Source organism: Flavobacterium cellulosilyticum (genome assembly GCF_004349355.1).
GTDB classification, from domain to species: Bacteria; Bacteroidota; Bacteroidia; order Flavobacteriales; family Flavobacteriaceae; genus Flavobacterium; species Flavobacterium cellulosilyticum.
In genome coordinates, this window is the sequence record NZ_SMFK01000013.1 from 1 (window position 1) to 57,671 (window position 57,671).

Sequence of the window (57,671 nt, forward strand, 5' to 3'; positions counted from 1 at the left end):
ATCCCTATGAGAATGCTGTAGCTGAAAGAATAAACGGAATATTAAAACAGGAATTCATGATTGATAAATACAATTTAGATTTAAACATCATCAGAAAAATTGTCAAAGAATCAGTCAATATATACAATGAATTAAGACCTCATTATTCTAATCATATGCTGACTCCAAACCAAATGCATTTACAAAGTCAAATTAAAATGAGGACCTATAAAACAAAAAACACTTGCAAAAACGTTTTTGCAAGTGTTTAATTAAATATTTTTGTCTAATAATCTGTATCGGTTATTTAGGACAAGACATTAATCTTATTATTTTGATTGTTTTTTCATTTCTTTTTCAACCATTTCGTAGAATTGATCAATTTTAGGCAAAACAACGATACGAGTTCTTCTGTTTCTTGCTCTGTTTTCAGCAGTATCATTTCCTACTAAAGGTACATAAGAACTTCTTCCTGCAGCAATCAATTGAGCTGGATTCACTTTTAAATCATTAGCTAAAACACGGATGATAGAAGTAGAACGTTTTACACTTAAATCCCAGTTGTCAAGTAAAACACCATTACCAATATAAGGAACGCTATCTGTATTACCTTCAACCATACATTCAAAATCTGGTTTGTCATTTATCACTTTAGCTACTTTAGCCAATACAGCTTTAGCTCTATCAGTTACTTCATAACTACCACTTTTAAATAATAATTTGTCAGCAATTTGAATAAAAACAACACCTTTTTCAACATTGATTTCAATGTCTGGATCAGAAATTCCAACTGAAGATTTCAAACTAGTTACAACAGCAAGAGTAACACTGTCTTTTTTAGTTAATGCATCTTGCATTCTACTAATTTTTAAATCTTTTTCCTTGATAGATTCTAATGCTTTTTCGATGTTATCAGCTCCTTTTGAAGTCAATATAGTCATGTCTTTTGTCTGAGAAATCAAAGTTTGGTTATGATCTTTCAAGCCAATAACTGAAGCAGCTAAACCAGCTTTCTCTTCCAAACAAGTATTTAATTTTACTGTACAAGAATTTAATAAATCTTGTATTTCTTTGTTTTTAGCTTCCAATGAAGCGTATTGTTTTTTTGAAACACATGATGTCAATAAGACAAAAAAGGACAGGGCAATTACGATTTTTTTCATAAAATTAGAGTTTAAATAAATTTTGTTTTACAAATTGTAGTTTTACAAATTTAGTTTTTTAAATGTTAATAATGATTGTTAATTTTTCTAAATTTTATTTCACAAATACCTTGCCAAAAAAAAGATAGTAGTTGTATACAATACTTTTCAAATTGTAGTATTTTTTAGATTGAAAAGCCCCTCTTTTCTTATAATTAATTGAAAATAAACGATAAAAGGAAAAATGAGCTCTTAAAATAGCTGTAAAATGCTTGAAATTTCCTTGTAATAAAAATTTAATACCAGCAATTCCATCCAAAATTAATCGACACATTATAATCAAGTATAGATTTTTTTCGGGTAAATTTTTAACTAACATTAACAAAGAATTTCTGAAATTTAGAAAAGTTTTTATAGGATTTCCAATTTCTAGCGTTGCACCACCCACATGATAAACTACAGATTGTGAATTATATTTAATTTTGTAGCCTAAATTAAATGCTCTCCAACATAAATCTATTTCTTCCTGATGAGCAAAAAAATCAGAATCGAAACCTTTTAAATTAAAATAAACTGAACTTCTTATAAAAAAGCATGCACCTGATGCCCATAAAATTTCACAAGTATCATCATATTGTCCATTATCAATTTCTAAAGTTTCAAAAATACGTCCACGACAATAAGGATAACCGTATTTATCTATAAATCCTCCAGCCGCTCCAGCATATTCAAAATAGGCTTTACGTTTGAAATCTAATATTTTGGGTTGAAGTATTGCCGTATTAGGTTCTTTTTCGAATGTTTCAATGATGGGTTTTAACCAGTTTTTTGTCACTTCAACATCAGAGTTAACTAGCGCAAAGTAATCGGCATCAACGTTTTTTAAAGCTTCGTTATAGCCTTGGGCAAAACCAAAATTACTTTCGTTTTGTATTATATGTATGCTTGGAAAATTAGTTTTTACAAAAGCAACAGAATCATCTGTTGAAGCGTTATCAGCAACATAAATTTCAGCTTCGGGTGAATGTTTTACAATGGAAGGTAAAAACTTTTCTAATAATTTTATACCATTCCAATTGAGTATGACAACTGCTATTTTCATTAATTTTTAAATATTATTTTGATTTGTAGTCTGGCAATTCTCTCAAAAACACATATTTTTCGTTTCCAAAATCCATTTGGCAAAAGTAATGATTCAAACCATTAGTTACCATCAAATATTCGGCTTTCAAAGTCATGTTGTAGCGTGCAATTTGATCAAAAGTAGCTTGGGCTGTTTTAATTTCAGGAGCTTTGCATTCAATTAAGACAAAAATAGAACCGTCTGGATAAAAAACAACAACATCATATCTTTTTCTTAATCCATTGACATTAAGAACTTTTTCGACATTTATCAATGATTTCGGATATTTTTTTTCTTCCAATAAATACCGAACTACATGTTGGCGAACCCATTCTTCAGGTGTGAGAATGATAAATTTTTTCCTGATTTCATCGAAAATAGACACTTTATTTTCGCTATTTTTGAAGCGGAAGTTATAAACTGGAAAATTCAGTTGTTGCATCTGGCAAAAATATAAAATAAGTTTAAGGTTTAGGTTTTTCAAATCTGAAATCTGCAATCTAAAATCTGCACTCAAAAAATGGATGAAGTTATAAAAATAGTCAATGACCTTAAAGGTGGAAATATAAAACCTATTTATTTTTTGATGGGAGAAGAGTCTTACTACATTGATAAATTATCCGATTATATTGAAGAAAACGTGTTGACTGAGGATGAAAAAGGCTTCAATCAAACGGTTTTATACGGACGTGATGTTTCGATTGAGGATATCGTTTCTACAGCTAAACGTTATCCAATGATGGCAGAACGCCAAGTTGTGATTGTAAAGGAAGCCCAAGATTTATCAAGAACAATTGATAAATTGGAAAGTTATGCCGAAAATCCAATGTTAACAACTGTTTTGGTGTTTTGTTATAAGTACAAAACTTTGGATAAGCGTAAAAAAATGACTAAAACCCTAGCCAAGGTTGGAGTGGTTTACGAAAGTAAAAAACTCTATGAAAACCAAGTAGGAGATTGGATTAAGCGTGTTTTATCCGGAAAAAACTACACAATTGAACCTAAAGCGAATGCTATGCTTGTGGAATTTCTTGGTACTGATTTAAGTAAAATTAATAATGAGTTGGAAAAATTGCAAATTATATTACCAAAAGGAAGTATAATTACACCTAAACATATTGAGGAAAATATTGGCTTTAGTAAAGATTTTAATGTATTCGAATTACGAAAAGCCATTGGTGATCGCAACCAACTTAAAGCATACACTATCGCCGATAATTTCGCACAAAATCCAAAGGACAATCCGATTGTGATGACTACAAGTTTAGTTTTTAGTTTTTTTGTTCAGCTATTAAAATACCACGGATTAAAAGATAAAAACCCAAAAAATGTAGCCGCTGTTTTAGGAGTAAATCCATTTTTCTTGAAGGATTATGATATTGCAGTCAAAAATTATCCAATGAGGAAAGTGAGCCAAATTGTAGCTTCGTTAAGAGATATTGACGTAAAAAGTAAGGGTGTTGGTGCAAATGCGTTACCTCATTCTGATTTATTACGGGAAATGCTGTTCAAAATTTTTAATTAGACACTAAATTTCACGATATTTACCTTTTTAAAAACGGAATTAAATTATGGGAATGAATAAAAACACTATTTTAGGATGGGCAACATTACTAATGTTATCGATGGGTTTTTTATTGATTGGGTTAGGTGTGTTTAAATATAGAGATGTATCAGGTTGGGGATTTGCTGCAGTTGGAGTAGGATTTTTGGCTATTTCATGGGTGTTTAGCTCATTGAAAGGAAGGTTGTAAGAATAAATTAAATTTAAATTTTATAAAATAATTAAAAATGGCAGACGATAAGAAAGTAATTTTCTCAATGCAAAAATTGAGTAAAACCTATCAAGGAGCAGATAAACCGGTATTAAAAAATATTTATTTGAGTTTTTTTTATGGAGCTAAAATTGGTATTTTAGGTTTAAATGGTTCTGGAAAATCTTCTTTATTGAGGATTATAGCTGGAGTAGAAAAAAATTATCAAGGTGATGTGGTTTTTCAACCAGGATACACAGTAGGTTATTTAGAACAAGAACCTATTCTTGATGATTCAAAAACGGTAATCGAAATCGTACGTGAAGGTGTAGCAGAAACAATGGCTGTTTTGGAAGAATATAATAATATTAACGATCTATTTGGTCTTCCTGAAAACTACGAGGATGCCGATAAAATGGACAAGTTAATGGATCGTCAAGCTCTTTTACAAGATAAAATCGATGCACTTGGAGCTTGGGAAATTGATACGAAGTTAGAAATAGCTATGGATGCATTGCGAACTCCAGAAGGCGATACTCCAATCAAGAATTTATCTGGAGGAGAGCGCCGTCGTGTGGCTTTATGTCGTTTGTTATTGCAACAACCAGACGTACTGCTTCTTGATGAGCCAACGAATCACTTGGATGCAGAAAGTGTGTTATGGTTAGAACAACATTTAGCACAATATTCTGGAACTGTGATAGCAGTAACACACGATAGATACTTCTTGGATAATGTGGCCGGTTGGATTTTAGAATTGGATAGAGGAGAAGGTATTCCTTGGAAAGGGAATTATTCTTCATGGCTAGATCAAAAATCGAGTCGTATGGCTCTAGAAGAAAAAGTAGCATCGAAACGTAGAAAGACTTTGGAACGAGAGTTGGACTGGGTTCGACAAGGAGCCAAAGGACGTCAAACGAAACAGAAAGCACGTTTACAGAACTATGATAAACTCTTAAATGAAGACCAAAAACAATTGGATGAAAACTTGGAAATCTACATTCCAAATGGACCACGTTTAGGTACTAATGTGATTGAAGCTAAAAATGTAGGTAAAGCTTTTGGAGATAAATTATTATATGATAATTTGAATTTTACCTTGCCACAAGCTGGAATTGTTGGTATTATCGGACCAAATGGTGCAGGTAAATCCACGATTTTCAAAATGATTATGGGAGAACAAAAAACAGACAGTGGCGAATTTTCTGTTGGAGAAACAGTAAAAATCGCTTATGTAGATCAAGCCCATTCAAATATTAATCCAGACAAATCCATTTGGGAAAACTTTGCCGATGGACAAGAGCTCATAATGATGGGTGGAAAACAAGTCAATTCAAGAGCTTATTTATCAAGGTTTAATTTTGGTGGAGGAGAACAGAATAAGAAAGTTTCAATGCTTTCCGGTGGAGAACGTAACCGTTTGCATTTGGCAATGACTTTAAAAGAAGAAGGAAATGTACTTTTATTAGATGAGCCAACCAATGATTTGGACATCAATACACTTCGAGCTTTGGAAGAAGGATTAGAAAATTTTGCAGGTTGCGCTGTGGTAATTTCTCACGACAGATGGTTCTTAGACAGAATTTGTACACATATTCTAGCTTTCGAAGGAAACTCTGATGTGTATTATTTTGAAGGAGGTTTTTCTGATTATGAAGAAAATAAGAAGAAACGATTAGGTGGTGATTTAACGCCGAAACGTTTGAAATACAGAAAGTTAATTCGAAGTTAGATTCGTTGAATTTTCATCATATAAAAAGAGGATAGCATATTGTTATCCTCTTTTTTTATAACTTTTTAATAAAAATTCATCAAAAATAAACAGTTTCGTTTAAACCAATTATTACTAAACCAAAAACAAAAATCATTAAAAATGAACTGCGCATGTAGGAAATATTGATGAAATTCCTATCTAGAAATTAATAATATTCAAATTTAAGAGTAGGTCTTTAATTATGATAAAAATCATAGTTGAAATAATTTTATAAAAATTTATTTTTTAATTCCTTTGTAGGGATCATACAGCTCTCTTTCTTTCCATACCATTTGTAACGATTTTTGGCAATATAATCATACAGATGATTCCTAATTCCTGTTGGAATGATTTTGAATACTGTTCCAAAATGAAAAAAACCACCTAAACTTCGAGCAATTTCTATTGCTGCAGTAGATTTGTAGTAATATGAAATTCCAGGTTCATACAGAACTATACTGTCTATGTTTGTGGGATTGATACCAATATATTTTAAAATTTCTTGACCTAATTCGGATTGTATGGCAACAAACCGAAACACATCGTTTTTATCGTGTTTAATGACGAATTGAATAGCTGAATTACACAAATTGCAAACGCCATCAAAGAGGATTATTTTTTTGTTTTTGGGAAGATTTAGCATAATTTTTATAATTTGTTATACGTTATTGCGAGGAACGAAGCAATCACATTACGAGAGCAACAACTATGATTGCTTCGTTCCTCGCAATGACACGGGTTCTACTAAAGACTATTTCTTCACAGCTTCGACCAATTCCAATTCCTCTAAACTTACTTTTGAAGTAAACACTCCATAATTTACGGTGGCTTTATTTTTCTCGATTTTATCTATACTTCCTACTGCTTTTCCGTCAATCATTCTCACTCTGTCTCCTAGTTTTAGAATGTGTTTTGGTTTTACAATGACAGGTTTGAGTTTCTTTTCCTTTTTTTCAATTCTGATTTCCTCAACCTTTTCTTCAACCTCCTTTATGATTTCTTTTTTCTTTTCAATAATTGCTTTAGCTTCTTTAGGTGTGGCTTTTTTGCGTTTGGAATTTTCAATTTCAATTAATTTTAAAAATTCCCCAATAAGATCCTTTTTGCTTTTATTGTTAAAGTATTTCTCGGCAATATCTTCTATTTTTTGTCCAATGTAAATCGTCTTTTGGTTGCTATCATACAATTCCTGATAGCTTTCCAGTTTTTGCTTTATTTTTACATTGATAGTTTCCATTTTCTTGCCTTCTTCACGAGCTTTTGTTTCCTCTTCTTTTAAATTTATTGAAGTCTTTTCTAATTTAGAACGTTCTTTTTGAAGCGTAGCAATAGTTTTGTCGAATCTTACTTTACCGACCTCAATTTTCTTTTTCGCTCGATTGATTAAACTAAATGGAATTCCGTTTTTCAAAGCTACTTCAAATGTGAACGAACTTCCCGCTTGTCCTAAAACCAATTTGTACATAGGTTCCAAAGTTTTTTCGTCGAATAGCATGTTGGCATTCATTGCAAAAGGTAATTCATTGGCTAGAATCTTTAAGTTGGAATAATGCGTTGTAATTATTCCGAAAGCTTCTCGATGGTAAAATTCCTCCAGAAAAATCTCGGCTAAAGCGCCTCCCAATTCCGGATCGGAACCTGTACCAAATTCATCAATCAAGAACATGGTTTTCTTGTTGCATTTCTTCAAGAAGTAGTTCATGTTTTTCAATCGATAACTGTATGTACTTAGATGATTTTCAATAGATTGATTATCTCCGATATCTGTTAAAATTCTATCGAATAAAAAAGTTTCACTGCGTTCGTGCACAGGAATTAACATGCCGGATTGTAGCATCAATTGAAGTAAACCAACAGTTTTTAGCGAAATAGTTTTACCTCCGGCATTTGGTCCAGAAATCACGATAATTCGTTTTTCCTGATTCAATTCTATTGTTTGTGGATGGGTAATTTCGTTTTTCTGTTTGTTATTCAAATATAAAATAGGATGGAAGGCATCTCTAAAAAACAACCTTCGATTCTCGGTAATTGCAGGTAATATTCCATTGATTCGGTTTGCATATTTTGCTTTGGCAGCCACCACATCAATATCACTCAAAAAATCTTGGTATTGAATTAGCAAAGGCAAAAAAGGACGAATTTGATTGGATAACTGTTTTAGAATTCTGGTAATTTCTTCTTTTTCCTCATATTCTAAATTGCTTAATTCACGAGAATATTTTAAAGTCAATTCGGGTTCAATATAAGCAATGCTTCCAGTCTTGGAACTTCCTAAAATAGTTCCTTTAACTTTACGTCGGTACATTGCTAAAACAGCTAAAACCCTGCGGTTTTGAACAAAGCTTTCTTTAATGTCGTCCAAGTAGCCAAGAGAATTATATTGCGTCAAAGCCACACCAAAACTCTGATTTACTTTTCCACGAACCAAATTCATTTCACGGCGTATTTCTTGTAATTGGGGAGAAGCATTGTCTTTTATTTCGCTATATTTATCAACTACTACATCAATAAGGCTACTGATTTCTTTGGTTAATTGTACCTCAGATGCTTTTATATTGAGATTAGGATAGTAATCATCAAATTTCTTGAAATAATTGAGCAAGAAATTGGTTGTTTCAGAAATAGTGGCAATTTTTCTAAAACTACCTACTTCCAGAAAACTATCTTCAATCGCCAAGAATTTAATTTCATAAGTAATAGCATCGAAACCGTGATTGGGAATCGCATTGTTATTTTGGAAAGAAGATACATATTCTGTGGTTTGCATTAAAGCTTTCATTAAATCTTCTTTCTCTCTAAACGGAGTGATTTCTAGTGCTTTTTGTTTACCAATATCAGTATTGCATATCGCCGAAATGGTTTCGAGAACAGTTGGAAATTGTAAATCTTGGAGTGTTTTTTCTGTAATGGATATCATTTTTGTGTCAAAAGTCAAAGTCAAAAGGTCAAAGTTACAAAGTAAAAACTCAAAAACCATTTTCTTGGCGTACTTTGCGAAATCTTTACGAACTTTACAGTAAAATATAATTATGCAAATTAAATGTCAAAGATTCAAAGTTTACGATGCTAATAAATTATTTTTTATATTTGTTATATGAAAAAAGATGAAATTATCAATACTTTACAAATAGAAAAGCAATTCCTTGAGGATAATTATGGAGTTGTTAGTATTGCTTTATTTGGTTCTTATGCTAAAGGGTTGGAAAATAAGGAAAGTGATATAGATTTCATTGTAGAATTTAAAGAACCTTCTTACAGCTTGCTTATGGGTTTATATTCTTACTTAGAAAATAAATTAAATTCTAAAATTGATATTGTTAGAAAAGGGCCACATTTGTCTGATCGTTTTCTAAATACCATCAAAAACGAAATGATTTATGTATGATGCCCAATATAAATATTCATTGGAAACTATTTTAAATCACATTGAAATTTGCAAGACGAGATTTTCTGAAATTCAAAAACCAATTAATTTTATTGCAACTGATTATGGTAATATTTTGCTCGATGCTATTGTTACTAGACTTCAAGCTATTGGTGAAAACCTAAAAAACATTTCGAGAAAACACAATTTATTGCAGACTAATTATCCAGAAATGGAGTGGAATAAAATTATTCGATTTAGAGATTTTATTTCTCATCATTATCAAATGCTTGATTATGAGATTGTTTTTGAAATATGTGAAGATTACTTACCAAAATTAGAATTGGTAATAAAAAAAGAATTAGCTAAATTTTAGTAAGGATGCAACCTAAACTCAGTCCTTCTTGGCAATTAGTTTTAAAAGACGAAATCCAAAAATCCTATTTTCAGGATTTGATAAAAACTGTGGAAGAAGAGTATCAAAATAACACTTGTTTTCCACCAAAGGAATTGATTTTTGCCGCTTTTGATCATTGTTCGTTTGATGATATAAAAGTTGTTATTATTGGTCAAGATCCGTATCACGGAGTGGGAGAAGCCAATGGACTGTGTTTTTCAGTAAATGATGGCGTGAAGATTCCACCATCGTTACGAAACATTTACAGAGAAATGAATGATGATTTAGATACTATTTTTTTACCTAATTCCGGTAATTTAGAACATTGGGCAAAACAAGGTATTTTACTTATAAACGCTACTCTTTCCGTTCAAATGGATAAACCAAACAGCCATAAGCACCTGAAATGGAATCTCTTTACCGATGCCGTTATCCAGAAAATATCAGAAGAAAAGAAAGAAATAGTTTTCTTGCTTTGGGGTGGTTTTGCACAAAAAAAAGGTGTCAAAATTGACAGAGAGAAACATTTGGTTTTAGAATCGGGACATCCATCGCCAATGAGCGCCAATCAAGGGAAATGGTTTGGAAATAAACATTTTAGTGCTTCAAATTTATATTTGAAAGAAAAAGGAAAAACAACTATTAAATGGATATCAAATGATTAATTTTTAAATAGTTTGTCAATGAGAGATTCTTTAAAAATACTTGTAATTGCACTACTATTTATGGAAATAGGATGTTCAGGAACAAAGAAAAACATACTGCAAAAAGCTTTGGCTTCTGATAATCCTAAGATAAAAACCGTAATGTCGAATCCAAACGAATATGAAGTTCAAATTATTTATACTCAAATTTTACGGGATAAAAAGGACAAAGTTAGTTTTAAAGACTTTAGTTATAATTTAAATGCAGAGAACTATTTTTATCCAGCTAGCACAGTCAAATTACCATTAGCTATTTTGGCATTAGAAAAATTGAATACAGTTGATAATTTTTCAATAAATACACAATATACAATCGATGCAAGGCTTGATAAACTTCGTTTTTCTGAAGAAATTGCTAAAGTTTTTGCGGTTAGTGATAATGAAGCAAGTACTAATTTATTGGAGTACATAGGTTTTGATTATTTAAACGAGAGCATGAAAGAAAAAGGCTTAACACCTTTTAGAGTTTCGCATCGATTGTCAGCTCCAAATCCAACAGAACCAATATCCAAACCGATTACACTTTATTTAGAGAATAACACGATTGTGAATTTTCCTGCAATTGTTAATAAATCAATCGTTCCTTTACAAATTAATCATTTAAAAAAAGGAAATGGGTTTATGAAAACTGATCAGCTGATAAATGAACCGTTTGATTTTTCGAATAAAAATTATTATCCATTGGAAACAATGCATAATACCATGAAAAGAATTGTTTTTCCGGAAGCATTTAAAGAATCGGAGCGCTTTCATCTGACAGAAAAGGACAGAGAATTTATTTTATTTTCGATGCAAAATGTCCCAAAAAATGCTGGATATGATCCCATAAAATATTATGATGGGTATTGCAAGTTTTTTATGTTTGGAGATACTAGAGAAAATATTCCAACCAATATTAAAATTTACAATAAAGTGGGAGATGCCTATGGAACAATAACTGATTGTGCTTATATAGTTGATAAAGAAAACAAAGTTGAATTTATAGTTTCAGCGACATTATTAGTAAATAAAAATAAAATATTCAATGATGATACTTATGAATACGATTCGATAGGATTGCCTTTTTTGGCGGAACTAGGAAGGCAACTTTATGCCAAAAACAAGAAAAAAGCAAATTAATTAAAAATTAACTCACTTTTTATTTATGCTTTAGGAATCTAATTTATTCTGCTATTTTCCCTAAAGCATAGGCAATCAATTCATCAACGGCTTTGTAGGGATCCTCACTAAAAGTTCCATTCGCACGATTGGCTATAATAGCATTTAATGATAGACAATTGTGTCCTAGGAGTTTTCCCAATCCATAAATAGCCGAAGTTTCCATTTCGAGATTAGTAATTCTGTTTCCTTCAAAATTAAAATTATCCATTTTTGAATTTAAGTTTTCATCCTGAATATTCAATCGTAATACTCTACCTTGCGGACCGTAAAACCCTCCAGCTGTTCCTGTTAATCCTTTGAATATTCTGTCACTTTCCAATCGTTTTTCTAATTTTTCTGAACAAGAAATGACATAGGGGCGCCCTTTTTTTAAATCCCAATTGGTGTGTTTGATGAAAGCATCTTCCATTGCGATTTCAGAAATATCATCAATTAAATAGGAGCGGAGCATATTGTCTAATCCCAATCCGAATTTAGACATTACAAAGCTATCAACAGGAATATCGGCATGTAAAGAGCCTGAAGTTCCAATTCTAATTATATTTAAAGAAGTTAGCTTTTCTTTTGGAGTTCTGGTTTTCAAATCAATGTTGACCAAAGCATCCAATTCGTTCATTACGATGTCAATATTATCAGGACCAATTCCAGTTGACATTACTGTAATTCTTTTTCCTTTGAAAACTCCAGTTTGAGTTTTGAATTCTCTTTTTTGGGTCGAAAATTCAATGCTATCAAAGAATTGTGTTATTTTTTCTACTCGATTTTGGTCACCAACAAAGATGATATCGTGGGCAATGTGTTCTGGTAAAAGATTAAGGTGATAGACACTTCCGTCTGGATTGAGTATTAATTCTGATGATTGTATCATTTTTTGTTTTTTTTTCGCCACAAAGGCTCAAAGGCACAAAGTGATTTTTACATATTCATAGGGTATTATTTTTATTTTATTCCAGATTTAAATCTGAAATCTAAATTCTTTAATCTTAAATTTTACCCGCCAACTCGTTTTACTTTAAATCCTTTTTCTTTCAATATTTGCATTATTTTATCTCGGTAATCACCTTGTATAATTATAGAATCATCTTTGAAAGTTCCGCCGACGCTCAATTTAGTTTTAATTTCTTTGGCTAGAATTTTAAAATCCTCGTCTGACCCTTCATAACCTTCAATTATAGTTGTTGCTTTTCCTTTACGTTTTTCGAACTTACAAATCATAGGTTCTTTTTGAATAAAAAGAATATGATCAGCTTCTTGAAATTCTTCTGGTTCTGATTCGATATGGTCGGGAAATAAATTTTTTAGTTGTTCTTGTAAGTCCATTTTATTGTTTTTATAAAACATCCATGGATGTTTTAAATTCCTAATTTAGCTAAAATGTAAAAAGACATTAAGCAGAAACTCAATGTCTTTCTTACACTATAAATTTATAAATTATTTTTTAATTAATCCCAAATCTACTAATCTTTCGTACAAGTATTCTCCAGCGGTAATATCGTCGAATTTTTTAGGATTTTGGGCATCAATACAGCTTTCTAAACAATCTAATTTCATTTCGCTTACGGGATGCATGAAAAATGGGATAGAATAACGAGAGGTTCCCCATAATTCCCGGGGTGGATTGACTACTTGGTGGATGGTCGATTTTAATTTATTATTAGTGTGACGGGACAACATATCACCAACATTGATTACTAATTCATCGGGTTGAGCAATGGCATCAATCCATTCACCATTATGACTTTGTACTTGTAAACCTCTGCCTTGTGCACCCATCAAAAGTGTAATCAAGTTTATATCACCATGAGCAGCAGCTCGAATGGCATTTTCAGGTTCAGAAGTAATCGGAGGATAATGAATAGGTCTTAGAATTGAATTTCCATCAATTGCATATTCATCAAAATAAAATTCATTTAATCCAAGATGTAAAGCCAATGCTCTCAAAACGTATACTCCTGTTTTTTCCAGCATTTGATAGGCTTCTTTTCCAATACTATTAAATCTTGGCAACTCTTTAACTTCAACATTATTGGGATACTCAGAGGCATATTTAGAATCTTTTTCTACATATTGACCAAAATGCCAAAACTCTTTTAGATCCCCTTCTTTTCTACCTTTGGCGTGTTCTTTTCCAAAAGAAACATAACCTCTTTGACCTCCAATTTCAGGAAATTCATAACAGTGTTTTGTTTCCAGTGGCAAAGCAAAAAAGTTTTTTATTTCGCCATATAATTCTTGGACCAGTTGGTCGTTTAAAAAATGTCCTTTAAGGGCTACAAAGCCTATTTCTTCAAAGGCATTACCGATTTCATTTACAAATTTTTGTTTACGTTTCGGGTCATCCGAAAGGAAATCACGCAAGTCAACACTGGGAATGTTTTGCATAGCATAGTATTAATTAGAACTTAGAAAAGTATTCGCTTCTTTACAAATGTAAAAAAATATTTTAAATTAAAGTTCAGTTTAATCTGATCGTATTTATTTGAATTTTGAAATTTATTAGCGTAAAAGTGCTATGACTTTTTAAAGTTCTGTAAAATAATTATTTAGCATAGCATCCAATTCATTTTTGTTTTTTGATTTTGTAATGTAATCATTTAATTCATAACCGTTCATTAAAGGCATTTGAAAATCCATTTAAATTAAATCAATATCCAATTTTTTCCATAATTTTCAACTTCTTAAAGTACGTTTTTTGCTAAGATTGTTTCTTTTTCAAATTCATTTATAGATTTTTGAAATTCAACTTTTTGACTATTTATATTTGGAATAGCTCCACTTTCATTTTTAACATCAATCAGTAACTTAAAATGAAAATTTGAACCAAATTCCGTAATTCTTCAATCAATGTTTTATTTCCTAATTGATGGGCAATTTCTTTATCAGCTATTGTAGAATTATTATTAATTTCACTATTGGTTTTTACAAAGTCTTAAAGCGCTTTTATCTTTTACGATTTATCACATTTTTTAGTAAGAATTTCAAGTAATATTATTGTTCGAATTATTCTTATCAATTAAAATGAAAAAATCAACATATGAAATATAGATTTTAAAATTCACCAAATATTAAATACTAAATCCTTTGTAAAGCATTCAAAATTTGTTTAAATTAGCATTAGTTTTATTACAATAAATAACATAATAATTTTACTATGAAAAAATTAGGTCTATTTTGCTTTCTATTAGTTTGTTTTGTTTTTATAAGTTGTAAAAAAACGAAGACGATTGACGCTGACAAACTCCAAAATGAAAAGCCGATAAATACAAATTGTTATCAAGCAATATATGAAAAGGATACAATTAATCTAGAAGTAAACACTTTGAAAGACGGAAAAATTTCAGGTGAAATGGTGATGAAACTTGAAAATATGCCTCCGAAAATTGGTAAAATCATCGGTGAATTTCGAGGGGATACTTTATTTGCCGATTATAGTTTTCATCAAGGAGCTAATGAAAATAAAATATTTAAAAACCCTATAGCTATTTTAAAAAGAGGTAACGAATTTAATTTAGGCAATGGGAAAATAGAAAACTATTTGGGGGCATCTTATTTTGTTAAAGGTGAGCCTGTTGATTTTGATAATGTGAAATATAAATTCACAAGTATAGATTGTGTTGTTACTGAATAATTAAATTCGTTAAGTGTAGTTAAAAGAGTTTGTAAGATCCTTTTTATTGTATTTTAAAATGTCTTTCAATACACTTTGACTACAAAGTGTATTGAAAGACATTTTTTAGTTTAACGAATATAATGTGTTTAAATAAAATTACTGGTTTATAATACAATCCCGCTTATTAAATAAATTATCAACAAAATAATATTTTTAACGAATTATACTATTATTCAAGTTGGTATTTTTATTTCAATTGTTGAAGTTACCAAATCTTAATAATTTAAAAACGCCAATTTGTTAATCTAAATTATACATTAATTTAAATTTTTGAAGTGTGCTATTTTGTATTTTTATAATAATTATCTTAAATAAAATCATGTTCGTTGAAGTATTTATGATATTTTATTTGCATTTCAGATATTTGAAATTACACATTATTCAATTTAGAATATACTTAATACGATAAAATAGTATCGATTGTGGTGTTATAAAAAATAAAAAGATTTATTAAATAAATTTATTAACATGTGCTCTTTATTTTATACTAATTAAATAAACCAAATTCATACTTTGAGCCGCAAAAAGCTAAAGAATCTAATTTTGTATACCTATAATTTTTTATGTTTTTTTAATTGAAATTTATTACTGGAGTAGACGCTTTTTACTGAACTTAATTGACAATATTTAGTAGTTAATTTAATTAAGGAAATACAAGGATATCATGATAAAATCAATCACTGAAGAATGGATCATAACGAATGCTTTGGGAGGATATGCCTCAAATACGGTCATAGGAGAAAATACTAGACGATATCACGGATTATTGGTAGCTGCAATGGAGCCGCCTACAAACAAAAAAGTTATTCTATCAAAAATAGAAGAACGAGTTTTTTTAGATGGAGTTTACCACGACCTTTCAATCAATGAATATCCTGGAGCTACATTTCCAAATGGTTTCCAATATTTAGACAATTTTGAAGTAGTTCCTTTTCCTTTATGGACCTATAAAACTGCTGGTTGGAAACTGGAAAAAAGTATTTTTATGGTGCAAAATTCAAACACTTCTTTAATAAATTATTCCAACAAAGGACATAAATCAATAATACTAGAATTGCATCCCTTGTATGCATTTACAGATTTCCACAGTACTTTTCATGAAAATTCAGCCACAAATTTTTATTCTGAAATTAGTTCTAATACTATGAAAACCTTTCCTAAAAATGGATCAATGCCCATTTTTACTCGATGGACTGAAGGTGAATATATAGAAGAAAGAGCTTGGTTTAAAGACATACAATTGCCATTAGAAAAATATAGAGGTTTAGACGATGCTGCGGATTATTACCGAATTGGATATATCCGATATGAATTAAAACCAAATGAATCAATAACGCTTCTTTTTTCCGTTGATGACACTGTTGTGAATAAGGATATAAACTCCCTATTAACTACAGAAAAAGAAAGAGTAATAAATAGTAATACTAGTTTTACTAATACTTTTTACAAAGATTTATTACGTTCAGGAAATCAATTTATTGTAAATAGAAAATCTACAAATAGTGCTTCTATAATTGCTGGTTATCATTGGTTTTCAGATTGGGGAAGAGATACCATGATTTCAATGAGAGGATTGACCATTGCGACTAATAATAAAAGTGTTTCCAAATCCATTTTAACTACTTTTTTTAAATACATCAATCAAGGAATGATTCCCAATCGTTTTCCTGATAATAATGAAGATGAGATTGAATACAATACCATTGATGCCAGTTTATGGTTGTTTATTGCAGTGTATGATTATTACAATAAATTTCAAGATTTAGATTTTATAGAGGAAAATTTGAATGTTCTTAAAGAAATTTTAGATTGGCATATACACGGAACACGCTATGACATACATGTAACTCCAGAAGGGTTTTTATACGGAGGTCAAGATGGAGTAATGCTTACCTGGATGGATGCTATTGTTAACGGTAAAATAATTACGCCAAGGATAGGTTGTCCTGTTGAAATAAACGCATTGTGGTACAATGCGTTGAAAATATTCACAGAATTTAATACTATTCTTGAAATTGATTCTGATCAAAAATACGCTCATATAATTAGTAGTTTTGAGTGCAATTTCGAAGAATTTTTCCTCAATAGCGATGGAACATTAAATGATGTTATTATACCAAATGGACCAACGGATGCTAGTTTTAGATCCAACCAAATTTATTGCTTAAGTCTGCCTTTTTCTCTTTTGAATCAGGAACAACAAATACATATTTTTGAAGTAATTAAATCTAAATTATACACTCCTTTTGGCTTAAGAACTTTAGAAATGGAAAATCCTGAATTTAAAGGAATTTATCAAGGAAATCAGTGGGAAAGGGACCATGCTTATCATCAAGGAACGGTTTGGCCTTATATAATTTCCGAATATTACGAGGTGTTTTTTAAATTATACGGGGACAGCGATGAAAATAAACGTAAAGTAATCGAGGAACTGATTCCGTTAAAAAAACATTTTTATAGTGAACAAGGGCTTCATTGTATTTCAGAAGTTTTTGATGGCCAAAATCCACAAGAAGGAAAAGGAACAATTCAACAAGCTTGGTCTATTAGTGCTTTGATTAAATTATATACGGATTATAAATTATATGAAATTGAGAAATAGTAGTTTACTTCACTTGATTTAAAAAATATACAACAGTAAAGGCTGAAATTGTTATTTTTTTATACTTTTGAAGTAAGCCAAATAAAGAGATTCCAATGACTTTCGACCGCAAAAATCTTTCCAACGAACAATTATTAGATTTATATAAAAGATTGGTTTTACCAAGACTAATCGAAGAAAAGATGTTGATACTTATCCGGCAGGGAAAAGTATCCAAATGGTTTTCTGGAATTGGTCAAGAAGCCATTTCTGTTGGGGTTACAGCTGTGTTAGATACTGATGAATATATTTTGCCAATGCACCGAAACTTAGGTGTTTTTACGGGAAGAAACATTCCGTTGCATCGGCTCTTTTCGCAATGGCAAGGCAAAGCCAATGGTTTTACAAAAGGTCGTGATCGTAGTTTTCATTTTGGAACCCAAGAATACAAAATTATTGGAATGATTTCGCATCTCGGACCACAATTGGGTATTGCTGATGGAATTGCTTTGGCAAATAAATTGAAGAAAAACGGAAAAATAACTGCTGTTTTTACTGGTGAAGGAGCGACAAGCGAGGGTGATTTTCATGAAGCTTTGAATATTGCGGCAGTTTGGGAATTGCCAGTGATGTTTATTATCGAAAATAACGGTTATGGACTTTCGACACCTACAAATGAGCAATATCGTTGTGAGAATTTGGTAGACAAAGGCATTGGTTACGGAATGGAAAGTCACAGTATCGATGGGAATAATATTCTTGAAATCTGTAATAAATTATCCGAATTGAAAGCTTCGATGATTGAAAATCCACGCCCCGTTTTATTGGAATTTAAAACCTTTAGAATGCGAGGACACGAAGAGGCGAGTGGTACCAAATATGTTCCACAAGAGTTGATGGAACTATGGGCATTAAAAGATCCAGTGGAAAACTACAAGAAATATTTAATCCATAACGGAATTCTCTCCTTTGAATTTGATTCGAAATTAATAAGTGAAATCAAGTCTGAAATTGATGAAAACTTAATTCTTGCCAATTCGGAACCGGATATTATCGCTTCTTACAAGGAAGAATTAAATGATATATACAAAACAATTCAATATCAAGAAGTTAATCATTCAGAAGAAATAAAAAACATTCGGTTTATTGATGCCATTTCCAACAGTTTGAGACAATCAATGGAGCGATATGACAATTTGGTGATTATGGGTCAAGATATCGCTGAATACGGTGGCGCTTTTAAAATCACCGATGGTTTCGTGGCCCAGTTTGGTAAAGAACGAGTTCGTAATACTCCCATTTGCGAAAGCGCTGTGGTATCGGCCGCGATGGGACTTTCTATCAATGGATTTAAGGCTATTGTCGAAATGCAATTTGCTGATTTTGTTTCAACGGGATTCAATCCCATCGTTAATTTACTGGCCAAATCGCATTATCGTTGGCAAGAAAAAGCCGATGTTGTAATTAGAATGCCTTGCGGTGGAGGCACACAAGCAGGCCCATTTCATTCACAAACAAACGAAGCTTGGTTTACTAAAACTCCCGGTTTAAAAGTAGTTTATCCTGCATTTCCATATGATGCCAAAGGATTGTTGAATGAGTCCATCAACGATCCAAATCCTGTTTTATTCTTTGAACACAAACAATTATACCGAAGTGTTTACCAAGACGTTCCAAATGATTATTACACTATTCCATTAGGTAAAGCTTCCTTGTTAAAAGAAGGAAATCAAATTACCATTATTTCGTATGGCGCTGCAATCCATTGGACATTGGAAACCTTGTCCCAACATCCTGAAATTTCAGCAGATGTATTGGATTTAAGAACCTTGCAACCTTTGGATACTGAAGCTATTTATACTTCGGTGAAGAAAACGGGCAAAGCGATTATTTACCATGAAGATTCAATGTTTGGAGGGATTGCCAGTGATATTTCGGCACTGCTAATGGAAAACTGTTTCGAATATCTTGATGCACCAGTAAAAAGAGTGGCAAGTTTAGATACACCAATTCCTTTTACAAAAGCATTAGAAGATCAATATTTACCAAAAGAAAGGTTTGAAAAGGAGTTATTGGAGTTGTTGGAATATTAAGAGTGATGGGAAATAGGACACGGATAAAACGAATTCTTTGTAACGCGGATAAAGACTGATTTTCTATTAATTATACTGAGTTTTGTACTAAATTATTTCAATTGTCCAAATGCTTTGTAATGAATGTACTTTAAAAGTGCTTTTTTGATTATGTAAATACTAATTTATCTATTACTCAACTTCGCTTTTTCTTTAATAATATCACTAATTTTTCTGTTTTCAATTTTACTTTCCAGCCAAGAAATAATATCAAGATAGAGGAAAGCTCTTTTTTCGTATTTGTTTTTTTCGAGCTCAACAAATTTCTCTTTTACTTTTATGAATTCTTTTTTGATGTCGCTAGGATAAATAGAGTTTAATTTTTTCAAAAAACGAATGATTTCTTTTTGCACTTCATGCAAATCATTCATTTTAATTAAAAATTTATAGGTACTTATCAGTTGGTTTTCGATATTGAAATCTTTACCCGTTTCATAATGCGCTATTAAATTCAACAATCGAGCAAAACAAGCCAAATCCTCTCTAACGTATAAGTTTTTGTTATTGATGATTTTTTCAAGATAAAAAATAGTTTCTGTATACTTTTCATTACCAAAATAGATACAAGCAATTTTATAATAAAACATCATTTCATGGTGTTCATCAAGATGTTCACTATGTAATTTCATTTTATCTAAAACTTCTGGAATCAGGTACTCAGATTCAGCAAATGTACCTTCTAAAATATGATAATTCAATTTGTTATTATACAAATATAAAAAAGAGAGTGAACTAATATTGTCATTAATTGGGAATTGGGGATCGTTAACAGTTTTCTCAAATAATTCAAGATGTTTTTTGAAATTAGACATGTATTTCAACATAAATAAGGACTCCAACAAATAATGAATTCCTTTTAAGAAAAACACAGGATTGAGATAAATCATATTCCTGTTGTCATAAAAAAGAGTTACCCATTTGAGTGAATATTTATAACAAGATAAAAAGTCTTGTACTAAAAAACTACGCCATAGATTGGCATTGTAATACCAATATTTCTCTCTAAACCCAAACTTACTTTCATCTAATTTTGAAATATGTTTTTGGAAATAATCATCAATATACTTGTATTCAGTATCACTTTTTACATAACCTGTTTTTAGCATTATGCCATATAGTTGCAAAGATAAATTAGATAGTTTACTTGAAATAGTATTTTGATAATTCAATTCTTTGGCTTGAATAACTAATTCATCTGCTCTTCCTTGAATACTTCGGGTGATGTATTGTGATTCAATTAATTTTTCGAATTCAACAATTTCATAAGCCATATATTTTTCATCATTTTCCAATGCTTGTTGCTTCGTTTTGTCCAAGATTTTTAAACTTTGTCTGTACAAGCCTTTATTGTAAAGAATTGTAGCAAAATCTATCTGTTCCCTCAATTGATATCGAATGTTTTGGCTAGGAATATTTAACCGAATACTCACCAAAATTTGTTTGTATAAATACGATTTAAGGTTGGATAATTGTACTTTCTTGATTATGCCACTTTTTAAGATTATTTTCTCATCATAGACATCAGTTTTGTCTAAAATGTTAAATAATTCTATAAATTTTGTATTCGAACTCGTCTCCAATCGACTTGCAAAAATCTTAAATTGTCTTTTTTCAGATTTTGAAAGTGATTTAATTAATACAAATAAAGAATCTTTTTGATGGTTAGCCATTGTAATATATAGTAACTTAACTTGTTGTTAATTAGTGACTTGTAAAGTTTTTGTTTGCTTTATAAACAGTATAATCTATAAAAATGATTTTTATAATACTATAATGAAATCTATTTTTGTTCTAAGATGTGAAATTACATTAAAAAATTGAAAATGAATAGAGAGAAAGTTCAAATTTTTGACACCACTTTAAGAGATGGAGAACAAGTCCCAGGATGCAAATTAGACACTCAACAAAAACTCGTTATAGCCAATAGACTTGACGAAATGGGAGTTGATATAATTGAAGCAGGTTTTCCGGTTTCAAGTCCAGGAGATTTTTTATCCGTTTCAGAAATCAGCAAAATTGTTAAGAACGCTACTGTTTGTGGATTAACAAGAGCAGTTAAAAATGATATCGATGTTGCTGCAGCTGCCTTAAAGCATGCAAAAAGACCACGTATTCATACGGGAATTGGCACATCAAATTCACATATAATTTATAAACTGAATACTACTAGAGAAGACATTATTGCTAGAGCAAAATATGCCGTTTCTTATGCAAAAACATTTGTAGAAGACGTTGAGTTTTATGCTGAAGATGCGGGAAGAACTGATAATGATTTCTTAGCTCGAGTCTGTGAAGAAGTGATTAAATCCGGAGCAACAGTGCTTAATATTCCTGATACAACAGGCTATTGTTTGCCAGAAGAATATGGTGCAAAAATTAAGTACTTAAAAGAAAATGTAAAAGGGATTGAAAATGTAATTATCTCTTGTCATTGTCATAATGATTTAGGTATGGCTACTGCAAATTCAATTGCTGGTGCTATAAATGGAGCAAGACAAATAGAATGTACTATAAATGGAATTGGAGAAAGAGCTGGAAACACCGCTTTGGAAGAGGTAGTAATGATCTTTAAACAACACCCTTATTTGAATTTAGATACCAATATCAACTCTAAACAATTGAACGAAATGAGTCGTTTAGTGTCGGAAAGTATGGGAATGATAGTACAGCCTAATAAAGCCATTGTTGGAGCGAACGCCTTCGCACACAGTTCAGGAATTCACCAAGATGGCGTTATTAAAAACAGAGAAACGTATGAAATCATGGACCCATTAGATGTAGGAGTCAATGAATCTTCAATAGTACTTACAGCCAGAAGTGGTAGAGCTGCTTTAGCTTACAGAGCTAAAAAAGTAGGTTATGAACTTACTAAGGTACAATTAGACATCGTATACATTGAATTCCTTAAATTTGCGGATATTAAAAAAGAGGTAATTGATACTGATATTCATCAAATTATTGAAGCTTGTAAAATTGAAAGTGATTTAATTAGAAATTAATTTTCAAACTCTAGTTGAATAAACATATAATCCTTAAAAAATGAATTTAAAAATAGCTGTACTTTCAGGTGACGGAATAGGTCCCGAAGTTACTTTGCAAGCGAAAAAAGCTTTGTACGCTATTGGTGTGGTTTATAACCATGAATTTGTTTTTGAAGATGCTTATATAGGTGCAATTGCAATTGAAAAAACAGGAAAACCTTTGCCAGAGCAAACCTTGAATTTATGTAGAAATACCGATTCAATTTTGTTTGGTGCCATTGGAGATCCTAAATATGATAATGATCCAACAGCAAAAGTACGACCAGCTCAAGGTTTATTCAAGCTTCGAAAAGAATTGGGTTTGTTTGCCAATATTCGACCTATAAAAGCGTATCCAAAATTAATGAATTCTTCGCCTATAAAAAAAGAAGTTTTGGAAGGAACAGATTTTCTAGTGTACAGAGAATTGAATGGTGGAATGTATTATGGTGAAAAAACCGTGAATGAAGCGGGAACTTATGCAACGGATTTATGTGAATATAATGAAGAAGAGATTACAAAAATTGCACATTTAGCATTTAAAGCAGCGCAATCCAGACGTAAAAAAGTAACCTTAGTTGATAAAGCAAATGTTTTAGAAACTTCACGTTTATGGAGAAAAGTGGTTACTAAAATTGCAAAAGAATATCCCGAAGTAACATTAAATTGTTTGTATGTTGATAATGCTGCAATGCAAATAATTTTGAATCCAAGACAGTTTGATATTTTACTTACCGATAATTTGTTTGGAGATATATTATCAGATGAAGCAAGCGTTATATCAGGTTCTATCGGTTTAATGGCCTCGGCTTCGTTAGGGGATAAACATTCCCTTTTTGAACCAATTCACGGTTGTTACACAAAAGCAAAAGGGAAAAACATTGCCAATCCAATTGCATCCATTCTTTCTGTTGCACTGATGTTAGAACATTTTGGATTATCAGCAGAATCTAAAAAAGTTATTGCAGCAGTAGAAAAAGCAATAATTTGTAAAGTGGTTACGGTAGATTTAAATGTTGATTCACTTTTTGGCACCAATGAAGTAGGGGATTTTATAGTAAATTATATTCTTAATGAAGGAGATTTATATTTCAAAAGGGATTTTGTTCAAATAGGACAATCTACAATTGTTTAAAAATAAAATAAAAAATTACACAAATAAATATAATGGAATTAAATAAATACAGCAAAACAATCACACAAGACGAAACGCAACCAGCTTCACAGGCGATGTTGTACGCACTTGGATTAACTGAAGAAGATTTAAAGAAAGCGCAAGTTGGTATTGTAAGTATGGGTTACGATGGAAACCCTTGTAACATGCACTTAAATGATTTGGCTAAAGATATTAAAACAGGTGTCTGGAAAGAAGATTTAGTCGGTTTGATTTTTAATACTATTGGTGTAAGTGATGGTATTTCTAATGGTAACGACGGAATGCGTTTTTCATTAGTTTCTCGTGATGTAATTGCTGATTCTATTGAAACCGTTATGGGAGCACAATGGTACGATGGTATGATTGCTGTACCAGGTTGTGATAAAAATATGCCAGGAGCTTTAATGGCTATGGGTAGAGTAAATCGTCCATCTATTATGGTTTATGGTGGATCAATTCACCCAGGAAAATGGAAAGGCGAAGATTTAAATATCGTTTCAGCTTTTGAAGCTTTAGGTAAAAAAATTAAGAACACCATTACACCTGAAGATTTCAAAGGTATTATTCAAAATGCTTGTCCTGGTGCTGGAGCTTGTGGTGGAATGTACACAGCTAACACCATGTCATCAGCGATTGAAGCTTTAGGTATGAGTTTGCCATATAGCTCTTCTAATCCTGCTTTGAGTCCTGAAAAGAAACAAGAATGTGTTGATGCTGGAAAGGCAATTAAAATATTATTAGAAAAAGATATCAAACCTAGAGACATTATGACTCGTAAAGCATTTGAAAATGCTATTACTATCGTAGCTGTTTTAGGAGGTTCTACAAATGCGGTTATGCACTTAATTGCAATGGCTCACTCAGTAGGTATTGAATTGACATTACAAGATTTTCAAGATATTAGTGATAAAACACCATTATTGGCCGATTTGAAACCAAGTGGTAAATACTTAATGGAAGACTTACACAATGTAGGTGGAGTTCCAGCGGTAATGAAATATTTACTAAAAGAAGGTCTATTACACGGGGATTGTTTAACTGTAACAGGAAAAACAATTGCTGAGAACTTGGCTTCAGTTGCAGATTTGCATGATGGTCAAGAAGTAATTTTTGAAATCCAAAAAGCTTTAAAAGCAACTGGAAATATTCAAATTCTTTACGGAAACATTGCTTCAGAAGGATGTGTAGCTAAAATTAGTGGGAAAGAAGGAGAATTTTTTGAAGGCACAGCCGTAGTTTTTGAAGGTGAAAAAGATGTTATTAGAGGAATACAAGCAGGTGAAGTAAAACCAGGTAATGTCGTCATTATCCGCTATTGCGGCCCAAAAGGTGGTCCTGGAATGTCTGAAATGCTAAAACCAACCTCTGCCATTATGGGAGCTGGTTTGGGAAATACTGTCGCTTTGATCACTGACGGACGTTTTTCAGGAGGTTCACATGGTTTTGTGGTAGGTCACGTTACTCCAGAAGCTTACGAAGGTGGTGGAATTGCATTAATCGAAAATGGAGATGTGATTACAATTGATGCTGTAAACAACACCATCAATATGAAAATTTCTGATGAAGAATATGCGAAACGAAAAGCCAATTGGAAACAACCAATATCACCGATCAAACAAGGAGTTTTACTTAAATACATGCGTTCAGTATCCAGTGCCTCTGAAGGATGTGTTACTGATAAATAATTAATAACAATATCAAAAATCAATTACAATATCAATAAAAATAGTAATAATCAGTTTACTAATTAAATTGAATTTTGTCATTGCCTTTGATTTTTTGAAAAAAAATACACTATGAAAATATCAGGAGCAGAAGCAATTATCAGATGCTTATTAGCTGAAGGTGTAGATTTGGTTTATGGCTACCCTGGTGGAGCTATCATGCCAGTTTACGATGAATTATATAAATTTAAAGATGAACTTCACCATGTATTGGTGCGTCACGAACAAGGAGCTGCTCACGCTGCCCAAGGGTATGCTAGAGCTACAGGAAAAGTAGGTGTTGCTATTGCTACTTCAGGTCCAGGAGCTACTAATTTAGTAACTGGAATTGCAGATGCTCAAATCGATTCAACTCCAATGGTTTGTATTACAGGTCAAGTAGGAAAACATTTATTGGGTTCTGATGCTTTTCAAGAAACAGATATTATCGGAATTTCGACTCCAGTAACGAAATGGAATTACCAAGTTACAGAAGCGCATGAAATACCTGAAATTATAGCCAAAGCTTTTTATATCGCTAGATCAGGTCGTCCGGGTCCAGTTTTGATTGACATTACAAAAAATGCCCAGTTTGACGAATTGGATTTTAGTTATAAAAAATGTACAGGAATTAGAAGTTATACTCCTAAGCCTACATTAAATAAGGATAGAGTGAAAGAAGCCGCAGCTTTGATTAACAGTGCCAAAAAACCTTTTATCGTTTTTGGACAAGGAATAATTCTTGGTCAAGCCGAAGCAGAGTTGAAAGCTATAATTGAAAAATCTGGTATTCCTGCTGCTTGGACTATATTAGGACTTTCTGCTTTACCTACTGAACACCCATTAAATGTTGGAATGTTAGGAATGCATGGAAATTACGGACCTAATCTATTGACTAATGAATGTGATGTATTAATTGCACTTGGAATGCGTTTTGACGACCGTGTTACGGGTAATTTGGCTACTTATGCTAAACAAGCCAAAGTAATTCACTTTGAAATAGATCCATCTGAAATAGATAAAAATGTTAAAACAGAAGTTGCTGTTTTGGCAGATGTTAAAGAATCCTTACAAGCGCTTTTGCCTTTGATCGAAAGTAAATCACACGAATCTTGGCACAATGAATTCAAGGAAAAATACAAAATAGAACTTGAGGCAGTTATCAATGAAGAATTGAAACCAACAAAAGGTGGAATTTCTATGGGTGAAACTGTCGAAATGATTAACAAACATTCTAATGGGGATGCTATAATTGTTTCAGATGTTGGACAACACCAAATGTTTGCTTGTCGTTACGCCAAATTTAATTCAACTAAAAGTAATATTACTTCAGGTGGATTGGGAACAATGGGATTTGCTTTACCAGCGGCTATTGGTGCCAAAATGGGTAAACCAGAAAGAGAAGTGGTTGCTATAATTGGTGATGGTGGTTTCCAAATGAACATTCAAGAATTAGGAACTATTTTTCAAACTAAAGTACCTGTTAAAATTGTTATCCTTAACAATGAATTTTTGGGAATGGTGCGCCAATGGCAAGAATTATTTTTTGATAAAAGATATGCTTCAACCGTAATGGTAAATCCAAATTTTGTTGCTATTGCCGAAGGGTATCATATTAAATCAAAAAAAATAACTAAAAGAGAAGATTTAGATGCAGCAGTTGCCGAAATGCTTGCTTCAAAAGATTCGTATTTCCTAGAAGTAATGATAGAAAAAGAAAACAATGTGTTTCCAATGATTCCAACGGGAGCATCGGTTTCTGATATGCGATTATCTTAAAAATAGTTTATAGTTTAAGGTTTAAAGGCGTTTAAAAATAGAAACTAGATCTTCATTAAACAATTTTAAACTTTGAACAATTTTAAACTTTAAACAATAAAAAAATGGAAAATAAAATATTCACCATTTCTGTTTATTCAGAAAACAATGTTGGCTTATTGAATAGAATATCGGGTATATTCTTGAAACGTCACATTAATATATTAAGTCTAAATGTATCCGAATCTGAAATTGAAAATGTTTCAAGATTCATTATAGTGGTCAAAACTACAGATAAATGGGTGCATAATATCGTAGGTCAAATCGAAAAACAAATCGAAGTAATTAAAGCATTCTATCATATAGATGAAGAGACAATTTTCTTAGAAAGTGCTATCTTCAAAATCGAATCTAGTTTATTATTTGACGAAAGAAAAATTCAAAATATCATTAAAGAGAGTAACTCTGAAATTGTTACGGTCTGTAGAGACTTTTTCGTGATTTCAAAAACTGGAAAACGTTCAGAAATTATTGAATTGTATGATAAATTAAAACCATTCGGAATTATGCAGTTTGCACGATCAGGAAGAATATCGGTTTCTAAACAAAAAATGGAAATTTCATCGTTATTATTAGAAGAGTTAAAATAGAAAACAGGTATAAAAACCAAAAATTATTAAATATAAACAACAATTAAAAAATGGCAAATTATTTCAATTCATTACCACTTAGATTACAATTAGAACAATTAGGCGTTTGCGAATTTATGGATAAATCCGAATTTTCAAATGGAATAGATGCTCTTAGAGGGAAAAAAGTAGTTATCGTAGGTTGTGGTGCTCAAGGTTTGAACCAAGGTTTGAATATGAGAGATTCTGGTTTAGATATTTCTTATACTTTACGTGCCGAAGCAATAGCTGAAAAAAGAGCTTCCTATATGAATGCTGCTGATAATGGTTTCAAAGTGGGAACTTATGAAGAATTAATCCCAACTGCTGATTTAGTATGTAACCTTACACCAGACAAACAACATACTGCAGTAGTAACTGCTATTATGCCTTTGATGAAAAAAGGATCTACTTTAGCGTATTCTCACGGTTTCAACATTGTTGAAGAAGGAATGCAAATTCGTAAAGACATCACTGTAATTATGTGTGCTCCAAAATGCCCAGGATCTGAAGTTCGTGAAGAATATAAAAGAGGTTTTGGTGTACCAACACTAATCGCTGTTCACCCAGAAAACGACCCTAATAACGAAGGTTTTGAGCAAGCTAAAGCTTATGCAGTTGCAACTGGTGGAGATAGAGCAGGTGTATTGCGTTCTTCATTTGTAGCTGAAGTAAAATCAGACTTGATGGGAGAACAAACGATTCTTTGTGGATTGTTACAAACAGGATCTATTTTATGTTTTGACAAAATGGTCGAAAAAGGAATCGAACCAGCTTATGCTTCAAAATTAATTCAATACGGTTGGGAAACTATTACTGAAGCTTTGAAACATGGTGGAATCACAAATATGATGGATCGTTTGAACAATCCTTCTAAAGTGCAAGCATATGAAATTGCAGAAGAATTAAAAGACATTATGCGTCCTTTATTTCAAAAACATATGGATGATATTATTTCTGGAGAATTTTCTAGAAACATGATGATCGACTGGAATAATAATGATGTTAATTTATTGACTTGGAGAGCAGCAACAGGAGAAACTAACTTCGAAAAAACGGCTCCAACTGCAGCTCATATATCTGAGCAAGAATATTTTGACAATGGAGTTTTGATGATTGCTATGGTTAAAGCGGGTGTTGAATTGGCTTTTGAAACTATGACTGAATCAGGAATCATTGAGGAATCAGCTTACTATGAATCATTACACGAATTGCCTTTGATTGCTAATACTATTGCAAGAAAAAAATTATTCGAAATGAATCGTGTAATTTCTGATACAGCTGAATACGGTTGTTATTTATTTGATCATGCGTGCAAACCGTTATTGACCGAATTTATGAAAACTGTTGAAACTAAAATAATTGGAAAACCATACTCAACTTCAAATGGTGTTGATAATGCACTTCTAATTGCTGTAAATAGTAGTATTCGTCAACATCCTATCGAAGAAATAGGAACTTGGTTGAGAGAGTCAATGACGGCTATGAAAAAAATTGGATAATTGAACATTTAATGTTTTCACACTTTTAGTGTGTTGGGATTTGGTACTTAATCTTTAGTTTCATAATATTTTGAATTAGTAAGCACTTATTACAGATTTCGAAGGGTAAAGTATATATAGACTCACTTAACTTAAAATTAAATTTGAAAGTTAAGTGGGTTAATCCTAAAATAGTTACAGTAAAAAACGAGATAGAATTTCTATTTCGTTTTTTTTTTGCAACAGTTTTTAATTTAAATAGGAATAGATTTAGATAAATTACTAATTTAGCAAGACTATGAAAGTAAATTCAGATGTTATAATTATTGGTGGAGGATTGGCAGGACTTACAGCCGCTATCCATTTATCGAAATTTGGTTTGGAAGTTACTATTATAGAAAAAAATGAATACCCAAAACATAAAGTTTGTGGAGAATATATTTCTAACGAAGTTTTACCCTATTTTGAATACTTAGATGTAAAAATGGCTGATTTGATGCCTTCAGTTATTACTAAAATGGAGTTTTCGTCAGCTAAAGGTAAAATAATTTCAGCTGATTTACCATTGGGAGGTTTTGGGATAAGTCGCTTTGAATTGGATTATTATTTAGTTCAAAAAGCAATAGAAAATGGCTGCCAAGTCATTCAAGACACCGTTACTGAAATTGAGTATGTAAATGAGGAGTTTTTCATTACTACAGCAAATAATATAAAATTAAAATCAAGAATTACTATAGGAGCCTATGGAAAACGTTCGAATATTGACCAAAAATTAAATCGTAATTTTATTCAAAAAAAATCTCCTTGGTTAGCTGTAAAAGGACATTATGCAGGTGAGTTTCCAAACAATTTAGTGGGATTGCATAATTTTAAAGGTGGTTATTGCGGTGTTTCTAAAGTGGAGAACAGCAAGATAAATATTTGTTATTTAGTTGATTACGAAACATTTAAACGATACCAAAATATAGAAGAATTTCAATCTGAGATTATTCTAAAAAATCCCAATTTAAAATTGATTTTCGAAAATTCTAAAATCCTATTTGAAAAACCTTTGACCATAAGTCAAATTTCATTTGAGAAAAAAGATACCGTTGAAAACCATATTTTAATGATTGGTGATACTGCCGGATTGATTCATCCACTTTGTGGAAATGGTATGGCAATGGCAATTCATAGCGCCAAAATCGTGTCTGAATTAATTTTAAAATTTTATGACAAATCAATTGTTTCTAGAAAAGAATTAGAAAAAAAATACACACGAGAATGGAATTACAATTTTAGAAAAAGACTCAAAACAGCAAGAATTTTGTCAAAAATAATGTTGAATGAAAAATTGACTTCATTTTTGATACAGTTCATCGTGAAGTTCCCCAATTTATTGCCAAAAATCATCAAAAAAACACATGGAAAACCAATATTATAAAAATAATCAATGATTTTAGACATAAAAAATAGATCTGATGATTCTGAAATAATGGATGATTTTACTATGGAAGGAGAAATCTTACGTGAGGCATTGGATAAAATTGCCAAGATAAATCAACTATTGGGTGGAAACCAATTAACTTTACAAGGAGTTAAAGAATTGATTACAGCAATACCTGCACAAAAGGAAATATTAATTGTAGATTTAGGTTGTGGTAATGGAGATATGCTTCGAACACTCGATAAATATGGTAGAGAAAACAATTTGAATTTCAGATTAATTGGAATTGATGCAAATAATTTCACAATTAATCACGCTCGTAAATTATCTGAAAATCATCCCAATATTAGCTATCGTTGTGAAGATATTTTTGATAAATCATTTCATGAATTAAAATATGATATTTCATTATGTACCTTGACTTTACATCATTTTAAAAATGAGGAAATTGAAGAAATATTGACAGTTTTAAATAAAAATTCAAACTTTGGAATTGTAATAAATGATTTGCATAGAAGTGCGTTAGCTTATCGAATTTTTCAAGGATTGTGTTTTGTTTTTCGATTAAATGAGATGTCACGATTGGATGGATTAGTATCTATAAAGAGAGGCTTTAAAAAAGAAGAATTAATACTTTTTTCAAATAAATTAAAATTAACTAATTATAAAATCCAGTGGAAATGGGCTTTCCGTTATCAATGGATTGTTAAAAAAGACAAAGAGATAATAGACTTTTAATAATCCGTTTTTCAATCTATTATCTATCTGTCTATCGTCTAATAATCAAAAGGCCAAAAAAAGTCTAAAAAATATGAGTGTAAAAATAAAATGTGTATCCAAACAATTACCGAAATACTCTAGAACTACTGAAGAGATAATTCCATTTCTAGATGATTGGCTTGCAGGCAAAGATTCCCGTTTTATCAGGAAAGTTAAAAAAATATTTGAAGGTGCGGCAGTTGATAAACGCTATTCCATTATGGATCCGATCGAAGTTTTTACAAATACTTCATTTGAAGAAAGAAACGATATTTATATACGTGAAGTTATTGATTTAGGCACTAAAGTATTAGAAAAAGCATTAGAAAATGCCAATTGGCAACCAAATGATTTAGATTATATTATTACTGTGAGTTGTACTGGAATTATGATTCCTTCTTTGGATGCTTATTTAATTAATAAATTGAAATTGCGCCAAGATATTGTCCGACTTCCAGTTACCGAAATGGGTTGTGCAGCAGGAATTTCAGGAATTATTTATGCAAAAAACTTTTTAAAAGCAAATCCAGGCAAAAGAGCTGCTGTTATCGCTGTTGAAAGCCCAACGGCTACTTTTCAATTGGATGATTTTTCGATGGCAAATATTGTGAGTGCGGCAATTTTTGGTGATGGGGCAGCTTGTGTATTGCTTTCATCTCATAACGAAGATGATGGTCCTGAAATTCTTGATGAAGAAATGTATCATTTTTATGATGCGGAACATTTGATGGGTTTTAAACTTACTAATTCCGGATTGCAAATGATATTAGACATAGACGTTCCTGAGTCGATTGCAACTCATTTTTTAGATATTATTAATCCTTTTTTGGAGAAAAATAATTTTAAAACAGCAGATTTAGACCATTTGATTTTTCATCCTGGTGGAAAAAAAATAGTGCAAACTGTAGATAGTTTGTTTTCTGAATTAGGAAAGGATATCATGGACACCAAGGAAGTGTTGCAATTATATGGCAATATGTCTAGCGCAACTGTCTTGTATGTCTTAGAACAAATTATGGATAAGAAACCTAAAAAAGGGGCAATAGGATTAATGTTAAGTTTTGGGCCTGGATTTTCAGCTCAAAAGGTTTTATTAAAATTTTAAAAGTCAACCAGGAATTACACTAATTCTCACGAATTTTGATTTAAATAATTTTATAATTTATGCAAATACAAAATGTATTTAATTTTTGTAATTCGGGTAAAATAATATATGACAAAACAAGAAATTATAGCTAAACTGCCCTATTCTAAACCATTTTTATTTGTGGATGAATTGCTATTAATAAATGAAAATAGGGTAGAAGGAATTTATACATTTGATGAAAATTCTGATTTTTACAAAGGACATTTTAAAGATAATCCAATAACGCCAGGAGTAATTTTAACGGAAGTTATGGCGCAAATCGGATTAGTTTGTTTGGGGATATTTTTAGTAAATAATAAATTTAATAAAAACACTTCAATCGCCTTAACATCAACAGAAATAGATTTTTTGAAACCCGTATTTCCCAATGAAAAAGTGACAGTAATTTCAGAGAAAGTCTATTTTAGATTTGGTAAACTAAAATGTAAAGTCTTAATGAAAAACGAAAAAGGTGATGAAGTTTGCAACGGTACAATTGCAGGAATGATAGTTTAATATTTATTTATTTTAGATTGCCATTGCCATTGCCATTGCCATTGCTATTGCTTTTGCCTTTGTAATTGATATTGTTATTGAAACTGATTTTTTTATGAAAAAACGCGTTGTTATTACAGGTCTTGGAATCGTAGCACCAAATGGTGTTGGTCTTGATGCGTTTACCCATGCTATAAAAAATGGTGTTTCTGGAATTAAACATGATTCTGAATTAGAGCGATTGCAATTTTCATGTCAAATTGCAGGGAAACCTGAAGTGCCTCCAGAATTATCATTGCGTTATTTCACGGAATTAGAACTTCGAAACTTTAATTCCTCAGGAATTTTGTATGGTGTTATTGCAGGTATTGACGCATGGAAGGATGCAGGATTGTCGATGGAAGTCCATGATGAACCCGATTGGGAGAGTGGAACTATTTTTGGAACTGGAACTTCTGGAATTGATAAATTTCGCGAAAGCATATACAAAATTGATGATTTTCAAACCAGAAGATTAGGAAGTACTGCCGTGGCACAAACGATGAATAGTGGTATAAGTGCTTATTTGGGTGGGAAATTAGGATTGGGAAATATCGTAACAACCAATTCTTCAGCTTGTACAACAGGAACCGAAAGTATATTAATGGCCTATGAACGGATACAATCGGGACAAGCGAAACGTATTTTAGCTGGAAGTACTAGCGATTCTGGACCTTACATTTGGGGTGGATTTGATGCAATGAAAGTATGTACCTATAAACATAATGAAACACCAGAAAAAGGTTCAAGACCAATGTCTGCTAGCGCTTCTGGATTTGTTCCAGGCAGTGGAGCGGGAGCTTTAATTGTAGAAGACTTAGAATCAGCTTTGGCAAGAGGAGCTAAAATTTATGCAGAAATACTTGGTGGAAACCTAAATTCTGGAGGACAACGTGGTCAAGGATCAATGACAGCTCCAAACCCAATAGCAGTGCAAAGATGTATTAAAAAAGCAATGGAGAATGCGGGAATTCATCCAAAAGAAATTGATGCTATAAATGGGCATTTGACTGCCACATCCAAAGATAGCTTGGAAATTCAGAATTGGAGTGACGCTTTAGGTAGGAGTGGAGCGGCGTTTCCTTTTATAAACTCATTAAAGTCTATTGTGGGTCATTGCTTATCGGCAGCTGGAAGTATTGAAAGTGTGGCAACTGTATTACAATTGCATCATAATTTCATTTTTCCGAATATCAATTGTGAAGATTTGCATCCTGAAATTACAGCAATTATAGATTCAAGCCGAATACCACAAAAATTAATAGAAAAAGAATTGAATATAATCGCAAAAGCAAGTTTCGGTTTCGGTGATGTGAATGGATGTGTAATCTTTAAAAAATATAAATTACATTCTCAAACTTTCTAAAAAGGAAGGGAGCTTTATCCTAAAATCAATAATTAATAACTAATATTCTGCTAGTAAGACAATATGGTTTAAAGTTTTTTTAATGAAGTAAACTAATTAATCAATAAATATGGACAAACAAGAAATTATCGAGAAGTTAAGGAGTATAGTAAAACCGTATAGTAACAATCAGAATGCATTTGATAATCTAACGGAAAGCACTGATTTTATTAGTGATTTACAAATAAATTCGGCTAATTTAGTCGATGTGATTTTAGATATTGAAGAAGAATTCGATATTGTAATCGACAATCAATCTATGGAACGAATGCTCGATGTGCAATCGGCAATCGAGATTATAGAATTAAAATTATCTGAAAAATGATTGGCAATGATATCGTAGATTTAGCGTTAGCACAAAAAGATAGTAATTGGAGAAGGCACGGTTTTTTAGATAAAATCTTTACTGAAAAGGAACAATTACTCATTTTAAAGTCCGAATATCCAGAAACAATGGTCTGGAATTTATGGAGTAGGAAGGAAGCATCCTATAAAATTTATAATAGACAAACCCAAAAAAGAGGTTATTTTCCTTTGCAATTAGAATGCTTTACAGTAGACATCATAAACGATTTTTATTACGGGAATGTCATTATAAATGAGCAAATATATTTCACTAAAACAGAAATTACATCCCAATATATTAATACAATTGCTGTATTGAAGGTTTCAGATTTTGATTCAATTCAATTCTTAAAAAGTAACACTGCTATTCAAAAAGATAATGGATTGCCTTTTTATAGAGATCCTAAAAATGCAGTATTAAAACCAGTATCAATAAGTCATCATGGGAGATTCGAGCAAATAGTTTGTATCTAATTCAAGCCTAACCTTGATTTTAACTTTAGAAATAAAAGTGCAATTTTATAGGCATCATCTGATGATGAAATACGATCGCTTTGAGGTATTTTATAAATGGTACATAATTCATCCAGTGAAAATTGTTTGTTGTTAATATCTTTCAATTTTCGATACATAATATCAATATCCAAAGCTTCATTTTTTAATCTTCCACATTCCAATTTTTCTAATGCTACGTTTATCATTTCGACATCAAAATCGATGTGATGGCCAACTAGTACGGAATTTCCAATATACTCAACAAAAGCTTGAATACCCTCGTATTCGCTTAGCTTTTTCATTTTAGTTTCAATCGTAAATTCATTTGAAATTCCATTATCGTGAAAAAATTTATATTGAGCAATTACAATTTCAAAACTATCAGCAATAACAATGCGGTCATCAATTACTGCAAAAGAGGCGATGGATAAAATAACATCTTTTTCGAGACTTAATCCAGAGGTTTCAGTAGTAAACACAACATATCTATTTGATTTTTTTTCAAATTTAGAGAGGTATGTTTTCCAAAATTCTGGATATTCTTTATTTATATTTTTTAACCAGTCTAACATAATTATGAAAATTGGGTAAGTTTAAACTTAGTTTTAATTAGTTCTTCTAATTCTCTCATTGGAGCAAATGCATTTTTCAAATGTTCTTTATCTGCTTTTGATAATTCATGCAAATTTATAAATTGACCGGAACTATCATTTTTCAATCCTTCCAATGTTCTAAATTTTGATAAAGTTAAAAATGCTTCCGCACAATTGAGATAAATTTCACTATTTCTAGGATCAACAATAGATAATTGCTTGAATCTGAGATAAGTATTATTGACCCCTTTTACGGAATAACTCAAACTAAACAAACGAGCTGCATCAATAAGAGGCATTAAAGCACGTGTTTTTATATCGAATTTATCCTTGTTTACTCCTAATTCTTCCACATTGAAATTTTTGAAAAAGGTCAAAGGTGAATTTTTCCTTAAAGCATCATTTCCAAGAAAATCAAAGAACAATACATTATTTTTAACATTATTAAAAATGACATTTTGTATGGCTTCTTCCAACTTATGTTCTCCAAAAGCAATTTCGAGATCAAAGAAAATACTACTTATTTCATTGCTGTTTTCACCTGGAGTATTGATCCAATTACTGTATTGTTTTGTCCAGTCTGTCAAAGACTTGCACCAAAGCATATTACTTGCTATATGACCATTAGGACATAATTCATATCCTACATTTTCAAGGGAAACAGTTGTTCTTTTTGCCAACTTTATAAAATAGTCCTTTACGTCTCTATATTTATCTGGTGTAACATCTTCAAAGATTAAAATTGAATCCTGATCTGTAGATAATAATTGTTCTTTTCGTCCTTGGCTACCAATACTTAACCATACAAAACGAACAGGAGGAGAGCCTAAATCTAAAATTGCTAATTCTACTGACCGCTTAATAATTGCTAAATTAATTTCACTAGCAATATTGTTGATGTGAGAAAGCGGTATGTTTTTATGCAAAGATTTTTGAATAAGTTCCGTCAATCTTTTTCTAATTGATTTTAAATCTTCTGCAGACTTAGAACGTTTTATTTCTTTAATTAAAACTCCAGGATTACTGGCTTGGGCAACAATTAAATCATGTTCAGAAATAATTCCTTTTACAGTTGATTTATCGGTTCCATCATTGGTAACACATAAATGAGTTACATTGTATTTTAACATCAGTAATTGAGCTTCTGCCAATGATACATTTTCCATAATTGTAACTACTGGTGATGTCATGATTTTATCAATAGTTGTTGAAATAGAATATCGTCCAGTTGCAATTTTTGTAGACATATCAGTATGTGTAACAATACCAATAGGAAGATCGTTTTGACAAACAATAGCACTATTTGTAATTGTATTCGTCATAAGTTGAGCTACTTCTTGTACAATACTTGATGTGGTTATTTTAAGAGGAGTTGTGTTATAGGATAAAGATTGAAAATATTGCATTTCTGACTTTTGGTCGGAGTAGTATATGTTATCTGATACCAATTTTCCATGAAGATTTTCAATTTCATTTGGATTACTTGAATTTGAGGCAAAACTTTCCAATAAATATTCCAAAACATTAGAATTATGAGTGACAAACGTGCGGAAAGTAGCAATTGGAATAGCATAAATAATACTTTCTTCTCTTGCCTTGGCAGTCATCATATAATTATTTTTGGCAAAAAATGGACGTAAACCAAAAACATCACCTTCAACACATTTATTGATTAAAGTTTCTTCAGCATCGGCAATTACTGTTAAATTGATAACACCTGATGCAACAACATAGAAACTATCATGTAATATATCATTAATATGGAATAAAAGTTTATGCTTTTCTAGGTTAATAACTCGAATACTTGTAGCAATTTCTGATAGTTCTTGAAAACTTAAATTGTCAAAAGGCGGATATTTTTTTAAGAAATCAGCGATATGTTCGGCTATAGTATTCATAAGGATTTTAATATTATCGCTTGTAAAAATAATGAATTAATAAATTATAATATAGTCATTAATTGAGTAAATCGAATATTTTATAAATTTCTTAATTTTTTCTTAAAAATTCTATGATTAATAGTAAAATAAAATTAGATATTATAAATTTATGATTCAAACTAAATTATTTTAAATCATGGGATTACAAAAAAAAATTAATTGGATTTTTATCGCATTCTTAACGGTAACGTTCATTAATGCACAAAATAAACCGGCGAGTCCTGCAGCTGTTGCCAATGGAAAAATTAATGACGCCACCATTAGCATTAATTATAGCAGTCCATCTGTAAAAGGAAGGAAAATATGGGGAGAATTGGTTCCGTTTAACAAAGTTTGGCGTGCTGGAGCCAACGATGCCACAACTTTTGAAACTGATAAAGACTTGACTATTGAAGGTGCAAAATTACCTGCAGGAAAATATTCTTTTTTTGTTATACCAAACGAAAAAGAATGTATTATAATTTTTAATAAAGAAGCGAAACAATGGGGAGCATATAAATACAAAGAAAGTGAAGATCAATTGAGAGTCACGGTTAAACAAAATACAACTGACTCAAGTACTGAAAGTTTAGCCTATACCATAAATAAAAATAATATTGTACTGAGTTGGGAAAAATGGAATATCCCATTTAAGGTAAAATAAGATAAAATCTGTTTTCATTAAAGCATTAGCAATTATATTGTTGATGCTTTTTTTATTATGATGATTCAGAACAAATAGTGGATGTTTTGTATATTCTATTTTACATAATATAAATTATAGGTCAAATAATGACATTAAACTTCATCCATAATAGTACTATCAAAATGTATTCAAAAATCTAATAGCATATATTTGCAAAAAATTAAACAACTAAATATTTTGATGGATAGAAAAAAATATATCAAATTAATTCTAATCTTAGGTTCGCTTACCGCACTTGGACCTTTTTCTATAGATATGTATTTACCTGGATTTTCAGGAATTGCAAAGGATTTGAATACTAGTGTTGCAAATGTTGCCATGACATTATCAAGTTATTTTATTGGTATATCGGCCGGACAATTACTTTATGGACCATTATTAGATCGTTTTGGAAGAAAAAAACCTTTATATATTGGACTTTTTGTCTATATTTTGGCCTCTTTAGGTTGTGTTTTTGTTACAGATATTGATGCTTTTATTGGATTACGTTTCATCCAAGCTGTTGGAAGTTGTGCTGCTACAGTAGCTTCAGTTACTATGGTTCGCGATCTATTTCCTGTAAAAGACATTCCTAAAGTATTTTCTTTATTAATGCTGGTGGTTGGGCTTTCTCCAATGTTAGCGCCTACCATTGGTGGCTATGTAACAAATAGTTTTAGTTGGCATGCTGTGTTTTTAATTTTAATGTTCTTAGGGATTTTTGTACTTATTGCAGCTCGTTTTGGGTTACCAAGTAATTATGAACCTGATCAATCGATTTCATTAAAACCAAAACCTATTGTAAATAATTTTTTAATAGTTTTAAAAGAACCACAGTTTTTTACCTACGCATTTACAGGTGCTGTAGCTTTCTCTGGATTGTTTATTTATGTTGCTGCATCACCGATATTATTTATGGATATTTATAAAGTAGACGCAAAAACCTATGGTTGGATATTTGCTTTTATGTCTATGAGTTTTATTGGTGCGAGCCAACTTAATTCGCTATTGTTGAGGAAATTTTCTAGCGAACAAATGATTTTTGGTGCCTTAATAACTCAATTATTAATTACAATAATTTTTTTAATAGCGGCTTTATTTCATCTTTTGGATTTGTATGGAACGATTACGATGTTATTTTTGTTTTTAGGATGTCTCGGTATAACTAACCCAAATACTGCAGGACTTACCCTTGCTCCTTTTAGGGCCAATGCCGGAAGTGCATCTGCTTTAATGGGTGCTATTCAGTTGGGATTTGGCTCATTGGCTTCTTTTGCAGTTAGTTATTTTGTAAAAGATTCTTTGATTCCTATGGTTATATTAATGACTATTTCAACTACTTCCTCCTTTGTTATTTTAAATATCGGAAAAAGATCTATAAAAAAATCTTATTAAATTTTTCGTAAATTAGAAGTAAATAGATTACTTGTAAAAAAAAAGCATCCATAAAAATATTTAAGGATGCTATTTGAATGTTATTGCTGTTTCTATTATGATTAGAAATATTTATTACCTTTCTTATTAAAAATCAGCTATTTTAACTTCTTTTATGAGTTTATTATTTTAGAATGATGGTATGAAGTGTATCCATAAAGCGTCACTACTGCTAAACAGAATAAGGGTAATATAAAAGAGAAATTTACTTCTGGTATAAAACCAAATACTTTAAGATCAGAGAAACCAGGTCCACCCCAATCTAATATACTTGCTTGCAATAAAGGCATTAATGCACCTCCTACAATTGCCATAACCAAACCTGAAGAACCTATTTTAGCTTCATCACCCATATCTTTTAGAGCAATCCCGTAAATTGTTGGGAACATAATTGACATAAAAATTGAAATTGAAATTAATGAAATCAATCCAGGTATTCCTTGCAATAGAATTGCTCCAGAAGCACAAATCATTCCTCCAACACCAAAATACATAAGCATTTTCGAAGGATTTATATTTTTCATCATGGCTGTACCAATCCATCTTCCCATTAAAAATAATATCATTGCTGCAATATTATAGTTTGTCGCTGTAATATTTAACCCAAAGGTATGATTGATATTGTCAACATATTGATACATAAAAGTCCAGCAAAGAATTTGTGCACCAACGTAAAATGCTTGAGCAATAACTCCATTTTTATAATTTTTGTTTGCCAATAATTTTTTGAAGGATTCAGAGATAGACATTTTTTCTTCATGAACTGTTTTAGGCATTTTAGTAAAAATGATGATAATCAAAATTGCCAATACAAAAATTCCTAATCCTATATAAGGAATACTTATAATATTTAAATCGTGTTCTCTAATGGATGCTAATTCATCAGATGATAAGGCTTTGAATGTTTCTGGTGTGTAATTGTTTGATTTTATGCTTCCAATGACCAATTGTTGAGCTAAGATTAATCCAGTAATAGCTCCAATTGGATTAAATGCTTGAGCTAAATTTAAACGTTGTGTTGCCGTTTTATTATTACCTAAGAATAAAATTAAAGGATTTGATGTTGTTTCAAGAAAGGCCAAACCACATGTTATCACCCAAAGTGAAACAAGAAAAAAAGTATAACTTTGATAATGAGCAGCAGGATAAAACAAGAAGGCTCCTGTTGCATATAAAATTAGACCTAGTATAATTCCCGATTTGTAACTGTATTTTCTAATGTAAAGTGCAGCTGGAAAAGCCATAAAAAAATACCCAAAATAAAACGCCATTTGAACAAATGATGCTTGCAAATTAGAAAGTTCAGGCATTACCTTTTTGAAAGTAGACACCATCGGAGCCGTTAGTTCGTTTGCAATTCCCCAAAGGGCAAATAATATTGTAATTATGATAAATTGAAAGGCTAGTTCCTTACTAACAATTGGAATTTTTTTTAATTGATTCATTTTTTTTTTATTTAATTATTTGAAAATGGATTTGATTTTAAAGAATTGGAATTTGTGAGTTCAAAGCCACATAAAAACTCGTCTATTTCAGATTGTAGAATTACTGGATTTGCACCTTCACTTTGTGCAACAATCGCTCCAATGGCACAAGCTTGATTAAGGGCAAATTGAGGGTCTTCTTCGTTAAGTAACGTCATGATTAATGAAGCCAAAAATGAATCTCCTGAGCCCACAGTGTCAACTACATTTACTTTGAATCCACAATTGTAATAAAATGTATTTTCAAAATAAAGTACAGCACCATGAGATCCTAGAGTAACGCAGACTGTATTTGTATTTGTAACTTCAGAAATGAATTTAATGTTTTGTTCTAATGATTTTTTATTTGAATTTAAATCTTTGCAAATTTCGTTCAACTCATCATCATTGAATTTTATAAAATCTGCTGTATCCAATAAATCTTTTATAGTTTTTTTTGCATAATGAGGACTTCTTAAATTAACATCAAATATTTTATATTTAGCAACTTTCAAAAGTGCGTTCAACGTTTTTTTAGAAACTAAATCTCTACTGGACAAACTGCCATAAACCAAAAAATCTGCGTTTTTAACTATTTCAATACTTTCAAGTGAAGATTCAATTTTATCCCAAGCCGCTGGATAATTGATGTCATAGGACGCATTGCCTTTTTCGTTTAAAATAACGTTGACTATTCCTGTTGGATAAGTATCGCTTACTTGGATAGCTTTAGTTTTTATCCCCGAATTATTTAGGTAATCGACTAATATTTTTCCATTAGTATCATTCCCAATACTGCTTATCATTGCAATATCTCCTCCTAACGAGTTTAATCTCGAAGCAACATTAAGTGGAGCTCCACCAATTTTTTTGTGTTCCAAGAATACATCAAAGAGGATTTCGCCAAAACAAACACCTGTTAATTTCTTTTTCATTTTATTTTTTTAAGTAAAACAATATATTTAGTAATTTTTTATGGTCGACTAATGTTTAATTATACCATTTATCGACCATTTTTTTCATAAACAACAAGCTTCCTTTTGCAAGATCTTCTGAATTGTATTTCGAAGGTCTCCATAAAGAAGTTGGTTCAACCAATTCTTTTATTTGTGATGAAAAATTTTCAAGAACTAAAGGTCCTTGATAATTAATTTCTGCCAAAGCTTTGAATAAATCATCCCAATGTACGTTGCCTTCGCCAGTCATTCCCCGATCACTTTCGGTAATGTGAACGTGTTTTAAATTATTTCCTACTCGAATTATTGGGTTGTAAAAATTACTTTCTTCAATATTCATATGAAAAGTATCGAGATGCAATCCAATGTTTTTTGCGCCAATACTCTCGATCATTTCCAAAACTTCTTCTGAAGCAGTAAATACATAGCTTTCGTAGCGATTAATCGGCTCAGGTGCAATTGTAATGTTGTACAAGTTGGCATAATTAGCAACTTCAGTAAATACCTGCTTAATAATTGCTTTTTCACCAACTGTACATGGATTTTTTGTGAATGTTCCGATTGCCGAGTGTAATACACCTCCCAAAAAATCACCTTCCATTTCGGCCACTTTGTCAACGGCTGATTTAATGATGGTCACGGCTTTTTCAGGATAAAAAGGAATGTGACATTCAGTAGGTAAATTCAAAGTACATCGTCCTGAAATTCCATGTTTGTCAAGTTGTTTTTTTGTTGCTTTTGCATCGAAATCCAATGAAGTAGGCAAAATAATTTCAAGCATGTCAAAACCATATTCGGCTGTTTTTTCGATAGCATAAAGTCCTCCATCACTACTCCATCTGGGGATAAAGGATAAAATTGTTGTTCCAAATATTGGCATATTTATATATTTTAAATTAAATTATTATTTTATAGATTCCTTGTGTTAAAATAACCACCATTCTGTTTTAACTCCAATGTAGGAACCCCAACTTTTTTGATTCACTTGTAAATAAGGAGAATAATTATGGTTGCGTGCGTAATCGTTATAGTGGGCTAATGTATAAACCAAACGGATGTGAGGACGGCTCCAAGGGTCTTTTTTACCTAATGGAACAATTGTGGGTGCAATAGAAAATTTCCACATACTAGCATCAGGATTATCTCCGTCTTTTCGAACAGCATAATGAACTTCTTCTATTAAATGCAACCAATTCGTAATATAATAGAAGCTTCTGAAACCCACTACAAAGTCTGTTTTTTGGTTATACAATTGATTCCCATTGAAAAATTCATCTGTATTAGTACTCGCAGAGCCTCCTTTACTTTTGGTGTAAACTCCATAACCATTTAGACTAAATTTTTGCGACAAATTTAACAGAAAATGTTCTACCATTGTAAATGAATAGGCATTTGTATATTTTCCATCGGAATCTGGCGCACCATAAGTTGCCCAAGTAAAAGTATTTCCATTGTCACCACCATTAGCAATTCCTGCACCATATCGAGCAGAAAGCTGATTAAATGAACCCGGTAATTTAGTTTTAAATGTATTATTATATTTGACGCCAACGACCCAACCTTTATCAGCAGGATATACTTTGGAAGCGGTTTGGGAATTGGCAGCAACATAATGAAATTCTCCTAAAAGCTTAATTATATTGTTATTTTTCAAATGAATACTGTGCTCACCTATCCAAACCATTCGTTGGCGAATCGCTGAATTTGTGGCGCCAGCAACGGTAATTTGGTAATTATATGGAAATACATTCGTTGAATCGGCCGAAGCAGGCATTAACATTGTGAGTTCTGTGTTTTTATGGCTTACGCCGAATCCTTGTGCAGAATGATCATCAAAATAAAAATAATCACTGATGTGAATGTCATCATAACGACGAAAACGTGATCCTGCCCATGCAGACCATTTACTTCCCATAATGTTTCTTGCTTCAACAAAAGCTTCGGGAAGAATAAAAGTTAGACCACCATTCGATCGAGAACTAACGTTACCAACAAACTGGCCATTAGCAGAGTACATTCCCAATCGCATTTGGAAAGTAACATTGGTGCTGTCCGTATTAATTATTTTTGGAGTGAAATGTATTGCAGGTAGAATATCAATATAGTCATTCTGTTCCATGCGTCCTCCTAAAGAACCTTGACCTGAAAGATTTAAAGGCTTCCACATATTTCCTTCACCATTTGGAGAAAGTCCAACTCCAATTCTCCCTGTTGTTCCCAGAGAAAAATTGGGATTGGTAATAACAACTTGTGAATAACTATAAATGGATGTTATAGTAATTAAAAGTAAAACAAACTTAATTTTCATTGCTTTGATTTAGAATAATAAATTTCAATTTTAATAAACGTCATTATGACAATTATTTTTCAAAAGTAAAAAAATAATATGATTTAAAATTAAAAATAACGAATATTTTTAATATATTAATAAATTTATCTAGAGTTTTAAGATAATGTAATATAAATATAGCATATATATGTTTAAATACACAAAAAGTATATGTGACATTTAATGTGTTTTATTAGAGTATATTTATTAAAATGAAATCATAAATAAATCATTACTTTTGTAGTAATAAATAGATTTACCAATCCGATTATAATTTCGAAAAAAACTATAATAATTAAATTCCTATACATCTTATGTTTCCTAAAATAATTCCTAATATTTCAGTTGACTGTGTCGTTTTTGGATTCAATATCACTACTAAATCTTTGAATGTATTGCTGTTAAATAGGTATTTAGAATCTAAAGAAAGCCAAGAAATATTGGTCAATGATTATGTGCTTACAGGATATCATGCCTTGGAAAATGAAACAATAGATGATACAGCCACTCGAGTTTTAAAGGAATTAACTGGATTTGATAATCTTTACAAAAATCAGTTTAAAGTTTTTGGAGATCCCAATCGTTTGATGAACGAAAAAGACATTATTTGGGCAGAAAACCAAAATTTCAATCAACGAACTATAACAATTGCTTATTATTTTTTAGTAAAAACGCATGAGGTTGACATAGAAAACAATTTACATCAACCACAATGGTTTCCAGTGAATAGTTTACCAGAATTAGGATTTGATCATAAATTGATAATCAACGAGGCTTATGCTGATTTAAAAGCAAAATCATTGACTGAGCCAATCATTTTTGAATTGTTACCTAATAAATTTACAGTCAAAGAATTGCAAGAAGTGTATGAATCTATATTGTGTATAGAAATTGACAACAGGAATTTTAGAAGAAAATTGTTGACCAAAAAATACCTAATAGAACTGGATGAAAAGCAAGTTGGCGTTTCTAAAAAACCGTCCAAGCTTTTTATGTTCAGTAAAGATATTTACCAAAAAATATTTAAAGAAAGTTATTTGATAAGTATTTAATTTTTTAATTAAACAGTAAAAAAGCTGTTTTTTTTCTCCAATCTATACTTCCACTTTTGTCTTCTTATCTGGTCTAATAATCATTCGCAAAGATTGATCTTTAGAAAAATATGCGATGGTCCAATTGATAAAAGTTTTAATTCTATTTCGATAAGTTATTAATGAAAAAAGGTGCACAAAAAGCCAAACCAACCAAGCAAAGAAGCCGTTGAAGTGTTTTTTAGGCTTTGGTAAATCGACAACTGCTTTATTTTTTCCAATAATTGCCATAGATCCTTTATCATTATATTTGAAGGGAATTAAAGGTTTATTTTCAATCATTAACTTGAAATTTTTAGCCAAATTCAATCCTTGTTGAATGGCAACTTGAGCAACCTGAGGATGACCACCTGGAAAGTTTTCATCGCTAAGTTGGATGCAGGTATCACCAAGTGCAAATATATTTTGAGTTCCATTTATTTTATTGAAAGCGTCGGTCATCATTCGTTTGCCTCTACCATAACTTTCTTCTGGAATTCCTTCAAATTTCATTGCTGAAACTCCTGCAGCCCAAATTAAATTTTTGGTTTGTATGGTTTCTCCGTTCGAAAGATGTACTGTATCATCAATATAATCCGTTACTTGGCAATTTAATTTTACAATAACACCTAGTTCAGTTATAGCCTTTAGAGTATCCTCTTGAGATTCCTTACTCATTGGTGACAAAAGCGCATTACCGCCATCTACTAAATAGATATTACTCGCAGTTGCAGCTAATTCTGGGTATTCTTTAAGCAAAATATTTTTTCTCATTTCGGCAAACATCCCCGAAACTTCAACTCCAGTTGGACCACCACCAGCAACAACAATTGTCAATAATTTTCGGCGTTGACGCATGTCTTTACAAATGGCTGCTTTTTCTAAATTTTTTAATAAAGTATTTCGCATTCCAATGGCATCATTCAAAGTTTTCATCGGAATTGCGTTTTTCTTCACATTTTCCATTCCAAAAAAACTAGTTTCAGCTCCAGTGGCAAATACTAAATAATCGTAATTCAATTCTCCATTATGAAGGATTACTTTATTTTCTGCTGGAATAACTCGCTGCATTTTTCCAAGTCGAAATTGAAGATTTTTTTTACCTGCAAAAAATTTTCTAAAAGGATAACTAATGCTAGATGGTTCAAGAAAAGCAGTGGCAACTTGATAAATTAAGGGTGGGAAAAAATTATAATTATTTTTATCAACTAATGTCACACGGACATCTTTTTGATTTAGTAATTCTTTTGCAAGGTTTAATCCCGCAAATCCTCCTCCAATTATAACAATTTCCATATATTAATTCTTTTATTTATTAAATAAAAATACAATCTATAAATATACACTATTTTCGGGATACAATTAAATTTACTAATAGGAAAAAACTATGATGCGATTGCTTTAAAATTGATTACTTATTTTATTTAACTCATCAAATTGTTAAAATTCTAATCCTGTTCCATTTGTATAAATGTTCTCCGAAATCTAAGGTTTTCAAACTTTCCTCATCTATGCACGAGGTAGAGTAGCGGAGAATTCCTTTTTCTTTTTATTCAATTCATCTTGCAGCTTGCGCATTGCTTTCTGTTCGCGTCCTAAAGCTTTTTCTTTATAGATTTCAAATTCCTTTTCGGACTGTTTTAACACCAGCTTGCTTTCTATTGTTATGGCATTGCTTTGTTTAAATTTGAAGATAAAAAATAGTAGTATAGCAATCAAACCAAGCAAAATAAAGAAAAACAATGTTTTAAAAATCGTTTTTCCAAATTGAATGCCAAAAAGTGAAATACTATCTTTTTCAGATATTAAATTGGAAACAACAGTTTCTGAGGCAGTTGATTTGGTTTGTAAACTGTCGATAAGTCTTTTTTGAGAACTTATAAAATTTGCATTGGCTAAAATCTTCTCTTTTGAAACCGAAAGCGAATCGAGTACATTCGATTGTAATTTAAGCAACGAACTTTCTTTTATCACTTTATAACCCTGAAAATCATTTGATTTATCCATAAGGTTATCAAACTGATATTGTATAGTACCGGAATCAATAATTTTATTTGTGGTTTGACTAAAAATGTTTGATGTAATAAGTAATAGGGCAATTGCCGCAATTGTCATTTTTTTCATGAGTTAAAACGCTTTGAATTCATAACTAAGTAAAAAACTAGTTATTGTTAGAAAATATAACGAAGTATAAAACTAGTTATTGCTATTAAAACAGATTTATAGCTCATTTAACTCATGTTATTTTTAGTTTTCATCCAATAAATAACATTGAAATTGATGTGAAAAGTCTAATTTAACCATGTCCTTTTTGTAACTTCAATTTTTTTATGATTAAATTACTAAAAGGCATAAAAAAACCATTGCAGCACTCTATCAAGTATTGCAATGGTTTTTTATTTATAAAACAGAAAAAGTACTATTTCATTTTTTGTCTTTTAACTGGTTTTTCGGCAAGTTCATTTTTATTTTGCAACAAATAATTTGCCAACAATTTCTCTATTAATTCATCTTTGGTCAAATGATGAAAAACTGTTTTTATTTTGTTTTTTAAATCTGCCGAAACTTCGTGATTGGGTTTGGTTTTAAAAATTTGTTTGGCCCACAAAAACGTGTTATTTTCTTCAATATTTTCAGAAGAGGGTTTTTTAAATTTTGAAAACTGAATTCCCAATTCTTTTTCGAAATCAGCAATTTCTACTAATTCTTCTTGTTGCAAAACGGTTAACGAAAGTCCCTTTGCTCCTGCTCTAGCGGTTCTTCCGCTACGGTGAACATAGTTTTCGTAGGTGTCAGGCAAATGATAATTGACTACATAAGATATTTCCTTTACGTCAATTCCTCTTGCGGCCAAATCAGTAGCGACTAATATATTGATGTGACCTTCACGAAATTGCTCCATGATTCGATCTCTAATTCCTTGTGATAAACTTCCGTGTAAAGCTCCAGACGAAAACTTATTGATGGCTAAATTCTTTGCCAATTTATTTACAGCTGCTTTAGTTTTACAGAAAATAATACCCCGTTCACCATCTTTAGAAGTTAGAAAATGCATCAAAACCTCTAATTTTTCAATAGGATCAACAACTATATATTGATGGTCGATTCCTTGATTTCCAACCGTTTCCATATTGGCACTTACTTGAACTACATTTTTATCCAAATAATTCTGAATCAATTGTTTTATAGTTCCTGGTAAAGTGGCTGAAAACAAAAAAGTGCGGTGATTTTTAGGAAGTTCAGCAACAATTTCGTCTAAACTTTCTTTTAATATAGATACCATTTCATCCGCTTCGTCCAAAACTAAAAATTGAGTTTCTTTGAGATTGATGGCTTTGCGCTGAATTAAATCAATTAAACGTCCAGGTGTTGCGACAACAATATGAGTTGGATTTGATAATCGCTCAATTTGTGGTTTTATAGGAATTCCTCCGCAAGTGGCTGCGATTGAAATTTCGGGAGTATATTTGGCGAAAGCCTCTAAATTATTAAAAATTTGATGTCCTAATTCTCTAGTAGGCACTAAAATTATCGCTTGCACTACGGTAGAATTTGTATCAATCAATTGCAATAAAGGCAATCCAAATGCAGCAGTTTTTCCAGTTCCGGTTTTGGCTAGACCAACAAAATCAGTAGTATTTGAAAGTAATAACGGAATCGTTTTTTGCTGAATTTCTGTTGGTTCAACAAATTTTAATTCAGTTATGGCTTTTAATAAAGCTACTGAAATTCCTAAATCGGAGAATTGTTTTGACATCGTATTGATTTAATTTTTATAAAATTGTTGTTTTGAAAACAGGTTTTCGTAGCCCCGATAGAAGGGAAAATCCTCTCGATTTTTCATCGAGAGATTGGGATGATAGCGGGAAAAAGCTCCTAAAAATTAATTGCATTTTTCTATGCTGAGCACTTTTTTTTCCTCTTTCACTGCACTGAACACTTTTCCTAATCTGCTTCGTTCATGATTTTTTCACGATACTTTTTCCCTATTAACAAGGTTAGCTTTAATTTATAGTCATCAACAAGCCATTCGCGGTAGTTTTTACTACATTGACTCAAACATTTGGCATATCGTTTTAAGCGACATTCTATATCTGGATCTAACTCTTTTAATAATGCTTTTGCATCTCGCAACTCTTCAGTATTGTCTACGCACATTGCTGCATGTTGTTCTAATGATTTGTCTAAAACCACTTTAGAACGTAAATTTTGAGCAATAATTTGTTTGTGTTCTTCATCTACATCAAAAGTCACGACCTCTGTTTTAGCAAATTTCTCACGTAATTCGGGTGGCATAGTATATTTAAAATACAATTCGATTTCAGTATCGTCCCGTAAATTTTCAAGATAAAATTCAGGTGATTTAAAAATATGTTGCCAGTTTACTGGATCACTCCACAAACCAAAACGGGCTGCATTATTTCCTAAATCAATCACATTAAAAGTGTCTTTATTTGGTAATTTTCGAGAACCACGACCTATCATTTGAAAATATAAAGTCAAAGATTTTGTAGCTCTATTCAATATAATTGTGTCTACAGTAGGTTCATCAAAACCTGTTGTTAGGATTCCAACAGAAGTTAATATTGCATCTGGAGTTTTTTTAAACCATTGTAAAATATCTTTTCTTTCTTCGGCACTACTGGTATTATCCAAGTGACGAATACCATAACCCGCTTCTCTAAAAGTTTCATAAACATATAAAGAAGTGTTGATTCCATTATTGAAAATCAACGTTTTCTTGCCTAATGATTTCTCTGTATAAGCATGCAATAATTTTTCTTGCATTGCCATATTAGTATACAAATCATCGGACGATTTTACAGTATAATCTCCATTGATTCCAACTTTCAAAGAGGTTAAGCCTACATCATAACTATAGGTAATGGCTTTGGCCAAAAATCCTTTGTCAATCAATGAATTTATCGTATCACCTACGATTAATTCATCATAATTTTGATGCATTGGCAATTTGATATTTGAACTCAAAGGAGTGGCTGTAACTCCTAAAATAAAGGCGTTTTTGAAGGAACTTAATAATTTTCGGAAGGAATTATAATGGGCTTCATCGATGATAACCAATCCAATATTATCTAAATGTAATTTTTCGTCATTGATACGATTTTTCAAGGTTTCAACCATAGCCACAAAACAAGAATAATCGTTTTGGTCTGGAAGTTCTTTCACTTTACTATTGATGATTTTATTTTTTACATCGAAACCTTTAAGCATTTTTGAAGTTTGCTTACAAAGTTCAATTCGATGTGTTAAAACAACTACTTTTTTATCGTGCTTAGACAAATATTGTCTTACGATTTCAGAAAAAACAACTGTTTTACCACCTCCAGTTGGTAATTGATACAACAAATGATGATTGTTTGGCGCATTGTCCAAACGCTCAAAAATGGAAGCGATATCTCCTTTTTGATACGAATAAAGTTCTTTTTTATCTACTGTTTCTGTTTCTAAAGTGTTTTGAGACATGTTTTTTTGTTGGGTTTTTGCAAAAATACACCTAAAAAAGAGTTAATCCACTATAATTTAGATTAAATAATGGGTGGTAATTAAATATAAACGATTGTAAAGTATTTCAATTTAATATTCAAAACGCTCAACAACAGCATTAAATTCAATTGCATTATACCAATTTTGTTGAATTGTTTCATTGTTTATTTTCAAAATCCTTGGCATAAAATCCTCCAATATCCCATTTGCAATCAAAAATTTAATTGCTTGTTCAAAAGAATTTAACATGCTTTTAAAAAACATTTCTTGCTTAACAATTCTTTCTGAGGATAAAGCTTGCGCAATTTCTATTGCATAAAGCATCACATCACCAATAACAAAGGGATCAACACCTAAAAGGATAAAATGTTTGATATATTTTTGTGCAACTGAACGCCTCATTTTTGGTTTCTTTTCCTTCGTAGTAGTTCTTTTTGGAAAATATTCATTAGAAATTTTAAGTTTGCATTCCTGCAAAAGAGATGCTTCTTTTGGATTAAAAACAAAATCGTAGTACGTTTTAACAACACTAAATTTTTCATAAAGTTCAATTACTTGTTCTTCTAATTGCACTTTATTGAGTTCTGTCAAGTATTTTTTTAAATCGCGTTTGCTCATAATCTCAAGTTTATAATTACAAAAGTAAATTACTTTAGGATCGAATACTCCAAAAATCAATCATAATCCTTAATTTTGCACCAATAATTTTTAACACAACAGTTTTGATGGATAGAATTTTTAAGAACATTGCAGTATTAGAAGGAGTTTCCTATTTGGTTTTATTTGCAAATATGCTTTTTATAAAACCAACACATTTTGAACTTTATAAAACATTGTTGTACCCAATAGGAATGACCCATGGAATTTTATTTATTGGTTATGTTGTATTGGCAGTACTGATTAAAAAATCCCAAAAATGGAATTTTAAAGTTTTTTTTACAATTTTATTGGCTTCACTCCTACCGTTTGCTACTTTTTATGTAGAAAAAAAATACATGAAAAATGCATAATTTATTAGAAAAAATATTTGGCTGGTGCTATATTTTATTTAGAAAGTGGGGATTTGGTGATACAATTGCGGCTTATTTAAGCTTGTTTGTGAATATTTTTATTCTCAGTGTTATTTCCTATTACATCTACCGTTTTTTTCGATTATTTCTGGTTACTATTATGTCAATTGTTGCTCGTAAAACCAAAACTAAATTTGATGATTTACTAATTTCGAATAAAACAGCGATGTACATTTCGCATTTGATTCCGTTATTGTTTATCTATATTTCAGTTCCAATTATATTAAATGCATACAATTATTGGGAAACTATATTTGGAAAATTAGTTGGGATTTACATTGTTCTACTAATACTTTGGATCATAAGAACCATCTTTAATGCACTTAAAGATCATTTAAAAAGTATTGTTAAATTTAGTGACAAACCTATTGATAGTTACATTCAAGTAATTATGATTGTCCTTTGGATGTTAGGTATTGCTGCTATATTTTCTGAAATTTTTGATATTAAAATCGAAAAATTACTGACTACTTTAGGAGCCATTTCAGCTATTATATTATTAATTTTCAGAGATACAATTTTAGGATTTGTTGCCAGTATTCAGGTTTCTGTAAATGATATGCTTCGAATTGGTGATTGGATTACAATGGATAAATTTGGAGCTGATGGAGATGTTATTGAAATTAATTTGGCAACAGTTAAAGTTCGAAATTTTGATAACACTACAACTACAATTCCAACTTATAGCTTGATTTCTGATTCCTTCAAAAACTGGCGTGGAATGCAAAAATCGGAAGGGAGAAGGATAAAACGCCATATATTGATAAAATCTAATAGTGTTCGATTTTTAAAAAATGAGGAATTGGATAATTTTTTGAATATTCAACTTATTAATGAGCATATCTTAAAGAAGAAAATTGAAATTGACAAATTTAATTCCCAAAATAATATTGATACCATAATACCGTTAAATGGTCGAAATTTGACGAATTTAGGATTATTCCGAAAGTATATCACAAAATATCTCGAAAATCATCCAGGCTTGAATAAAGATATGATTTTGCTTTGCCGACAATTACAGCCTACTGCACAAGGAATTCCATTGGAAATTTATGTTTTTTCTAAAGATAAAAATTGGGAGAATTATGAATATATCATGTCTGATATTTTTGACCATGTGATTGCTTCCGTTTCCTTTTTTGATTTAGAATTATTCGAATTACCTTCTGAAGGTAGAGGTGTCTTTATTCCAAATTAAATAGAATCCAATCGGTCTTTTACGTATTCAATTTCTTTTTTCCCGTGAGCTTTAGGCTTGCCATCAGCACCTAAATTGACCATTGTCGTATTATCTATTGAGATAATGGTTTCCCGAGTCATCATATTTCGAGCTTCACATTTTAAAGTTATAGAAGTATTTCCAAACTTTACTACATCAATACCTATTTCAATAATATCCCCTTGTTTTGCTGAACTTCTGAAATTTATTTCAGACATGTGTTTTGTTACAATTTTTGTATTTTCAAGTTGAATGATTGAATACAAAGCAAGTTCTTCGTCAATCCAAGCCAATAATTTACCGCCAAATAATGTTCCGTTCGGGTTTAAATCTTCTGGTTTTACCCATTTTCTAGTATGAAATCGCATATTGTTTATTTATTAACGTCAAAATTAATGCATTCTAATTGCTTTTTTTTAAATTTAAAGAAAAAATATGAAACAAAGAGATGTTTTTTTAAAAGAGTTCAGAGGAGAATCCATTGGTACCGTTTCTTCACTTTCTTCATTTGACGAATATTTTCAAAATGAAATACTTCGTCCTATTTTGAAATTACAAAATGATATTTTTATCATTACTTTTATAAATTATACCAACAAAAACAAAATTGACTTCAATTCATTTTCTGTAGAAAAAAAATTAGTAGTTATTGAAAATTCCATCCAAAAAGACATCAAGTTTAGAAATGCATTAAAAGGAATGATAGTTGGGTTATTTACTATTGAAGAATATAAAGAATACATTCAAAACTCTTCGAGTCTTAACAAGAGAATGATGGGAATGTTAATAGAAAGACTCAAAAGTCAAGTTCAATTATTAGATTCCTTTACTATTTGAGAATATAAATATATTTCTCAGAATAAATGATGCATTTCCTAAAATTTTAATGTTTTTTGTATGATTATTTTTATTATAATTGTTAAAAATTAAGTTATGAAAGAAGAGTATTTCAAATGGTATTCCCCTAATCTGAGTAGAGAAATTGAAATGTTAGTTTTTGGTCATGCTGGATATCCTGTGATACTTTTCCCCACATCCATGGGAAGTTTTCACGAAAACAAGGATATGGGGTTGATTGACTCTGCAAAATGGTATATTGAGCAAGGGTTAATTCAAATATTTTGTCCTGCAAGCATTGATAAAGACAGTTTTTATAATAATGCAATTCATCCTATTCATCGAATCGAAAATCATGTTTGGTATGACAAAATGATCTGCCACGAGATTGTCGAAAAAGTAAAAAACAATACTCCTTCCGGAAAAGTTGCTCTTGCAGGTTGTAGTTTTGGAGGCTATCACGCTGCTAATTTTGCTTTTCGTCATCCTGGATATGTAAGTCACGTTTTCTCGATGGGAGGTGCTTTTAGTATCAAAAGTTTTATGGATGGTTTTTATAATGATGATGTTTTCTATAACACTCCCGAAGATTATTTATATGGTTTAGATGACCACGAACTTTGGAACATGGATATTTGCTTGGGAACATCCAATTGGGATGTTTGCTATGATTATAATTTAAAATTGAGCAAGGTTTTAAGTGACAGAAATATTCATCATTGGCTAGACGTTCGACCAGATAGAAAACACGATTGGCCAGTTTGGAAAGAAATGTTTCCACATTATTTATCAAGAATAAAGTTTTTTTAAAAAGAGTAATTATAAAGAGTTTAAGTTGCAAGCATAAAATATAAAAAAATGAAAAAAATAGGAATATTATTTGGAATGGAAGATACTTTTCCGCAAGCATTTGTAGACAGGATAAACTCAAAAAATGAAAAAGGAATTATGGCTGAGGCTGTTTCCATAGACAAAGTTGTTCAAAATAAAGATGGTGAATATGCGGTTATCATTGATCGAATATCTCAGGATGTCCCCTTTTATAGAGCCTATCTTAAAAATGCAGCTTTAACAGGAACAAATGTTATCAACAATCCATTTTGGTGGAGTGCTGATGATAAATTTTTCAATAATTCATTGGCAGATACCCTTGGAGTTCCGTTACCCAATACTGTAATCCTTCCTTCGGCCGAACACCCAACTGATACCACTGGAAAATCATTTCGTAACCTAAAATTTCCAATGGATTGGGAAGGTATTTTTGATTATATTGGATTTCCAGCTTATATGAAACCTTATGCAGGAGGTGGTTGGAAAAACGTGTACCGACTAGAAAATAAACAAGAATTTTGGGATAAACATCAAGAAACAGGACAATTGGTAATGATGTTACAGGAAGAAATTGTCTTTACAGAATATTTTCGTGTGTATTGTTTGGGTTGTAAAGATGTTCGAATCATGCAGTATGAACCTAAAAACGAACCTCATTTGCGTTATGTTTTAGATGGTCCACCATCGGATAAAAAATTATTAGCAACTGTAAAAGAATATACTTTAAGACTTTGCAAAGGATTAGGTTATGATTTTAATACGGTAGAATTTGCTGTACGTGACGGAATTCCTTATGCAATAGATTTTGGAAATCCAGCACCAGATGCTGAATTAACTTCTGTTGGAGCTGATAATTTTGAGTGGGTAGTTGAACATGCAGCAAAAATGGCGATTTCAGCCGCCAAAAAACAAAAACCAGGTAAAATGAATTTAACTTGGGGGTCTTTTATAAAAGAAGCTGTTTCTGATAAATAATTTTTCAATTTTTCCAAATGAAAAAACTACCTATTTTTACTCTTGGCGTGGAAGAAGAATACCAAATTATAGATCCTGAAACAAGAGATTTACGCTCCCATTTATCCAAGATTGTTGATGGGGCCAAGATTATTCTAAATGAACAAGTAAAAGCGGAAATGCACCAATCTGTCGTAGAGGTTGGCACCAATATTTGCAAAAACATTCAAGAAGCCGAATGTGAGATAAAATCGTTGCGAGGTCATATTGTTACTTTAGCAGAAAAACAAGGTTTGATTGTTGGTGGTGCAGGGACACATCCTTTTTCAAAATGGCAAGACCAACCCATAACAGATGACCCTCGTTATCATGTCATCGTAGACGAATTGCAAGATGCTGCACGTTCTAATTTGATTTTTGGAATGCATTGTCACGTAGGGATTGAAAACCGCGAAGTTGGATTGCAAATAATGAATCAAGCTACTTATTTTTTACCGCATATTTTTGCCCTTTCAACCAATTCTCCTTTTTGGGAAGGTCGGAAAACAGGATACAAATCATATAGAACGAAAGTATTTGATAAGTTTCCAAGAACAGGTTTGCCAGAATATTTTGATTCAGTTTCAGCCTATGATAATTTTCTGGAAACATTAGTAAAAACGAAATGTATTGATAATCCAAAGAAAATTTGGTGGGATTTACGTTTACATCCTTTTTATGACACTATTGAATTTCGCATTTGTGATATGTGTTTAACTGTTGAAGAAACGATCTGTATTGTTGCAATTATTCAGGCAATTGTTGCAAAATTATACCGATTGAATTCAAACAACATGAGTTTCAATATTTACCGAATAGCTTTGATTAAAGAAAATAAATTTAGAGCTTCACGTTATGGAATTGAAGGAAGCATGATAGATTTTGGTCTTCAAAAAGAAGTTGAAACTAGAATACTTATACTTGAATTATTAGATTTTATTGATGATGTAGTTGACGAATTAGGGAGCCGTGAAAAAATCAATTATGTACACCAGATCTTAAAAAATGGAACAGGAGCAGCCAAACAATTAGCGGTTTACAACGAAACAAATGATTTGATAAAAGTCGTTGATTTTATTACGAGTGAATTTTATAAAGGTCTTTAAAAAAGGATTCAATAATTTGTTTTCA

Annotated in this window: 54 protein-coding genes; 33 read left to right on the forward strand and 21 right to left on the reverse strand. The window is 31.2% G+C overall.

The features are described from left to right. Window positions 1-251, forward strand: a 251-nt coding sequence (locus tag E0F76_RS15110; protein ID WP_165932721.1) for an integrase core domain-containing protein, incomplete at its 5' end; no start/stop codon positions are given. A gap of 57 nt (window positions 252-308) precedes the next feature. Here E0F76_RS15110 and E0F76_RS15115 read toward each other — a convergent pair. The 3 genes from E0F76_RS15115 to E0F76_RS15125 form a co-directional block, all read right to left on the reverse strand. Continuing rightward, the gene (locus E0F76_RS15115) at window positions 309-1,142 is read right to left on the reverse strand and encodes an OmpA/MotB family protein (RefSeq protein ID WP_132007930.1); all 834 of its coding nucleotides are present in this window, start codon (window positions 1,140-1,142) and stop codon (window positions 309-311) included. A gap of 94 nt (window positions 1,143-1,236) precedes the next feature. After that, window positions 1,237-2,223: a glycosyltransferase family 2 protein gene (locus E0F76_RS15120; protein WP_132007933.1), complete on the reverse strand. Its 987-nt coding sequence runs from the start codon at window positions 2,221-2,223 to the stop codon at window positions 1,237-1,239. Window positions 2,224-2,236: 13 nt separating this feature from the next. Further along, complete coding sequence (locus E0F76_RS15125) at window positions 2,237-2,686, reverse strand: type I restriction enzyme HsdR N-terminal domain-containing protein (protein ID WP_132007936.1); 450 nt, start codon at window positions 2,684-2,686, stop codon at window positions 2,237-2,239. Window positions 2,687-2,764: 78 nt separating this feature from the next. On the opposite strand from E0F76_RS15125, the gene holA reads away from it, so the two are divergent. The 3 genes from holA to ettA are packed head-to-tail and all read left to right on the forward strand — an operon-like array spanning window position 2,765 to window position 5,730. After that, window positions 2,765-3,769: a DNA polymerase III subunit delta gene (gene holA / locus E0F76_RS15130; RefSeq protein ID WP_132007939.1), complete on the forward strand. Its 1,005-nt coding sequence runs from the start codon at window positions 2,765-2,767 to the stop codon at window positions 3,767-3,769. Between the two features lie 46 nt (window positions 3,770-3,815). Then, window positions 3,816-3,998 (forward strand): CAL67264 family membrane protein, encoded by a 183-nt coding sequence (locus E0F76_RS15135; RefSeq protein WP_132007942.1) that lies wholly within the window; start codon window positions 3,816-3,818, stop codon window positions 3,996-3,998. Window positions 3,999-4,035: 37 nt separating this feature from the next. Then, the gene (gene ettA / locus E0F76_RS15140) at window positions 4,036-5,730 is read left to right on the forward strand and encodes an energy-dependent translational throttle protein EttA (RefSeq protein WP_132007945.1); all 1,695 of its coding nucleotides are present in this window, start codon (window positions 4,036-4,038) and stop codon (window positions 5,728-5,730) included. A gap of 250 nt (window positions 5,731-5,980) precedes the next feature. Here the strand turns inward: ettA and E0F76_RS15145 are convergent, their stop codons facing one another. Beyond that, on the reverse strand, window positions 5,981-6,394 hold the full coding sequence (locus tag E0F76_RS15145; protein WP_132007948.1) for a thiol-disulfide oxidoreductase DCC family protein: 414 nt from the start codon (window positions 6,392-6,394) through the stop codon (window positions 5,981-5,983). A 108-nt stretch (window positions 6,395-6,502) separates the two neighbouring features. Further along, window positions 6,503-8,668: an endonuclease MutS2 gene (locus E0F76_RS15150; protein ID WP_132007951.1), complete on the reverse strand. Its 2,166-nt coding sequence runs from the start codon at window positions 8,666-8,668 to the stop codon at window positions 6,503-6,505. Window positions 8,669-8,845: 177 nt separating this feature from the next. On the opposite strand from E0F76_RS15150, the gene E0F76_RS15155 reads away from it, so the two are divergent. From E0F76_RS15155 to E0F76_RS15170, 4 genes are read left to right on the forward strand one after another with little or no spacing between them, the layout of a single operon-like run. Then, window positions 8,846-9,136 (forward strand): nucleotidyltransferase family protein, encoded by a 291-nt coding sequence (locus E0F76_RS15155; protein WP_132007954.1) that lies wholly within the window; start codon window positions 8,846-8,848, stop codon window positions 9,134-9,136. Continuing rightward, window positions 9,129-9,491 (forward strand): HepT-like ribonuclease domain-containing protein, encoded by a 363-nt coding sequence (locus tag E0F76_RS15160; RefSeq protein ID WP_132007957.1) that lies wholly within the window; start codon window positions 9,129-9,131, stop codon window positions 9,489-9,491. The genes E0F76_RS15155 and E0F76_RS15160 overlap by 8 nt, the downstream gene beginning before the upstream one ends. A 5-nt stretch (window positions 9,492-9,496) precedes the next feature. Continuing rightward, complete coding sequence (gene ung, locus E0F76_RS15165; RefSeq protein WP_132007960.1) at window positions 9,497-10,177, forward strand: uracil-DNA glycosylase; 681 nt, start codon at window positions 9,497-9,499, stop codon at window positions 10,175-10,177. A gap of 18 nt (window positions 10,178-10,195) precedes the next feature. Next, on the forward strand, window positions 10,196-11,335 hold the full coding sequence (locus E0F76_RS15170; RefSeq protein WP_132007963.1) for a serine hydrolase: 1,140 nt from the start codon (window positions 10,196-10,198) through the stop codon (window positions 11,333-11,335). Window positions 11,336-11,378: 43 nt separating this feature from the next. Here the strand turns inward: E0F76_RS15170 and E0F76_RS15175 are convergent, their stop codons facing one another. The 3 genes from E0F76_RS15175 to E0F76_RS15185 form a co-directional block, all read right to left on the reverse strand. Continuing rightward, window positions 11,379-12,245 (reverse strand): nucleoside phosphorylase, encoded by an 867-nt coding sequence (locus E0F76_RS15175; protein WP_132007966.1) that lies wholly within the window; start codon window positions 12,243-12,245, stop codon window positions 11,379-11,381. A 122-nt stretch (window positions 12,246-12,367) separates the two neighbouring features. Then, window positions 12,368-12,697 carry a translation initiation factor gene (locus tag E0F76_RS15180; protein WP_132007969.1) on the reverse strand — a complete coding sequence of 110 codons (330 nt, stop codon included), beginning with the start codon at window positions 12,695-12,697 and terminating at the stop codon, window positions 12,368-12,370. Window positions 12,698-12,808: 111 nt separating this feature from the next. Then, window positions 12,809-13,759, reverse strand: coding sequence for an isopenicillin N synthase family dioxygenase (locus tag E0F76_RS15185; RefSeq protein WP_132007972.1), 951 nt, complete (start codon window positions 13,757-13,759; stop codon window positions 12,809-12,811). A 769-nt stretch (window positions 13,760-14,528) separates the two neighbouring features. Between E0F76_RS15185 and E0F76_RS15190 the strand changes: the two genes are divergently transcribed. The 3 genes from E0F76_RS15190 to E0F76_RS15200 all read left to right on the forward strand — a co-directional run bounded on the left by E0F76_RS15190 (window position 14,529) and on the right by E0F76_RS15200 (window position 19,721). Next, the gene (locus E0F76_RS15190) at window positions 14,529-15,005 is read left to right on the forward strand and encodes a hypothetical protein (RefSeq protein ID WP_132007975.1); all 477 of its coding nucleotides are present in this window, start codon (window positions 14,529-14,531) and stop codon (window positions 15,003-15,005) included. 706 nt (window positions 15,006-15,711) lie between these two features. Continuing rightward, window positions 15,712-17,649 (forward strand): amylo-alpha-1,6-glucosidase, encoded by a 1,938-nt coding sequence (locus tag E0F76_RS15195; RefSeq protein WP_132007978.1) that lies wholly within the window; start codon window positions 15,712-15,714, stop codon window positions 17,647-17,649. A 95-nt stretch (window positions 17,650-17,744) separates the two neighbouring features. Next, window positions 17,745-19,721 carry an alpha-ketoacid dehydrogenase subunit alpha/beta gene (locus E0F76_RS15200; RefSeq protein ID WP_132007981.1) on the forward strand — a complete coding sequence of 659 codons (1,977 nt, stop codon included), beginning with the start codon at window positions 17,745-17,747 and terminating at the stop codon, window positions 19,719-19,721. Between the two features lie 164 nt (window positions 19,722-19,885). Here E0F76_RS15200 and E0F76_RS15205 read toward each other — a convergent pair whose 3' ends face one another. Continuing rightward, the gene (locus E0F76_RS15205; RefSeq protein ID WP_132007984.1) at window positions 19,886-21,430 is read right to left on the reverse strand and encodes a hypothetical protein; all 1,545 of its coding nucleotides are present in this window, start codon (window positions 21,428-21,430) and stop codon (window positions 19,886-19,888) included. 153 nt (window positions 21,431-21,583) lie between these two features. On the opposite strand from E0F76_RS15205, the gene E0F76_RS15210 reads away from it, so the two are divergent. The 13 genes from E0F76_RS15210 to E0F76_RS15270 all read left to right on the forward strand — a co-directional run bounded on the left by E0F76_RS15210 (window position 21,584) and on the right by E0F76_RS15270 (window position 35,615). After that, window positions 21,584-22,759: a 2-isopropylmalate synthase gene (locus tag E0F76_RS15210; RefSeq protein WP_132007987.1), complete on the forward strand. Its 1,176-nt coding sequence runs from the start codon at window positions 21,584-21,586 to the stop codon at window positions 22,757-22,759. Window positions 22,760-22,799: 40 nt separating this feature from the next. Then, window positions 22,800-23,915: a 3-isopropylmalate dehydrogenase gene (gene leuB / locus E0F76_RS15215; protein ID WP_132007990.1), complete on the forward strand. Its 1,116-nt coding sequence runs from the start codon at window positions 22,800-22,802 to the stop codon at window positions 23,913-23,915. Window positions 23,916-23,947: 32 nt separating this feature from the next. Continuing rightward, entirely contained in the window at window positions 23,948-25,621 is a 1,674-nt protein-coding gene (ilvD, locus tag E0F76_RS15220) for a dihydroxy-acid dehydratase (protein WP_132007993.1), read from the forward strand. A gap of 111 nt (window positions 25,622-25,732) precedes the next feature. Then, window positions 25,733-27,418, forward strand: a complete 1,686-nt coding sequence (ilvB, locus tag E0F76_RS15225; protein WP_132007996.1) for a biosynthetic-type acetolactate synthase large subunit — start codon at window positions 25,733-25,735, stop codon at window positions 27,416-27,418. A gap of 104 nt (window positions 27,419-27,522) precedes the next feature. Continuing rightward, on the forward strand, window positions 27,523-28,047 hold the full coding sequence (ilvN, locus tag E0F76_RS15230) for an acetolactate synthase small subunit (protein WP_132007999.1): 525 nt from the start codon (window positions 27,523-27,525) through the stop codon (window positions 28,045-28,047). 50 nt (window positions 28,048-28,097) lie between these two features. Beyond that, window positions 28,098-29,567 (forward strand): ketol-acid reductoisomerase, encoded by a 1,470-nt coding sequence (gene ilvC / locus E0F76_RS15235; RefSeq protein WP_132008002.1) that lies wholly within the window; start codon window positions 28,098-28,100, stop codon window positions 29,565-29,567. Window positions 29,568-29,844: 277 nt separating this feature from the next. Beyond that, window positions 29,845-30,969, forward strand: coding sequence for an NAD(P)/FAD-dependent oxidoreductase (locus E0F76_RS15240; RefSeq protein WP_132008005.1), 1,125 nt, complete (start codon window positions 29,845-29,847; stop codon window positions 30,967-30,969). A gap of 9 nt (window positions 30,970-30,978) precedes the next feature. Beyond that, window positions 30,979-31,710: a methyltransferase domain-containing protein gene (locus tag E0F76_RS15245; protein WP_132008008.1), complete on the forward strand. Its 732-nt coding sequence runs from the start codon at window positions 30,979-30,981 to the stop codon at window positions 31,708-31,710. Window positions 31,711-31,783: 73 nt separating this feature from the next. Then, window positions 31,784-32,836 carry a type III polyketide synthase gene (locus E0F76_RS15250; protein WP_132008011.1) on the forward strand — a complete coding sequence of 351 codons (1,053 nt, stop codon included), beginning with the start codon at window positions 31,784-31,786 and terminating at the stop codon, window positions 32,834-32,836. Window positions 32,837-32,944: 108 nt separating this feature from the next. Continuing rightward, window positions 32,945-33,373, forward strand: coding sequence for a 3-hydroxyacyl-ACP dehydratase FabZ family protein (locus E0F76_RS15255; protein ID WP_132008014.1), 429 nt, complete (start codon window positions 32,945-32,947; stop codon window positions 33,371-33,373). A 94-nt stretch (window positions 33,374-33,467) separates the two neighbouring features. Next, window positions 33,468-34,757 carry a beta-ketoacyl-[acyl-carrier-protein] synthase family protein gene (locus E0F76_RS15260; protein ID WP_132008017.1) on the forward strand — a complete coding sequence of 430 codons (1,290 nt, stop codon included), beginning with the start codon at window positions 33,468-33,470 and terminating at the stop codon, window positions 34,755-34,757. A 109-nt stretch (window positions 34,758-34,866) separates the two neighbouring features. After that, on the forward strand, window positions 34,867-35,121 hold the full coding sequence (locus E0F76_RS15265) for an acyl carrier protein (RefSeq protein ID WP_132008020.1): 255 nt from the start codon (window positions 34,867-34,869) through the stop codon (window positions 35,119-35,121). Beyond that, complete coding sequence (locus tag E0F76_RS15270; protein WP_132008023.1) at window positions 35,118-35,615, forward strand: 4'-phosphopantetheinyl transferase family protein; 498 nt, start codon at window positions 35,118-35,120, stop codon at window positions 35,613-35,615. The genes E0F76_RS15265 and E0F76_RS15270 overlap by 4 nt, the downstream gene beginning before the upstream one ends. On the opposite strand, the gene E0F76_RS15275 is transcribed toward E0F76_RS15270, so the two are convergent. Further along, entirely contained in the window at window positions 35,612-36,208 is a 597-nt protein-coding gene (locus tag E0F76_RS15275) for a 3'-5' exonuclease (RefSeq protein ID WP_132008026.1), read from the reverse strand. The two genes, E0F76_RS15270 and E0F76_RS15275, sit on opposite strands and share 4 nt — an antisense overlap. Window positions 36,209-36,210: 2 nt before the next feature. Next, complete coding sequence (locus tag E0F76_RS15280) at window positions 36,211-38,127, reverse strand: DUF294 nucleotidyltransferase-like domain-containing protein (protein WP_132008029.1); 1,917 nt, start codon at window positions 38,125-38,127, stop codon at window positions 36,211-36,213. A gap of 178 nt (window positions 38,128-38,305) precedes the next feature. Between E0F76_RS15280 and E0F76_RS15285 the strand changes: the two genes are divergently transcribed. Together E0F76_RS15285 and E0F76_RS15290 are read left to right on the forward strand one after the other, a co-directional pair. Continuing rightward, window positions 38,306-38,812: a DUF2911 domain-containing protein gene (locus tag E0F76_RS15285; RefSeq protein WP_132008032.1), complete on the forward strand. Its 507-nt coding sequence runs from the start codon at window positions 38,306-38,308 to the stop codon at window positions 38,810-38,812. Window positions 38,813-39,034: 222 nt separating this feature from the next. Then, a complete protein-coding gene (locus E0F76_RS15290; RefSeq protein WP_132008035.1) occupies window positions 39,035-40,228 on the forward strand; it encodes a multidrug effflux MFS transporter in 1,194 nt (397 codons plus the stop codon). A 152-nt stretch (window positions 40,229-40,380) separates the two neighbouring features. Here the strand turns inward: E0F76_RS15290 and fucP are convergent, their stop codons facing one another. The 4 genes from fucP to E0F76_RS15310 are packed head-to-tail and all read right to left on the reverse strand — an operon-like array spanning window position 40,381 to window position 44,994. Then, a complete protein-coding gene (gene fucP / locus E0F76_RS15295) occupies window positions 40,381-41,712 on the reverse strand; it encodes an L-fucose:H+ symporter permease (RefSeq protein ID WP_132008038.1) in 1,332 nt (443 codons plus the stop codon). Window positions 41,713-41,723: 11 nt separating this feature from the next. Continuing rightward, a complete protein-coding gene (locus E0F76_RS15300) occupies window positions 41,724-42,665 on the reverse strand; it encodes a carbohydrate kinase family protein (protein ID WP_132008041.1) in 942 nt (313 codons plus the stop codon). 55 nt (window positions 42,666-42,720) lie between these two features. Further along, window positions 42,721-43,566: a sugar phosphate isomerase/epimerase family protein gene (locus tag E0F76_RS15305; RefSeq protein WP_132008044.1), complete on the reverse strand. Its 846-nt coding sequence runs from the start codon at window positions 43,564-43,566 to the stop codon at window positions 42,721-42,723. 45 nt (window positions 43,567-43,611) lie between these two features. After that, window positions 43,612-44,994, reverse strand: coding sequence for a carbohydrate porin (locus E0F76_RS15310; RefSeq protein ID WP_132008047.1), 1,383 nt, complete (start codon window positions 44,992-44,994; stop codon window positions 43,612-43,614). A 335-nt stretch (window positions 44,995-45,329) separates the two neighbouring features. Here E0F76_RS15310 and E0F76_RS15315 point away from each other — a divergent pair, with 335 nt between their 5' ends. After that, window positions 45,330-46,067 carry an NUDIX hydrolase gene (locus E0F76_RS15315; RefSeq protein ID WP_132008050.1) on the forward strand — a complete coding sequence of 246 codons (738 nt, stop codon included), beginning with the start codon at window positions 45,330-45,332 and terminating at the stop codon, window positions 46,065-46,067. Window positions 46,068-46,109: 42 nt separating this feature from the next. Here the strand turns inward: E0F76_RS15315 and E0F76_RS15320 are convergent, their stop codons facing one another. From E0F76_RS15320 to E0F76_RS15340, 5 genes are all read right to left on the reverse strand, one after another. Beyond that, entirely contained in the window at window positions 46,110-47,381 is a 1,272-nt protein-coding gene (locus E0F76_RS15320) for an NAD(P)/FAD-dependent oxidoreductase (protein WP_132008053.1), read from the reverse strand. 213 nt (window positions 47,382-47,594) lie between these two features. After that, window positions 47,595-48,209, reverse strand: a complete 615-nt coding sequence (locus E0F76_RS15325; RefSeq protein ID WP_132008056.1) for a hypothetical protein — start codon at window positions 48,207-48,209, stop codon at window positions 47,595-47,597. Between the two features lie 295 nt (window positions 48,210-48,504). Continuing rightward, window positions 48,505-49,842 carry a DEAD/DEAH box helicase gene (locus tag E0F76_RS15330; protein WP_132008059.1) on the reverse strand — a complete coding sequence of 446 codons (1,338 nt, stop codon included), beginning with the start codon at window positions 49,840-49,842 and terminating at the stop codon, window positions 48,505-48,507. Between the two features lie 188 nt (window positions 49,843-50,030). Further along, a complete protein-coding gene (locus E0F76_RS15335) occupies window positions 50,031-51,569 on the reverse strand; it encodes a DEAD/DEAH box helicase (RefSeq protein ID WP_132008062.1) in 1,539 nt (512 codons plus the stop codon). 111 nt (window positions 51,570-51,680) lie between these two features. After that, entirely contained in the window at window positions 51,681-52,208 is a 528-nt protein-coding gene (locus E0F76_RS15340) for a DUF6155 family protein (RefSeq protein ID WP_132008065.1), read from the reverse strand. Window positions 52,209-52,315: 107 nt separating this feature from the next. Here E0F76_RS15340 and E0F76_RS15345 point away from each other — a divergent pair, with 107 nt between their 5' ends. Together E0F76_RS15345 and E0F76_RS15350 are read left to right on the forward strand one after the other, a co-directional pair. Further along, window positions 52,316-52,600 carry a DUF3817 domain-containing protein gene (locus E0F76_RS15345; RefSeq protein ID WP_132008068.1) on the forward strand — a complete coding sequence of 95 codons (285 nt, stop codon included), beginning with the start codon at window positions 52,316-52,318 and terminating at the stop codon, window positions 52,598-52,600. Continuing rightward, window positions 52,593-53,858 carry a mechanosensitive ion channel family protein gene (locus E0F76_RS15350; protein ID WP_132008071.1) on the forward strand — a complete coding sequence of 422 codons (1,266 nt, stop codon included), beginning with the start codon at window positions 52,593-52,595 and terminating at the stop codon, window positions 53,856-53,858. The genes E0F76_RS15345 and E0F76_RS15350 overlap by 8 nt, the downstream gene beginning before the upstream one ends. Here the strand turns inward: E0F76_RS15350 and E0F76_RS15355 are convergent. Then, the gene (locus E0F76_RS15355) at window positions 53,855-54,247 is read right to left on the reverse strand and encodes an acyl-CoA thioesterase (protein ID WP_132008074.1); all 393 of its coding nucleotides are present in this window, start codon (window positions 54,245-54,247) and stop codon (window positions 53,855-53,857) included. The genes E0F76_RS15350 and E0F76_RS15355 overlap by 4 nt on opposite strands. A 67-nt stretch (window positions 54,248-54,314) precedes the next feature. Between E0F76_RS15355 and E0F76_RS15360 the strand changes: the two genes are divergently transcribed. The 4 genes from E0F76_RS15360 (at window position 54,315) to E0F76_RS15375 (ending at window position 57,646) form a co-directional block, all read left to right on the forward strand. Then, entirely contained in the window at window positions 54,315-54,716 is a 402-nt protein-coding gene (locus E0F76_RS15360) for a glyoxalase (RefSeq protein WP_132008077.1), read from the forward strand. Window positions 54,717-54,812: 96 nt separating this feature from the next. Next, the gene (locus E0F76_RS15365) at window positions 54,813-55,526 is read left to right on the forward strand and encodes an esterase family protein (RefSeq protein WP_132008080.1); all 714 of its coding nucleotides are present in this window, start codon (window positions 54,813-54,815) and stop codon (window positions 55,524-55,526) included. 48 nt (window positions 55,527-55,574) lie between these two features. Next, window positions 55,575-56,522, forward strand: a complete 948-nt coding sequence (locus E0F76_RS15370) for an ATP-grasp domain-containing protein (RefSeq protein ID WP_132008083.1) — start codon at window positions 55,575-55,577, stop codon at window positions 56,520-56,522. Window positions 56,523-56,539: 17 nt separating this feature from the next. Next, complete coding sequence (locus E0F76_RS15375) at window positions 56,540-57,646, forward strand: carboxylate-amine ligase (RefSeq protein ID WP_132008086.1); 1,107 nt, start codon at window positions 56,540-56,542, stop codon at window positions 57,644-57,646. Window positions 57,647-57,671 lie beyond the last annotated feature (25 nt).

Bases quoted from the DNA above. Each gene is read 5' to 3' on its own strand.
- E0F76_RS15115 (WP_132007930.1), bottom strand. From the start codon at position 1,142: ATGAAAAAAATCGTAATTGCCCTGTCCTTTTTTGTCTTATTGACATCA.
- E0F76_RS15120 (WP_132007933.1), bottom strand. From the start codon at position 2,223: ATGAAAATAGCAGTTGTCATACTCAATTGGAATGGTATAAAATTATTA.
- E0F76_RS15125 (WP_132007936.1), bottom strand. From the start codon at position 2,686: ATGCAACAACTGAATTTTCCAGTTTATAACTTCCGCTTCAAAAATAGC.
- holA (WP_132007939.1), top strand. From the start codon at position 2,765: ATGGATGAAGTTATAAAAATAGTCAATGACCTTAAAGGTGGAAATATA.
- E0F76_RS15135 (WP_132007942.1), top strand. From the start codon at position 3,816: ATGGGAATGAATAAAAACACTATTTTAGGATGGGCAACATTACTAATG.
- ettA (WP_132007945.1), top strand. From the start codon at position 4,036: ATGGCAGACGATAAGAAAGTAATTTTCTCAATGCAAAAATTGAGTAAA.
- E0F76_RS15145 (WP_132007948.1), bottom strand. From the start codon at position 6,394: ATGCTAAATCTTCCCAAAAACAAAAAAATAATCCTCTTTGATGGCGTT.
- E0F76_RS15150 (WP_132007951.1), bottom strand. From the start codon at position 8,668: ATGATATCCATTACAGAAAAAACACTCCAAGATTTACAATTTCCAACT.
- E0F76_RS15155 (WP_132007954.1), top strand. From the start codon at position 8,846: ATGAAAAAAGATGAAATTATCAATACTTTACAAATAGAAAAGCAATTC.
- E0F76_RS15160 (WP_132007957.1), top strand. From the start codon at position 9,129: ATGTATGATGCCCAATATAAATATTCATTGGAAACTATTTTAAATCAC.
- ung (WP_132007960.1), top strand. From the start codon at position 9,497: ATGCAACCTAAACTCAGTCCTTCTTGGCAATTAGTTTTAAAAGACGAA.
- E0F76_RS15170 (WP_132007963.1), top strand. From the start codon at position 10,196: ATGAGAGATTCTTTAAAAATACTTGTAATTGCACTACTATTTATGGAA.
- E0F76_RS15175 (WP_132007966.1), bottom strand. From the start codon at position 12,245: ATGATACAATCATCAGAATTAATACTCAATCCAGACGGAAGTGTCTAT.
- E0F76_RS15180 (WP_132007969.1), bottom strand. From the start codon at position 12,697: ATGGACTTACAAGAACAACTAAAAAATTTATTTCCCGACCATATCGAA.
- E0F76_RS15185 (WP_132007972.1), bottom strand. From the start codon at position 13,759: ATGCAAAACATTCCCAGTGTTGACTTGCGTGATTTCCTTTCGGATGAC.
- E0F76_RS15190 (WP_132007975.1), top strand. From the start codon at position 14,529: ATGAAAAAATTAGGTCTATTTTGCTTTCTATTAGTTTGTTTTGTTTTT.
- E0F76_RS15195 (WP_132007978.1), top strand. From the start codon at position 15,712: ATGATAAAATCAATCACTGAAGAATGGATCATAACGAATGCTTTGGGA.
- E0F76_RS15200 (WP_132007981.1), top strand. From the start codon at position 17,745: ATGACTTTCGACCGCAAAAATCTTTCCAACGAACAATTATTAGATTTA.
- E0F76_RS15205 (WP_132007984.1), bottom strand. From the start codon at position 21,430: ATGGCTAACCATCAAAAAGATTCTTTATTTGTATTAATTAAATCACTT.
- E0F76_RS15210 (WP_132007987.1), top strand. From the start codon at position 21,584: ATGAATAGAGAGAAAGTTCAAATTTTTGACACCACTTTAAGAGATGGA.
- leuB (WP_132007990.1), top strand. From the start codon at position 22,800: ATGAATTTAAAAATAGCTGTACTTTCAGGTGACGGAATAGGTCCCGAA.
- ilvD (WP_132007993.1), top strand. From the start codon at position 23,948: ATGGAATTAAATAAATACAGCAAAACAATCACACAAGACGAAACGCAA.
- ilvB (WP_132007996.1), top strand. From the start codon at position 25,733: ATGAAAATATCAGGAGCAGAAGCAATTATCAGATGCTTATTAGCTGAA.
- ilvN (WP_132007999.1), top strand. From the start codon at position 27,523: ATGGAAAATAAAATATTCACCATTTCTGTTTATTCAGAAAACAATGTT.
- ilvC (WP_132008002.1), top strand. From the start codon at position 28,098: ATGGCAAATTATTTCAATTCATTACCACTTAGATTACAATTAGAACAA.
- E0F76_RS15240 (WP_132008005.1), top strand. From the start codon at position 29,845: ATGAAAGTAAATTCAGATGTTATAATTATTGGTGGAGGATTGGCAGGA.
- E0F76_RS15245 (WP_132008008.1), top strand. From the start codon at position 30,979: ATGATTTTAGACATAAAAAATAGATCTGATGATTCTGAAATAATGGAT.
- E0F76_RS15250 (WP_132008011.1), top strand. From the start codon at position 31,784: ATGAGTGTAAAAATAAAATGTGTATCCAAACAATTACCGAAATACTCT.
- E0F76_RS15255 (WP_132008014.1), top strand. From the start codon at position 32,945: ATGACAAAACAAGAAATTATAGCTAAACTGCCCTATTCTAAACCATTT.
- E0F76_RS15260 (WP_132008017.1), top strand. From the start codon at position 33,468: ATGAAAAAACGCGTTGTTATTACAGGTCTTGGAATCGTAGCACCAAAT.
- E0F76_RS15265 (WP_132008020.1), top strand. From the start codon at position 34,867: ATGGACAAACAAGAAATTATCGAGAAGTTAAGGAGTATAGTAAAACCG.
- E0F76_RS15270 (WP_132008023.1), top strand. From the start codon at position 35,118: ATGATTGGCAATGATATCGTAGATTTAGCGTTAGCACAAAAAGATAGT.
- E0F76_RS15275 (WP_132008026.1), bottom strand. From the start codon at position 36,208: ATGTTAGACTGGTTAAAAAATATAAATAAAGAATATCCAGAATTTTGG.
- E0F76_RS15280 (WP_132008029.1), bottom strand. From the start codon at position 38,127: ATGAATACTATAGCCGAACATATCGCTGATTTCTTAAAAAAATATCCG.
- E0F76_RS15285 (WP_132008032.1), top strand. From the start codon at position 38,306: ATGGGATTACAAAAAAAAATTAATTGGATTTTTATCGCATTCTTAACG.
- E0F76_RS15290 (WP_132008035.1), top strand. From the start codon at position 39,035: ATGGATAGAAAAAAATATATCAAATTAATTCTAATCTTAGGTTCGCTT.
- fucP (WP_132008038.1), bottom strand. From the start codon at position 41,712: ATGAATCAATTAAAAAAAATTCCAATTGTTAGTAAGGAACTAGCCTTT.
- E0F76_RS15300 (WP_132008041.1), bottom strand. From the start codon at position 42,665: ATGAAAAAGAAATTAACAGGTGTTTGTTTTGGCGAAATCCTCTTTGAT.
- E0F76_RS15305 (WP_132008044.1), bottom strand. From the start codon at position 43,566: ATGCCAATATTTGGAACAACAATTTTATCCTTTATCCCCAGATGGAGT.
- E0F76_RS15310 (WP_132008047.1), bottom strand. From the start codon at position 44,994: ATGAAAATTAAGTTTGTTTTACTTTTAATTACTATAACATCCATTTAT.
- E0F76_RS15315 (WP_132008050.1), top strand. From the start codon at position 45,330: ATGTTTCCTAAAATAATTCCTAATATTTCAGTTGACTGTGTCGTTTTT.
- E0F76_RS15320 (WP_132008053.1), bottom strand. From the start codon at position 47,381: ATGGAAATTGTTATAATTGGAGGAGGATTTGCGGGATTAAACCTTGCA.
- E0F76_RS15325 (WP_132008056.1), bottom strand. From the start codon at position 48,209: ATGAAAAAAATGACAATTGCGGCAATTGCCCTATTACTTATTACATCA.
- E0F76_RS15330 (WP_132008059.1), bottom strand. From the start codon at position 49,842: ATGTCAAAACAATTCTCCGATTTAGGAATTTCAGTAGCTTTATTAAAA.
- E0F76_RS15335 (WP_132008062.1), bottom strand. From the start codon at position 51,569: ATGTCTCAAAACACTTTAGAAACAGAAACAGTAGATAAAAAAGAACTT.
- E0F76_RS15340 (WP_132008065.1), bottom strand. From the start codon at position 52,208: ATGAGCAAACGCGATTTAAAAAAATACTTGACAGAACTCAATAAAGTG.
- E0F76_RS15345 (WP_132008068.1), top strand. From the start codon at position 52,316: ATGGATAGAATTTTTAAGAACATTGCAGTATTAGAAGGAGTTTCCTAT.
- E0F76_RS15350 (WP_132008071.1), top strand. From the start codon at position 52,593: ATGCATAATTTATTAGAAAAAATATTTGGCTGGTGCTATATTTTATTT.
- E0F76_RS15355 (WP_132008074.1), bottom strand. From the start codon at position 54,247: ATGCGATTTCATACTAGAAAATGGGTAAAACCAGAAGATTTAAACCCG.
- E0F76_RS15360 (WP_132008077.1), top strand. From the start codon at position 54,315: ATGAAACAAAGAGATGTTTTTTTAAAAGAGTTCAGAGGAGAATCCATT.
- E0F76_RS15365 (WP_132008080.1), top strand. From the start codon at position 54,813: ATGAAAGAAGAGTATTTCAAATGGTATTCCCCTAATCTGAGTAGAGAA.
- E0F76_RS15370 (WP_132008083.1), top strand. From the start codon at position 55,575: ATGAAAAAAATAGGAATATTATTTGGAATGGAAGATACTTTTCCGCAA.
- E0F76_RS15375 (WP_132008086.1), top strand. From the start codon at position 56,540: ATGAAAAAACTACCTATTTTTACTCTTGGCGTGGAAGAAGAATACCAA.